General features: G+C 53.0%; 36 protein-coding genes, 1 tRNA gene and 2 pseudogenes (1 of these 39 only partly in view). 31 read left to right on the forward strand and 8 right to left on the reverse strand.

Features of this window, described 5'->3' with window-relative positions; all coding sequences use genetic code 11:
• From GO007_RS15225 to GO007_RS15270, 10 genes are all read left to right on the forward strand, one after another.
• Positions 1-887 carry the 3' portion of a salicylate synthase gene (locus GO007_RS15225; RefSeq protein WP_095101257.1) on the forward strand. It extends 439 nt beyond the left edge of the window, so the window shows 887 of its 1,326 coding nt (coding positions 440-1,326); its start codon lies beyond the left edge, outside the window; it ends in the stop codon at positions 885-887.
• Positions 888-1,165: 278 nt separating this feature from the next.
• Positions 1,166-2,119 carry a helix-turn-helix transcriptional regulator gene (locus tag GO007_RS15230; protein ID WP_095101259.1) on the forward strand — a complete coding sequence of 318 codons (954 nt, stop codon included), beginning with the start codon at positions 1,166-1,168 and terminating at the stop codon, positions 2,117-2,119.
• Positions 2,120-2,251: 132 nt separating this feature from the next.
• Positions 2,252-4,450, forward strand: coding sequence for a TonB-dependent receptor (locus tag GO007_RS15235; RefSeq protein WP_095101261.1), 2,199 nt, complete (start codon positions 2,252-2,254; stop codon positions 4,448-4,450).
• A gap of 59 nt (positions 4,451-4,509) precedes the next feature.
• On the forward strand, positions 4,510-5,997 hold the full coding sequence (locus GO007_RS15240) for an ABC transporter substrate-binding protein (RefSeq protein ID WP_095101263.1): 1,488 nt from the start codon (positions 4,510-4,512) through the stop codon (positions 5,995-5,997).
• The gene (locus tag GO007_RS15245) at positions 5,994-6,941 is read left to right on the forward strand and encodes an ABC transporter permease (protein ID WP_095101265.1); all 948 of its coding nucleotides are present in this window, start codon (positions 5,994-5,996) and stop codon (positions 6,939-6,941) included. Before GO007_RS15240 ends, GO007_RS15245 begins: the two co-directional genes overlap by 4 nt.
• On the forward strand, positions 6,938-7,690 hold the full coding sequence (locus GO007_RS15250; RefSeq protein ID WP_095101267.1) for an ABC transporter permease: 753 nt from the start codon (positions 6,938-6,940) through the stop codon (positions 7,688-7,690). The genes GO007_RS15245 and GO007_RS15250 overlap by 4 nt, the downstream gene beginning before the upstream one ends.
• Positions 7,690-9,165 (forward strand): ABC transporter ATP-binding protein, encoded by a 1,476-nt coding sequence (locus tag GO007_RS15255; RefSeq protein ID WP_095101269.1) that lies wholly within the window; start codon positions 7,690-7,692, stop codon positions 9,163-9,165. Before GO007_RS15250 ends, GO007_RS15255 begins: the two co-directional genes overlap by 1 nt.
• Positions 9,143-10,906, forward strand: coding sequence for an ABC transporter ATP-binding protein (locus GO007_RS15260; RefSeq protein ID WP_095101271.1), 1,764 nt, complete (start codon positions 9,143-9,145; stop codon positions 10,904-10,906). The genes GO007_RS15255 and GO007_RS15260 overlap by 23 nt, the downstream gene beginning before the upstream one ends.
• Positions 10,897-12,633: an ABC transporter ATP-binding protein gene (locus tag GO007_RS15265; protein WP_095101273.1), complete on the forward strand. Its 1,737-nt coding sequence runs from the start codon at positions 10,897-10,899 to the stop codon at positions 12,631-12,633. Before GO007_RS15260 ends, GO007_RS15265 begins: the two co-directional genes overlap by 10 nt.
• Before the next feature lie 15 nt (positions 12,634-12,648).
• Positions 12,649-13,929: a cytochrome P450 gene (locus GO007_RS15270; RefSeq protein ID WP_095101275.1), complete on the forward strand. Its 1,281-nt coding sequence runs from the start codon at positions 12,649-12,651 to the stop codon at positions 13,927-13,929.
• Between the two features lie 302 nt (positions 13,930-14,231).
• Here GO007_RS15270 and GO007_RS15275 read toward each other — a convergent pair.
• Positions 14,232-14,307: transfer RNA gene (locus tag GO007_RS15275), tRNA-Asn, on the reverse strand.
• Between the two features lie 331 nt (positions 14,308-14,638).
• On the opposite strand from GO007_RS15275, the gene nac reads away from it, so the two are divergent.
• The 3 genes from nac (at position 14,639) to ldtA (ending at position 17,669) form a co-directional block, all read left to right on the forward strand.
• The gene (gene nac, locus GO007_RS15280; RefSeq protein ID WP_041146297.1) at positions 14,639-15,556 is read left to right on the forward strand and encodes a nitrogen assimilation transcriptional regulator NAC; all 918 of its coding nucleotides are present in this window, start codon (positions 14,639-14,641) and stop codon (positions 15,554-15,556) included.
• A gap of 106 nt (positions 15,557-15,662) precedes the next feature.
• Entirely contained in the window at positions 15,663-16,613 is a 951-nt protein-coding gene (cbl, locus tag GO007_RS15285; protein ID WP_095101385.1) for an HTH-type transcriptional regulator Cbl, read from the forward strand.
• Positions 16,614-16,727: 114 nt separating this feature from the next.
• The gene (gene ldtA, locus GO007_RS15290) at positions 16,728-17,669 is read left to right on the forward strand and encodes a L,D-transpeptidase (RefSeq protein ID WP_189339880.1); all 942 of its coding nucleotides are present in this window, start codon (positions 16,728-16,730) and stop codon (positions 17,667-17,669) included.
• A gap of 182 nt (positions 17,670-17,851) precedes the next feature.
• Here ldtA and GO007_RS15295 read toward each other — a convergent pair whose 3' ends face one another.
• Positions 17,852-19,417, reverse strand: coding sequence for a sensor domain-containing diguanylate cyclase (locus GO007_RS15295; protein WP_095101279.1), 1,566 nt, complete (start codon positions 19,415-19,417; stop codon positions 17,852-17,854).
• A 668-nt stretch (positions 19,418-20,085) separates the two neighbouring features.
• On the opposite strand from GO007_RS15295, the gene epsC reads away from it, so the two are divergent.
• The 7 genes from epsC (at position 20,086) to GO007_RS15330 (ending at position 26,424) form a co-directional block, all read left to right on the forward strand.
• Positions 20,086-21,051: a serine O-acetyltransferase EpsC gene (gene epsC / locus GO007_RS15300; protein WP_095101281.1), complete on the forward strand. Its 966-nt coding sequence runs from the start codon at positions 20,086-20,088 to the stop codon at positions 21,049-21,051.
• Between the two features lie 68 nt (positions 21,052-21,119).
• Complete coding sequence (locus tag GO007_RS15305) at positions 21,120-22,025, forward strand: PLP-dependent cysteine synthase family protein (protein ID WP_095101387.1); 906 nt, start codon at positions 21,120-21,122, stop codon at positions 22,023-22,025.
• The gene (locus GO007_RS15310; RefSeq protein ID WP_095101283.1) at positions 22,018-22,446 is read left to right on the forward strand and encodes a M67 family metallopeptidase; all 429 of its coding nucleotides are present in this window, start codon (positions 22,018-22,020) and stop codon (positions 22,444-22,446) included. The genes GO007_RS15305 and GO007_RS15310 overlap by 8 nt, the downstream gene beginning before the upstream one ends.
• Positions 22,447-22,505: 59 nt before the next feature.
• On the forward strand, positions 22,506-22,796 hold the full coding sequence (locus tag GO007_RS15315) for a MoaD/ThiS family protein (RefSeq protein WP_095101285.1): 291 nt from the start codon (positions 22,506-22,508) through the stop codon (positions 22,794-22,796).
• Positions 22,793-23,968, forward strand: coding sequence for a molybdopterin-synthase adenylyltransferase MoeB (moeB, locus tag GO007_RS15320; RefSeq protein WP_095101287.1), 1,176 nt, complete (start codon positions 22,793-22,795; stop codon positions 23,966-23,968). Before GO007_RS15315 ends, moeB begins: the two co-directional genes overlap by 4 nt.
• A 37-nt stretch (positions 23,969-24,005) precedes the next feature.
• Positions 24,006-24,950: a family 2A encapsulin nanocompartment shell protein gene (locus GO007_RS15325; protein ID WP_095101289.1), complete on the forward strand. Its 945-nt coding sequence runs from the start codon at positions 24,006-24,008 to the stop codon at positions 24,948-24,950.
• A complete protein-coding gene (locus tag GO007_RS15330; RefSeq protein ID WP_095101291.1) occupies positions 24,937-26,424 on the forward strand; it encodes a cysteine desulfurase in 1,488 nt (495 codons plus the stop codon). Before GO007_RS15325 ends, GO007_RS15330 begins: the two co-directional genes overlap by 14 nt.
• 253 nt (positions 26,425-26,677) lie before the next feature.
• Here the strand turns inward: GO007_RS15330 and GO007_RS15335 are convergent, their stop codons facing one another.
• From GO007_RS15335 to GO007_RS15345, 3 genes are read right to left on the reverse strand one after another with little or no spacing between them, the layout of a single operon-like run.
• Complete coding sequence (locus GO007_RS15335) at positions 26,678-27,544, reverse strand: ABC transporter permease (RefSeq protein WP_095101293.1); 867 nt, start codon at positions 27,542-27,544, stop codon at positions 26,678-26,680.
• Complete coding sequence (locus tag GO007_RS15340; RefSeq protein ID WP_095101295.1) at positions 27,516-28,358, reverse strand: ABC transporter ATP-binding protein; 843 nt, start codon at positions 28,356-28,358, stop codon at positions 27,516-27,518. Before GO007_RS15340 ends, GO007_RS15335 begins: the two co-directional genes overlap by 29 nt.
• 21 nt (positions 28,359-28,379) lie before the next feature.
• Positions 28,380-29,387 (reverse strand): ABC transporter substrate-binding protein, encoded by a 1,008-nt coding sequence (locus GO007_RS15345; RefSeq protein WP_095101297.1) that lies wholly within the window; start codon positions 29,385-29,387, stop codon positions 28,380-28,382.
• Positions 29,388-29,627: 240 nt separating this feature from the next.
• On the opposite strand from GO007_RS15345, the gene GO007_RS15350 reads away from it, so the two are divergent.
• The 7 genes and pseudogenes from GO007_RS15350 to GO007_RS15380 form a co-directional block, all read left to right on the forward strand.
• Positions 29,628-30,671: a malate/lactate/ureidoglycolate dehydrogenase gene (locus GO007_RS15350; RefSeq protein ID WP_095101299.1), complete on the forward strand. Its 1,044-nt coding sequence runs from the start codon at positions 29,628-29,630 to the stop codon at positions 30,669-30,671.
• Between the two features lie 234 nt (positions 30,672-30,905).
• Entirely contained in the window at positions 30,906-31,919 is a 1,014-nt protein-coding gene (gene cuyA, locus GO007_RS15355; protein WP_095101301.1) for a D-cysteate sulfo-lyase, read from the forward strand.
• Positions 31,916-32,635, forward strand: a complete 720-nt coding sequence (cuyB, locus tag GO007_RS15360; RefSeq protein WP_095101303.1) for a cysteate racemase — start codon at positions 31,916-31,918, stop codon at positions 32,633-32,635. Before cuyA ends, cuyB begins: the two co-directional genes overlap by 4 nt.
• A 28-nt stretch (positions 32,636-32,663) precedes the next feature.
• Complete coding sequence (locus GO007_RS15365; protein WP_095101305.1) at positions 32,664-33,671, forward strand: taurine ABC transporter substrate-binding protein; 1,008 nt, start codon at positions 32,664-32,666, stop codon at positions 33,669-33,671.
• On the forward strand, positions 33,668-34,438 hold the full coding sequence (locus tag GO007_RS15370; protein ID WP_095101307.1) for an ABC transporter permease: 771 nt from the start codon (positions 33,668-33,670) through the stop codon (positions 34,436-34,438). Before GO007_RS15365 ends, GO007_RS15370 begins: the two co-directional genes overlap by 4 nt.
• Positions 34,438-35,214 carry an ABC transporter ATP-binding protein gene (locus tag GO007_RS15375; RefSeq protein WP_095101309.1) on the forward strand — a complete coding sequence of 259 codons (777 nt, stop codon included), beginning with the start codon at positions 34,438-34,440 and terminating at the stop codon, positions 35,212-35,214. Before GO007_RS15370 ends, GO007_RS15375 begins: the two co-directional genes overlap by 1 nt.
• A gap of 670 nt (positions 35,215-35,884) precedes the next feature.
• Positions 35,885-36,508, forward strand: a pseudogene (locus tag GO007_RS15380) (IS3 family transposase); the annotation flags it as partial.
• Between the two features lie 142 nt (positions 36,509-36,650).
• Here the strand turns inward: GO007_RS15380 and GO007_RS15385 are convergent.
• Both GO007_RS15385 and GO007_RS15390 read right to left on the reverse strand, forming a co-directional pair.
• On the reverse strand, positions 36,651-37,346 hold the full coding sequence (locus GO007_RS15385) for a hypothetical protein (RefSeq protein ID WP_095101311.1): 696 nt from the start codon (positions 37,344-37,346) through the stop codon (positions 36,651-36,653).
• A 23-nt stretch (positions 37,347-37,369) separates the two neighbouring features.
• Positions 37,370-40,606: a hypothetical protein gene (locus GO007_RS15390; protein ID WP_095101313.1), complete on the reverse strand. Its 3,237-nt coding sequence runs from the start codon at positions 40,604-40,606 to the stop codon at positions 37,370-37,372.
• Between the two features lie 371 nt (positions 40,607-40,977).
• On the opposite strand from GO007_RS15390, the pseudogene GO007_RS15395 reads away from it, so the two are divergent.
• The 4 genes and pseudogenes from GO007_RS15395 (at position 40,978) to GO007_RS15405 (ending at position 45,420) form a co-directional block, all read left to right on the forward strand.
• Positions 40,978-42,020: pseudogene (locus GO007_RS15395) on the forward strand (IS3 family transposase).
• Between the two features lie 803 nt (positions 42,021-42,823).
• Positions 42,824-43,603, forward strand: a complete 780-nt coding sequence (locus tag GO007_RS15400) for an ABC-three component system protein (protein ID WP_095101315.1) — start codon at positions 42,824-42,826, stop codon at positions 43,601-43,603.
• 34 nt (positions 43,604-43,637) lie between these two features.
• The gene (locus GO007_RS29555; RefSeq protein ID WP_328592366.1) at positions 43,638-43,811 is read left to right on the forward strand and encodes an ABC-three component system middle component 7; all 174 of its coding nucleotides are present in this window, start codon (positions 43,638-43,640) and stop codon (positions 43,809-43,811) included.
• The gene (locus tag GO007_RS15405; protein ID WP_095101319.1) at positions 43,801-45,420 is read left to right on the forward strand and encodes a DUF2326 domain-containing protein; all 1,620 of its coding nucleotides are present in this window, start codon (positions 43,801-43,803) and stop codon (positions 45,418-45,420) included. Before GO007_RS29555 ends, GO007_RS15405 begins: the two co-directional genes overlap by 11 nt.
• A gap of 151 nt (positions 45,421-45,571) precedes the next feature.
• Here GO007_RS15405 and GO007_RS15410 read toward each other — a convergent pair whose 3' ends face one another.
• Complete coding sequence (locus tag GO007_RS15410; protein WP_143350178.1) at positions 45,572-49,357, reverse strand: DUF1998 domain-containing protein; 3,786 nt, start codon at positions 49,355-49,357, stop codon at positions 45,572-45,574.
• Positions 49,358-49,520: the final 163 nt, after the last annotated feature.

Below are 49,520 nucleotides of genomic sequence, written 5' to 3' on the forward strand. Positions count from 1 at the left end.
GCCAGCGCCTCGCCCGGCAATTACAGGACATCTTACCGGCACCGGCTGGCGGCGCGCTGCTGGCCGATCTGACCGCGCAGGGCAAAGATTATCAGCACCAGGTGACACGCGCGCTTGAAGAGATCGCCGCCGGCGAATACACCAAGGTGATTGTGTCGCGCGCTCTGGCGCTTGCCGAGCGCATCGACATGCCCGCTACCCTCTGGCGCGGGAGAATGTCCAATACCCCGGCACGCAGTTTCCTGCTGCAGCAGGGGGCGTTTGCCGCGACCGGTTTTAGCCCGGAGATGGTGGTGACGGTGGAGCAGGATATCGTCACCAGCGAACCTCTGGCTGGCACCCGCGCGCTATCCGGTTCGGCGGGTGAAGATGCTTACAATCGGGCTGAGCTGCAAAGCGATAGCAAAGAGATTGTGGAACACGTTATCTCGGTCAAAGCGGCGATTGGGGAGCTGGAAACGCTGTGCGTGCGTGACTCCGTGGCGGTCACCGACCTGATGTCGGTACGCGAAAGGGGGAGTGTGCAACATCTGGGATCTCAGGTGTGCGGCAAACTGGCGTCGGGGCGCGATGCCTGGGACGCTTTTGATGTGCTGTTCCCGGCGATCACCGCATCCGGTATTCCTAAGCTCCCGGCACTGGCTGCCATCCTTCGCCTGGAAGCGATGCCGCGTGAGCTTTACTCCGGCGCGATACTGATGCTGGAAGGCGATCGCTCGTTCGAGGCGGCACTGGTTCTGCGTAGCGCATTTCAGGATGCGCAGAGAAGCTGGATCCAGGCCGGGGCCGGGGTGATTGCTCAGTCGAACGCATTACGTGAGCTGACGGAGACCTGCGAAAAACTTTCCAGCGTGGCGCCTTACCTGGTGGTTTCGCAGGCGAAATGATGGATGACGCCTGACTCAACTGGCACGAGATCTATTGGTATTTTCTGGTTAATTAACCTGTTGCGGATGCGCCCTCTTCGGCTGAGGAGGGCGCGGCTATCATAGCGTCTGACCGGTTTGTTTGTTGTATGGGGAGAGTGTCAGGAAAGCGTCATCAATTGATAATGATTATTATTTACATATTTATAAACCCCAGTATGATGATTCCCTGAGTTTCGTTTCGGGAACTAAGCACCTGGCGAGTTCGCCAGCCGGGTACTTACAAAAGAGGGTTTTTTATGCAATCCACTCACCAGTTACATTCTCTGCAGCAGTTAACCGATATGGCGCACAAATGGGGCTACGACTACGAGCTGGCAAATACCAACTGCTCGGTTCGTCAGTCTGGCGAGTTTGAAGGGACAATCAAAACGGTCACGCTGCCCTACGGCGTCAACCTCTGTCTCAATGAGCTGACCGCCAACGGTGACGACCATCGCAGCGGCACGCTTCACCATTGTTTGACTATTTTACTGACGCTCGGCGGCGATGAACCCAACTATCATCTTGATGACGGCAGTCCGTTGCCGGCGGAAAGGGGCATGGCGAAGGTGATTGCCACCAAAGATCGTATGCGCCTGTGGTGCCGCAATCCACGTGGACATCATTGCCGCAGCCTGGTGATTCAGGCGGCGCCGGATCGTATCAGCGATAAAGAGCTGGCGGATCAGGTCGAACGTATTTTGCAACGTAACCATGTCTTCAGCTTAATCATCCCGCAGTACACCATCGATCGGGCCAATGAGCTGTTTGGCTTTTGCGATAACTGCGTGATTGGTCGGCTACAGACCCATAGCTGCGTACTGGATCTGATGGCCCAGGTGCTGCGCGCGGCGAATCCGGATTTACCTCAGGTGGGGGTGATGGCGCCGCATCGCGATGTGACGCGGATGCTGAAAGTGCGGGATAAGCTGGTCACGGAACTGGACTGCAACCATTGCCTGTGTGACCTGGCGCGTGATGTTGGCATCAGCGTCAGCGCCCTGAAAAGTAAGTTCCAGGCGGTCATGGGGCAGTCGGTTTTCGCCTTCCTGCGCGACCAGCGCCTGACCCGTGCCCGCCAGGGATTAGAGTCAGAAGGGTGGACGGTAAAGCAGGCCGCCTACTATGTTGGTTATCAGCATCCCAGTAACTTTTCAACGGCCTATCGGCGCAAATTTGGTATGCCCCCGCGCGACTCTCTCAGCCTCTGACTGGCTGAAAACATAACTCATTTGGCTTTGCTCATAGCTGAGTTAACTAGGGTGTCGTATGACCACCCCCATATAATTGTGACAGATATAAAACGATTTTTTTGTTTCTGTTTCAGCACCATGGGGATGGTCATGCGCACCAGTTCACACCAGCTTCGCTTAAAACAAAATCTACCTGCCACCATTAAACCGCTCTGCCTGCTGTGCGGTCTGGCGATTTCAGCCCCGGCTTTTACCGCGGAACAAACCACCGATAGCAAAAAAGAAGAAACCCTGGTGGTGACAGCCCGTAAGGTGAAAGAGGATCCGTTGAAAGTCCCGGTCAGCATGACCTTGTTCGATCGCCAGACGCTGGGCGATCGCCGCATTGATGATGTGGAGCACTTAATCCGTGACGTGCCAAACATCAGCTTCAGCTCGCTGGGGGATATGCGCTCAACCTATATGTCGATCCGTGGGGTCGGGCCGATGGCCCAGCCGCTCGGCTTTGATGATACGTCGGTCGTGACCTATATCGATGGCGTGCCGCAACCGGCCTTCGGTTCGGATCTGCGTTTCCTGGATGTTGAACGGATTGAAGTCTTGCGCGGCCCGCAGGGCACGGTGTTTGGACGCAATGCGCAGGCGGGGGCGATTAACATCACCACGCGCCAGCCTGGCGATACCTTTGAAGGCACATTGCGTGCGGAAGCGGGCCTGAACAGCGAATCCGAGAACGTGGGCCAGCTGACGGTTTCCGGGCCACTGATTGAGGACCGCCTGGGCGGGCGCTTCTCCGCCGCCTATTCCAACCTGGGCGCCGATGTGGATAACAATGCGCCGGGTGGCAAGCTGGGCAAGGTGGAAACCGGGGTGTTCCGTGGTTCGCTGGTCTTCACCCCCGACGACCGTACCCGCTTCGTGCTGACCGGCAACTACGAGCGGGACAACAACACGCCGTCAAACTTCATTCTCAAAAATGGCCCGAACTTCCCCACGGTAGAGCTGACTCCTAAAGGCTGGGTCGATCGCGAGATTTCCGGTCTGTCATTAACCGCCAGCCGTCAGCTTGATCGGATGCAGTTCACCTCCGTATCCGCGGTGAACCATTACGATTTTAAAAACCTGACCAATAACTCCGAGGCGCTGACGTATAGCAAAGTGTTCGGTATGCCGACGTCGGCGTTTATTCCAGCCACCGACTGGAGTACTTATGACGAAAGCCAGAACAGCCTGTACCAGGAGCTGCGCCTGAGTAGCCTCGATGACGCGGATATTGTCTGGGTCGGCGGCATCAACTATCTGCATGACAGCTACAAGCTGACCACCAAATATGATTCCGCGTTCTTCGCTTCCACCAACGGTACGCGTAACGGGGATTACACCACCAACAGCTATGCCGCTTTTGGCGAGGTGACGGTACCGCTGTTTGGCTCCGAGAAACTGAAAGGGACGTTAGGCGGTCGCTACACCCACGACCGTAAAAGCTATGAATCGCTGTATCGTTCCAACGGTTTCCCCGGGACGGTGGCCTCCTTCAATCAAAGCGGGGTGCTGAATTACGACATGGTGACAGGCCGCGCGGCGCTGAGTTATGACCTGACCGATGACTCGACGATCTATACCAGCGTCGCACGCGGCGCGAAAAGCGGCGGTTTCCCTAATTTTACCAACAACGCACCCAGCGGCTTGAAGGATGAGCCTTATAAGGATTCCTCTTCCTGGAGCTACGAGATCGGCAGCAAAAACCGTTTCCTGGACGGGCGTGCCGAACTGAACGCCTCGTTGTTCTATAACATCGTAAAAGATGAAAACCTGTTCGCGCTGGATTCCGCGTCATTCACCTTTGTGCCGAAGCCGATGGATACCCGTAACTATGGCGTGGAGCTGGAAGGCTCGCTGCAGCTGGCTGAGCACTGGAAGGTCAGCGGCGGGGCGGGTTACACCCATACGGAACTACGTAATGTTTCGGATGATGTCGCGGCCTCATCCGGCGCACGCGATGGCAACCGGGTACCGGCGGTACCGAAATTCAACACCAACCTGACGCTGCAATACTATGATTCTGCCGCCTGGCTGGGGCTGCCGGAAGCCAATATCTTCGCCCTGGCGCAGCATCAGTATGTCGGCAGTCGTGAAGCGGATGTCGGCGGCCACTTCAAGCTTGATGCCTACCAACTCTACAACGCCAAAGTGGGTCTGGAATTCTCCTCCTTTGATGTCTATGTCTTTGGTCAAAACCTGACGGATGAACGTCCGCAGTACATTGGTCTGTACTACGGCCCGGGCAGCGAGGCGGTCACCGTTGGACATGGACGTGTGTTGGGCGTCGGCACGCAAATAAAATTCTGATTACGCGCTGCGCCCGGATTGGTATCCGGGCGCGTCATTCAGTTTTCCCGGATGCAAATATGATGAAATTACGCCTGTCAGGGTGGCTGTTCCTGGGTGTGACAATGGCTCTGCCCGCCGCGCAGGCTGCCGCTGAGCGTACTCTCCGGGTGGTGATGTTGGGCAGCCAGAGCGAAACGCTCGATTACGGGCGCGCGCAAACCTATTACCCCTGGGTAGTGACCGGCAATGTCTGCGATGTGCTGGTGGCGGATAGGCAGGGCAGTCCCGACTATCAGTTGAGTCGTGCCATTACCCCCAATCAGGATGCCACGCGCTGGACCGTCTCACTGCGTTCCGGGGTGCGCTTTTCCGATGGATCGCCGCTGACTGCTGATGATGCGCTGGCGAGCCTGCGCTTTCTGGCCGCCTCTCCCGGTTTTGCCGGATTCTTCAGCGATGTCGATATGCAGGCCAGCCATGTTGTTAATGCCGAAGCGCTGGAGCTGGTTCTTACCCGGCCACGTGCCGATCTGGTCACCACCGTGCTGACCGCCGCCAGTATGGTATGGAAACAGGGGCGGGGCGATGCGGCGATCCCGGTATGCAGCGGCCCGTATCAGGTCACCTCCTTCAATGCACAGAACGGGGCGTTGCTCAGCCGCAACCCTTATGCATGGCATCCTGCGGCGTGGTTTGATCGCATTGAAATTCGCCCGCTGGCCGATGCCACGGCGCGGGTGAACGCGCTGCTGAGCGGCGCGGCAGACTATGCCTTTGATATACCGGTCAGCAGCGCCCGCAGCGTAGACGGACGCCAGGGCTGGCAAATCATCCGCAGCGGTGTGGCGAATGCCAGCGGTTATTACTTTGCCATGAATACCAGGGTAAAACCGTTTGACGACGTTGAGGTCCGGCAGGCGCTGAAAACGCTGGTGAACCGTCAGCAGCTGCTTGATGTGGTCCTCGGCGGCTATGGCTATCGCGGGAATGACGTTTTCGGCCAGGGGCTCAGTGGTTTTGACAACCAGCTCCCTCAGCGCCAGACCGATGCTACCGAGGCGCAGGCGCTGCTGCGCAAAAAAGGGATCACGCAGCTGACCTTGCTGACCGCCGATCTGACCCCAGGGCTGAACGACGCGGCAGAACTATTACGCCAGCAGCTGGCCGACGTGGGCGTTACCCTCAGGGTTGAGACGGTGGCTGCGGCTGATTATCTGGGGGATATTTCACGTCTCCATCAGGCGCAGATGTTATCGATGTATGCGTTAAATCGCCCCTTCCTGGCGGCGATCCCGATGCTGTTCGGTGATGACAACCCCTATAACTATGGCGGGTGGTATCCGGACGATTTTGCGGCAGGGGTTGAGCAGGCGCGTAAAACGCTCGATCCGCAGCGCCAACAGCAGCAACTCGACCAGTTACAACAACAGTTGTGGCAACAGGGGCCGTATTTGCTCTGGGGGTATCGCGATCAGCTTTCGGCGGCGGTGACGGCTTTGCAGGGCGTTGAGCTCAACCAGGGGATCCCCCTGTTCCGCAGCGCCCGGATGGCGGCCGGCCAATGATGGCCAGATTTGTCCTCTGGCGTCTGCTCAGCACTCTGCTGCTGCTGTGGCTGGCGAGCATGTTGATCTTCTTCACCCTGGCGCTGGCGCCCGGAGATGCCGCAGTGCAGGCATTGGGCGAACGCGCCACCCCGCAGGCGTTGCAGACGCTACGGCATCAGTTCGGCCTCGATCGGCCCGTCGCCGCAAGGTACTGGCAGTGGCTTAGCGGTATTCTGCGCGGCGATCCCGGCATCTCTTTGACCAGCCAACAACCGGTAGCCGATATTATCGCTCCCGCCGCACGGCGGAGCGGGCTGCTGGCGCTGCTGGCCGCCTGCGGGATGCTGCTGCTGGGAGGCACCGGCGGTGTGCTGGCGGCGATGCATCGCGATCGCTGGCAGGACCGGTTGCTGTCATTCATCGCGATGAGTGGATTAAGCACCCCGGAATTTATTGTTGCCACGCTGATGATCCTGCTGTTGGCGGTTGGGGCGGGGTGGTTCCCGGCGGTATCCCTGCTGCCGGCTTCCGGCAATATCAGCGACCAGTGGTCGATTCTGGTTCTCCCCGCGTTGACTCTGGCACTGATCGGCGGCTGTTATTTGCTGCGTATGATACGCGCCTCGTTGATAAGGCTGACTGCCGCACCCAACATTCTTAGCGCCCGCCTTAACGGCGTGCACGGGCTGACTCTGGTGGCCCGCCATTTGCTGCCTCAGGCCGCGGGGCCGCTGGCCCAGTTATTTGCCGCCAGTTTACCCTACCTGATTGGCGGCGCCGTGGTGGTGGAACGCGTATTTGGCTTTCCCGGCCTCGGCGAGCTGCTGCTGACGGCGCTGAATACCCGTGATGCCATTTTGCTTCAGGGGGTGGCGATGCTGCTGGCGCTGATTACCGCCCTGTGTTGGTTCGCGGCGGATATCCTGGCGGTCTGGCTCGATCCCTGGCGGAGGCGCTCGTGAGAATCGTCGCTTTATTGATGATTGCCCTGATTATCTGTAGTCCGTGGCTGGCCCCCTATAACCCACAGCGTAGCCTCGGTCTGGCCTGGCAACTGCCGGATGAAAGACTGTGGCTGGGCAGCGATGGCCTGGGGCGGGATGTCTTGAGCCGGCTGCTGAGCGGTGGTCGCAATATTCTGCTGTTCCCCCTGTTGTGCGCATTGTGCTCCTCATTTTTAGGCAGCCTGTGTGCGCTGCTGCTGGTTGCTTTGCCCGATCGCGGCAGAAGGCTGGTGGTGTTACTGGACCCGCTACTGTACATGCCCCCGCTGCTGGTACTGATTGGGGTGATCTATGCCTTTGGCAACGGGCAGGTCGCGCTGTTGATCGGGATTACGTTACTCAATATCCCTTTTACCCTGCGCTACGTACGTTCGCTGGCGGATCCCGTCCTCGATACCGGTTATGTCGAGGTCGCGCGTGCGGCAGGCGATGCGCTGCCGTTACTGTTATGGCGCGAAGTCCTGCCGGTGATTGTTCCCGGTATCCTGGCAGATGGGACAACCCGTTTAGTCGCTGCGATTTACCTGCTCGCCTCGGCCAGTTTTCTCGGTATCGCCACTCCCGGCGGGATCGACTGGGCGTCAATGGTGCGCGACGGGTTGCCCGGACTGATGCTCAATCCCTGGGCGGCGCTGTTACCTGCGCTTGGTATCGCGCTGGTGGTGGTGGCGATGAGTTTGCAGACTGACCGCTGGAGCAAGGGCTGATGCGTTGGGTGGTGCAGGTTTCCGGCCTGACGATCCGCAACCCGCAGGGCGATGCGGTGTTGCAGGACATTAACTTTGAGCTGGCCGCGGGTGGTTCGCTGGCGCTGATTGGCAGCAGCGGGGCAGGGAAAAGTACCCTTGGGCGCGCGCTGCTGGGTGACCTGACCTCCGGGCAGCGCCACGCCGGCGGGCAGATTATCTGCTGCGGATGCGAGGTATTGCAGGCGACGCCTCGCCAGCTCCGGCAGCTCAGATTCAGGCATACCGCCTGGCTCGGCCAGGACCCGGCACAGGAGCTGACGCCAGGTATGTCGGTGCGGCGTCAGCTTAATGAATTTCATCATGGCGATGCCAACGCCATTAGCGAGGTGCTGGCTTCACTCGGATTGCCGCAGGATAACGCTTTCCTGCAACGTTTCCCCCACCAGCTTTCCGGCGGGCAGCGTCGTCGGGTCGCCCTCGCTCGGGTGTTATTGAAGCGCCCGCAGCTCCTCATTCTCGATGAGCCCTTCGCCGGATTAGATCGGCGACATCGTGAGCAGATGATGGCGGAACTGCGTCAGTTACAGCGGCAATATCGCTTTGCCCTGTTGCTGATCGGTCACCAACTCAGCGCCGTGGCGGAGATAGCGCAGCGGATGCTGGTACTGCATAACGGGCAGCTGCTGGAATATGGCGACACCCGGCAGCTTTTCGCCGCTCCCCAAAGCCCGCTGCTGCGCGCGTGGTTGTCTCCTGTGACCTGGCCGCGACCGGTAGCCACTCAGGGTGAGCCACTGCTGCGGGTTTCGCGCTGGCATCCGGGGCATTCCCGACAGACCGCGTTGCCAGAGCTGAGTTTCGCGCTGCATCCGGGGCAGTGCCTTGCGGTCACCGGGCCATCCGGCATTGGCAAAAGCACCCTCGCGCGATCGCTGGCGGGTCTAAATCCACCCCATCAGGGCGCTATCACCCTTGGCGATCGAGCGCTGGCGAGCGATGTGCGCCGGCGCTCTCGCGAACAGCAGCGCGCCATCGCGCTGGTGCCTCAGGACCCAGCCCATTCGCTGCACCCGCTATGCAGCGTTGGACAACAGCTACAGCAGGCGCTCGATCGGTACCGATTATCCCACCCAGGCAGCGTGGCCGCGCTGCTGCACCAGGTCGGACTGCCCGGCGATTACGCCCGCCGCTTGCCACGAGAGCTCTCTGGCGGCGAACAGCAGCGCGTGGCGCTGGCGCGGGCGCTGGCAGGTCAGCCCAGCGTGCTTATCTGCGATGAAGTGACCTCGGCGCTGGATGTGCTCAGCACCCGCACGATTCTGCAACTGCTGAGTCAGCTACTGACGCAGGGCATGGCAGTGCTTTTTATTACCCATGATTTACCGGCAGCCAGACAGATTTGCACCGCAGGTCTGCATCTCAGCAGCGATGATGCTGATTCAGGCGCGGTGTTTGACAAGGAGATTTGTGATGACTTCAACATGCGAGACTGAACCTCAGCAGGTCGGGCTATTACGACCGGTTCGCGGCTGGATTGCGCTGGCGGTGGTACTTCAGGTGGGTTCATCGGCGCTGGTGCTGGCCCCGCTGATTGGTCTGACTGAACTGGCGCGGGTGCTGATGAGCGCGCAGGCAGATCGCGCGGCCCTGGCCTGGCATATCGTGAAAATATCCGCTTTCTGCCTGGGCGGAGGATTGGCGTTGCGCGGGCTGGCCGATCTCACGACGCACCTCGCTGATAATGCATTCTCCTTGTGGCTGCGCCGCCAGTTAGCGCGTCGTATGGCGCACGCGCCGCTCAGTTGGTTCAGCGCCAACAGCAGCGGCAGGATTAAGCAGGGTATGCAGGATGACGTGACCGCCATTCATCACCTGGTGGCGCACTCCTATCTGAATCTGGCAAACGCCGCCGCCACCCTTCTGTGCGTCTACGGCTACCTGCTGTTCATCGATTGGCGGATGACGCTGATTACCTTGATTCCGCTACCGTTCTTTTTTCTGCTCTATCGCCAGATTATGCGTGCCAGTCAGGCCAAAATGGCGGAATACGGCCAGGAGCTGGAGCAGGTCAATCGCTCGGTGGTGGAGTTTGTCCAGGGCATTCCGGTGGTGAAAACCTTCGGCCAGCATGGCGTTGCTCATCAGGCATATCGCCGGGCGGTAGACAGCTTTCGCGATTTCTTTCTCGACTGGGTGCGCCCGCTGATCAAACCGGAAAGTCTCTCAGGGGTGATTATCGCGCCGATCACCTTATTGCTGTTGGTGCTGGTTGGCGGCGTCACCTTTATTCATTTCGGCTGGATGGATATCTGGCAACTCCTGCCGTTTGCGGTGCTGGGGCTGGGGATCTCGGTGCCTATTGGCACGTTAAGCAGCAGCGCACAGTCGCTGCAGATGGCGAAGGGGGCTTTTACTCGCCTGGCCGGGTTACTGGCGATCCCTCAACAAAAGGAGCCGGAGCGGGTGATGCTCAATGCGGGCAACCAGGTGCGTTTTGATCGCGTCAGCTTCAGCTACGGGCCCGAACGCCAGATTCTGCATGACATCTCGCTGAGGCTGGAACCCGGTACGGTAACGGCGCTGGTTGGCGCATCCGGGGCGGGCAAATCAACGCTGGCGAAGTTACTCCTGCGCTTTGCCGAACCCGACGCTGGGCGGATTATGCTGGGGGGTGTCGATCTGGCGAATATCGCGACCGACCATCTCTATCGCCAGATTGGCTGTGTCTTTCAGGAGGTACGACTGCTGCGACTCAGCATCAGAGACAACATTGCCCTGGGTCATCCGCAGGCAACCGATCGGCAAGTGATTGCCGCGGCGCAGGCAGCCAATATCCATCAACGCATTCTGCAATTGCCGCGCGGCTATCAGTCGGTCTATGGCGAAGATGCCCGCCTGTCGGGCGGGGAAGCGCAGCGCCTGAGTATTGCCAGAGCGCTACTCAAGGAGCCGCAGCTGCTGGTGCTGGATGAAGCCACGGCACAGGCTGATGCCGAATCAGAAGCCGCCATTCAGGACACGCTCTCCCGGCTCATTTCTCAACAGGGTAACCGCTCGCTGCTGGTGGTGGCTCACCGCCTCGCGACGGTGGTTAACGCCGATAATATCGTGGTGCTGGCGCAGGGACGTATTGCGGAACAGGGAACGCATAGCCAGCTGCTGGCTAACAAGGGGGAATACGCGCGTCTGTGGCAGGCGCAGTTCTCACCATCAAAGGAGGAGGTATGCTGCTGACCCGTCTCTCGTCACTGCTGGGCAATGATAACGCCAGGGTTCTGCGACGTTACCTGATCCTGATGGTGCTTTTCTGCCTGGTGCAGGGGATCGCTTTTGCGATGGTCGTGCCGATCGTCCAGGCGCTATTGCAGGCTGATATCACGCGGGCGACATGGTGGTTATTGCCGCTCACGCTGGGTACGCTGCTCGCCTGGTATCTTAACTACGTTGCCTCGTTGGGCGGCTTCAAGGTGGCCATCGCGCTACTGAATACCTTACGTCACCGCATTGGCGACCATGTGGTGACTCTGCCGCTGGGCTGGTTCAGTCCCGCCAATACCAGCCAGCTTGGCGTGCTGCTCAGTCAGGGGGTGATGGAAATCCTGGGGCTGCCCGCCCATCAATTAAGCCCGTTAATGCGCGCCACCTTGACACCGCTGGTGGTGGTGGCGATTACCTTTTTCTTCGACTGGCGTATCGCGCTGATCGCGCTGGTGATTTTTCCGCTGGTGGCGCTGGTTTACTGGTGGGCGGGCAGGCTGGGTCGCGCCGCGGACGAAGCCGTTCACCATGCCACGGCAGAAGCCAGCGAACGTATGCTTGAGTTTGCGCAGAACCAAATGGTGTTGCGAACTCACGGCTGCGGCGAACAGGGACATGCCAATTTTGATGCGGCCTTAGTGGCGCAAAATCGGGCCAGTAAACGCCAGCTGTGGCTGGTGCTGCCGCCGTTACTGGCGAACTCCTGGCTGGCGCAGCTCAGTTTCCTGACGTTGATGGCCAGCGTCACCTGGCTGGGGCTGGCCGATAACGATCCGCAGCAGCTGGTCACGCTGCTGGCGCTGCTGGTGCTGATTAACCGGGTGATTGATCCCCTTACCGAAGTGGCCGCCTATGGTTCCGGGATCCGTATGGCCTCTGCCCAAATGGATGCGGTGGAACGGGTACTGGCCGAGCAACCGTTGCCGCAGGCCGACGATCCGCAGCCATACAGCGGCGAGGCCAGCATTCAGCTGCATAACGTGACCTTTGGCTATCAACCCGAGCGGCCGATCCTGAAAAATGTGTCGGTTACGCTGCCCGCCAACACCACCACGGCGCTGGTGGGCCTCTCTGGCGCCGGTAAAACCACCCTTATGCGTTTGATCGCGCGTTTCTTTGATCCCGACGGCGGCAGCATTACGCTGGGAGGCACCGATCTGCGCCAGTTAAGCAGTCGCGAGCACATGTCGCTGATCGCGCCAGTCTTTCAGGACAATTATCTGTTCAGCGGCACCCTGCGGGAAAACGTATTGATTGGCAATCCGCACGCCGATGCGCAGGAAATTGCGCAGGTGGTCAGGCTGGCGCGGCTGGACGAGCTGCTGCAACGTCTGCCGGATGGCTGGCAAAGTCAGGTTGGCGAGGGCGGCGGCCTGCTTTCCGGCGGTGAACGCCAGCGTGTCGCCATCGCTCGCGCATTGTTGAAAAACGCGCCGATATTGCTGCTGGATGAGGCTACCGGCGCTCTTGACGCAGAGAATCAGTCCGCGATCGCCGCCGGATTACAGTCTCTGCACCATCGTTGTACGTTGCTGGTCATTGCCCATCAGCTCTCGACCATCCAAAACGCTGACCAGATTCTGGTGCTGGATCGGCAGCACATTATCGAACAGGGCAACCATCAGCAATTACTGGCCGCAGGCGGTCGCTATGCCGATTTCTGGCAGGCGCGTAACCGTGCTGAAGGCTGGCGTCTGCAATAAACCGGGGAGGTAACGATGTCCGAAGCGATTATCAACAGTGAACAGGCCGCGCAGTTTTGGCCGCTGCCTGACGTGGATCTGACCAATCTGGACCTGTTCAGCCGCGGGTTTCCACATCAGGTATTCACCGACCTGCGTCGCCACCACGGGGCATTGTTCCATCCCCGGACGGCGCTAACGCCCGATGGCGAAGGATTTTGGGTGTTTACGCGCTATCACGACATTGCGGCCATCGCGAAAGATAACGACACCTTCTCCTCCGCCGGTGGCGGCGATCGGCAGGGCGGGGGCACCATGATTGAGGATTTGCCGCGGGAAATGGGGCCGGGATCGGTAATCAATATGATGGACGATCCGCGCCATAAGGCGCTACGCAGATTGATTGCTCCGGCCATCACCAATGCCCGTGTGGCGGCGATGGAGGATGTTCTGTTTGCCGCAGCAGGGGCTGCCGTACAGGCCGCGCTCCAGCAGGAACGTGTCGATTTCGTCTCTGCCATCGCGGCAGAGCTGCCGCTGTTTGCTATCGCCAGTTTAGTCGGTATCCCACACGACGATCGCCATCAGATTTTTGCGTGGATTAACGCCGTGCTGGACTATTCGGACCGTCAGTTGGGGGAAACCAGCATCAGTAGCCAGCAGGGGATGAAGAACTTTATGGCCTACGGGCATAAGTTCGTCGAAGAGAAACGCCAGAACCCAGGCAGCGATATTGTGTCGCTGGCCGTGACAGGCGAGCTACCCAAAGGGCTGGGAAAACTGACGCCGCTGGAGCAGTTGATGGTGTTCAGCGTGGTCATGGTGGCGGGGCTGGAAACCACGCGTAACGCCATTGCCGGCGGTATTCTGGCATTTATTCACCATCCAGAGCAGTGGCTGCGCCTGCAACAGGACGACGGCCTGATGAATTCAGCGCTCGACGAAATACTGCGTTGGACTTCACCGACCCCCTATAACCGTCGAACGGCAACGCGCGATGTGACTATCGGCGATCGGCTGATTCGCCGTGGGGAGAAAGTCACGTTATGGTGGGCGTCGGCCAACCGGGATGATGCTTATTATGAGCAACCTTTTGCGTTCGATATTGGCCGCCAGAAAAATCTGCATATGGCATTTGGGGGCGGGGGACATAGCTGTCTTGGCGCTCAGCTGGCGAGGCTGGAAATGCGCGTTATTTTGCGCCACCTGCTGGAGCAGGTGGATGGCTTCAGGCTGGATGGCGATGTTAATTGGGTGCGCAGCAATAAGCACACCGGGATTCGCAGTATGCCGGTGCGGTTTGTTAAGCGTTACTGAGAAATATTACTGCGGAAAGAGTACAGGACGACGTGGCGGATACCAGGGACGCGAACCGCCTGGATGAGCTAAAAGATACAGACCGTGATAATCGGAAACTTTGAATAGGTTTGCGGATGGTTTTAAGCTGCGGATTTTTGTGTCGCCAGGAGATATCAGGGGTTATTCCGTTATCGAACTCGCCTGACCTCAGATTCTCCCGATGCGGAGGAAAAACTGCAAATGCATCGGGAAGACTTTCACGCTGGCTTATTGAATTCGAATTAAACAGGGATTCGCAAAGCGGCATGAAAACAAGAATTTGGCTCCTCTGACTGGACTCGAACCAGTGACATACGGATTAACAGTCCGCCGTTCTACCGACTGAACTACAGAGGAATCGTGTGAACGGGGCGCATATTAACGGCGGCGCTCCACCTTGTCAAAGGCTGAATCATCGGAATGAGTTTGACTGCTGACAATTTCAGCAGTCGGGTGATGTTCACGCAGTTTTACGCCGCTGCGCACCGCGATGGTGCAAATGTACCCCTAATGGGGCATATCGTAATCTGCTTACCGGGCAAAAAAATCCCCTGCAGCAATCGGAATCGCTTATTACGCCGCGTCCGGCGGCTTTTACGCCGGGCAGAATAAAACTGGCAAGTAAATTGCAAAACCTTCTGTATCTCAATTGCCAGCGTTGGTACTGGCGTTCCTTACAGGAGGCAAAATGAACTTAAGACGACTGAAGTATTTTGTGAAAATCGTCGATATTGGCAGTCTGACCCAGGCAGCCGAAGTCTTGCATATCGCACAGCCCGCGCTGAGTCAGCAGGTTGCGACCCTGGAAGGTGAACTGGACCAGCAGCTGCTGATTCGTACGAAGCGAGGCGTCACGCCGACGGAAGCAGGGAAAATCCTTTATACCCACGCCCGGACCATTCTGCGCCAGTGCGAGCAGGCGCAGCTGGCGGTCAATAACGTGGGCCATATCCTCAGCGGCCAGGTCTCTATCGGCCTGGCGCCGGGAACGGCGGCGTCCGCCATTACTATGCCGCTGCTGCAAACGGTACGTAACGAACTTCCTGAAGTGATGGTCTATCTGCAGGAAAGCAGCGGAACGATCCTTAACGATAAGCTGCTTAGCGGTCAGCTGGATATGGCGGTGCTGTACGAGCGCTCGCCGGTTGCCGGTATCGTCAGCCAGCCGCTGCTGAAAGAGGACCTGTACCTGGTCGGTACCCGGGATTGCCCGGGGCAAAGCGTTGACCTGACGGCGGTTGCCGAGATGAATCTGTTCCTGCCCCGCGATTACAGCGCGGTGCGGGCGAGGGTGACGGAAGCCTTTACCCTGCGGCGGCTGTCGGCAAAAATCATCGGCGAAATCGAGTCTATTACGACCTTAACCGCGGCGATAGCCAGCGGAATGGGGGCCACCGTGCTGCCGGAATCCGCCGCTCGCTCGCTGTGCAGCGCCGCTAACGGTTGGATGGCGCGTATCAGCACGCCGTCCATGAGCCTGTCGCTATCGTTGAATATGTCTGCCAAGGGAAGCCTGTCGCCGCAGGCGCAGGCGGTGAAGGAAATTTTGCTGTCGCTGGTGAGCCGCCCTTCGCTGGAGAACCGTGAACTGCTGCTGGTGAGTTAATGTATATTCCTGAATGGAATAAGTTGCTGGTTTTTATTATTTGTTAGCAGGGACAACAGACTCTAACAATAGAGCATATGTTATGTCTGATAGCCCGGAGGAAAGGGTGAATTTCCAGCAACTAAAAATAATTCGTGAAGCGGCCCGTCAGGACTATAACCTGACGGAAGTCGCCAATATGCTCTACACATCGCAATCGGGCGTCAGTCGCCATATTCGTGAACTCGAAGAAGAGCTGGGGATCGAAATCTTTATCCGACGCGGCAAGCGTCTGCTGGGGATGACGGAACCGGGTAAAGCGCTGTTATCGATTGCCGAACGCATTCTTAATGAAGCCAGCAACGTCCGCCGTCTTGCGGACCTGTTTACCAACGACGCCTCGGGCGTATTAACCATCGCCACGACGCATACCCAGGCGCGCTATAGCCTGCCGCCGGTGATTAAGGCCTTCCGCGAGCTTTTTGCCGACGTTCGCCTGGAGCTGGTGCAGGGGACGCCGCAGGAGATCGAAGCGCTGCTGCACAACGGAGGCGCCGATATCGGCATCGCCAGCGAGCGGCTGAGCAACGATCCGACGCTGGTGGCCTTTCCCTGGTTCCGCTGGCACCACAGCCTGCTGGTTCCAAAAGATCATCCGCTGGTGCAGGTGACGCCGCTCACCCTGGAAGCCATTTCCCGCTGGCCGCTGATTACCTATCGTCAGGGGATCACCGGACGCTCGCGTATCGATGAAGCCTTCAATCGCAAAGGGCTGATGCCGGATATCGTCCTCAGCGCCCAGGATTCCGACGTCATTAAAACCTACGTTGAGCTTGGCCTCGGGGTAGGGCTGGTCGCCGAACAGTCGGGCGATGCCAGAGAGTCCGACACCTTCACGCGTCTTGAAACCCGCCATCTGTTTGATGCCAATACCGTCTGGCTAGGCTTAAAGCGCGGACAGCTACAGCGTAACTACGTCTGGCGCTTTATCGAGCTGTGCAACGCCGGACTGTCGCTGGATGAAATTAAACGCCAGGCGATGGAGCCGGAAGAGACGGCGATCGATTACCAGATCTAACGGAATACCGGCAGTGGACAAGGGAACGTGGTCCACCGCCGTTAGTCGGTATATAAGATTTCGATAATAAAGCTATAATTCATTCACGATTGTCGCGACTGAGGAAGGGAAATGGTGCGGCGTGTGAAACTGCTTTGCTCTCTGTTATTTATCCTGTCAAGCCAGAGCGTTCTGGCCGTTAGCTACCCGTTGCCGCCGGAAGGAAGCCGCCTTGTGGGTAGCCCGCAAACCATCACCGTCCCGGACGGTAATACGCTCCCGCTGGAGGCGTTTGCCGCGCAGTACGGGCAAGGGCTGAGCAATATGCTCGAAGCCAATCCCGGGGTCGATGTCTATCTGCCGAAGTCGGGTTCGACGCTGATCGTACCGCAGCAGCTTATTTTGCCCGATACGGTGCGTGAGGGGATTGTGGTTAACGTCGCGGAAATGCGCCTTTACTACTATCCGCCGGAGGGGACCACGGTTGAGGTTCTACCGATAGGCATCGGCGAGGCGGGCCGCGAAACGCCGCGCAACTGGGTGACGGCGGTTGAACGTAAGCAGGAGGCGCCAACCTGGACGCCGACGGCGAATACCCGCCGCGAGTATGCCAAAAGGGGAGAAAGCCTGCCCGCATTCGTGCCTGCCGGCCCGGAAAACCCGATGGGGCTGTACGCAATCTATATCGGCAGGCTGTACGCCATTCATGGCACTAATGCCAACTTTGGTATCGGGCTGCGGGTAAGCCAGGGGTGTATCCGCTTGCGTAACGACGATATCAAGTATCTCTTCGATAACGTTCCGGTGGGGACGCGGGTGCAGATTATCGATCGGCCGGTGAAATATACCCTCGAGCCGGACGGCAGCCGCTGGCTTGAAGTTCACGAGCCGCTTTCGCGCAACCGCGCGGAATACGAATCAGACCGAAAAGTGCCGCTGCCTATGACCACGGGGCTGCAGGCGTTTGTGCAAGGAGAGGGCGTTGAGGCTAACCGGGCCAGCGAGGTCATGCTGCGTCGTTCCGGAATGCCGGTGAATATCGGCTACTCAGCGATACCGTCCACGTTCGGCGGCTAGCGTAGGCGAAAGTGAGTTGAGAAAGCAAAAGCCTGCCGGGTTTCCTCCGCGGGCTTTTCTCATTTGGCTTCTCCGACGGAGCGGCCTTCCTCGCGTCCGGAAAATCGACGGCCTCAGGACGCTCCCGTTCTGCCGATCGGCCCGGAACGGTGGAGATCCGGGTATCGCGGTAAGTCTCCTGCTTATTTACTGCCGGGCTCCGGAGGGTACTCACTGAGTACGACCTGATTGCGTCCCAGCTGTTTGGCCTGATAAAGCGCCCGATCGGCCATCCGAAGAAGCCTTTCCCTGTCGCCATCGCATTCCCGCAGCCCGGCCACGCCCGCGGAGATGGTGATATGTCCTGCACGGGAGAAGGTCGCCCCGGCCATGACTCTGCGGATCCTCTCCGCCATCGTCATAGCTCCGTTAAGCGTCGAGTCTGGGAGCAGTACAATAAACTCTTCCCCGCCGAAGCGGCTGATGATATCCCCATCCCGGCAGGTCTGCTTCAGCAGGTCAGCAATACGAACCAACACGTCATCTCCCGTGTCATGCCCGAACCGATCGTTAATGGTTTTAAAATGATCGATGTCTATGGCAATCACGTACTGATTCTCCGCGTCCCCGACGCGGGCCGACTGTTCATAAAATCCCCGGCGGTTATACAGTCCGGTCAGCGGGTCCGTCATGGCCTCATCGCTCAGCGTGGCGAAGCGGGCCGATACCGAGCGGAAGCTGTTTTCCATCGCGTCCCGCAGCATGTCAGCTTCCTGATACCAGGCCCTGATCGTCGAGAGTTTTTCCGGCGATGTCAGGCCGTCCGTGGCGCGAACTCGTCCCGCAAGCTGCTCCAGCGGACGCGCAATGTAGGAGGATAAAATAGCCACGCCCCCGGCGATAAGAAGAAGGATAGCGAGAACAAACCCTGAGATTTTTTCGACCGTCCGCCATAGCATGCGGGTGACCGTATCGGCGGGGGTTGAAACGAAAATATTCCAGTTAGTTTGGTTAAGGCTGGCATAGCCGACCAGGTTTTTATGGCTTTCATAAAGCCCGGTATAGTTTCCGCTTTTATTCGCCCGCAGTGCGGCCTGGACCTGCGGAGGCAGGGGCAGGAACGAACCCTTTTGGGCCGTATCTCTGCTGAAGATAATCCGGCCATGATTATCGACGACGCTGATGGCGATGTTATCTTCATAGAAATGGAGGCTCAGAATATCGCTCAGCATGCTCTGTTTTTTCAGATAGATGCTGCCCCCTAAATACCCCAGATAGCGGCCATCGGGTGCCAGAACGGGCTGTGAGAGCAGAATCATCTCATTCCCGGCGACCGACGTGAATGGTTCGGAAATCAAGGGCGACCGCGCGGCCAGAGCGAGCTGGTTGGCGCGTGAATGCAGCGTCACTCCCGTAAGCGCCGGCAGGTATGGGGACGTCGAAACCAGTGCTGCCTGAGCGTTGACAACCCCCACAGAGTTAAAGATACCGGACTGAAGGCGAAGGCGATCCACTTCATGCTGGCTGTAAGAGAGGCTACGGATAGACGAAGCGCTCCAGGCTAACTCGCGCTGGGCAAAAGCCAGGTAACGGTCCGTCGTGTCGGCAAGCTTTCGGGCGTAGGCCTGATTGCTGTCAAGGAGTGACGCCTCAATATTGTTCCTTTGGAAAATCAGCATCGTTCCTGACAGAAGGAGTGACGTGAGTACAACGCCTCCGGTTGTGAGCAAAATAAGCAGAGGCCGGAGAAAGGGTTTTTTGCTGAACATCTGTTTACCTGTGATTCAGGCCATCCCGTTAAACTGGCTGCGGGCCGTCCCGTCCCTGGAGGGGTCAAAAATCTTCCGATATGCCTGGCAAAGGTAACAACAAGGCTCTCCTGACCTGAGACCTTGCATCGTCAGGACGCCCGCTTGCGGCGAACCGTATTCATCGCTAAAGGCTGTCGGATAAGACACGCTTAAAGGGGCTAAGCACTGGAGTTCGCCCCAGGTTCACTTCATAAAGCGCTGTATATAATACTGCGATATGCGTTGGGACATAAATAAATATGCGGCAATACTCAACGGACCGCGGCTCGTCCACTCAATCAACCGCTGGTTAAAATTTGCACATTCGGCGCCGTGGTCGGCCTCACGCCCTCTGCAGCAATCTGACTCCAGGTTATCCACAGAGTTAAGTAGCCACTTTGTGGACAGACTCAGCGCCGTGCCCGCGGGTGAGCCTGGCGGTTTTGCCGCAGGGGGAAAACGTCCCCGGCCTCAATGAATGCTGGCGCCGCGAGGCCATTCTGAATTTAGTCTGTTGATTTTTATGTATTTATTCTTTTCAGCTATTCAAAGTCAATAAGGTTATTTGTTTTTAATGTGGGTAATGCATAAAAGTGAGGTAACGCAGAAAACAGATTTATCGATGTGATTTTAAGAAGGATATTATTATGCCGGAAGCGGGTGAATTGTATCTCATGCCGAAAAGAGAAAATAACTGGCATTTAAATAATGTCGTCGATGAACTGCGTCGCGTTCGTCAGGCGTGGCGCGATGAACATTCGAAAAATAATTATCGTAATAAACGTAGTTTACCTTCCCGGGCAAGCGTTAATTCAGTCGCCGATACGTTGATAAAAGTGCTTTATCCGATGCGGTTAGGCGACGTCGAATTACGCAAAGAGGGCGAAGATTATTACGTCGGCCATTTGTTAGGCACCGCGCTTGACAGGCTCACCGAAGAAGCGCTTCTGGAACTCTATTATCAGTCGGATGAGCAGGACGAGGAGGGCGCGAGTCAGGCGCTGTCGCAAGAGGCGGTCAGGCGGGTTCAGCAGTTTGCCAACCGTTTGCCGGTCATCCGTCAGCGTCTCGACAGCGATATCCTCGCGGCTTATCAGGGCGATCCCTCCGCGCGCAGCATGGATGAAGTGCTGCTCTGCTATCCGGGAATTCATGCCGTGATCCACTATCGTCTGGCCCACGAGCTGCATCAGCTCGATCTGCCTCTGCTGGCGCGAATTATGTCCGAGAAGGCGCACAGCCAGACCGGAATAGATATTCATCCCGGCGCGCGGATCGATGATGGATTCTTTATCGATCACGGGACCGGCGTGGTGATTGGCGAAACGGCCATCGTCGGTAAACGGGTGCGTATTTATCAGGCCGTCACCCTGGGGGCCAAACGCTTTATTGCCGGCGAAGACGGGCAGTTGCAAAAAAACTACCTTCGCCATCCGATAATAGAAGATGACGTAGTTATTTATGCCGGCGCGACAATATTAGGGCGAATTACCATCGGCGCGCGTTCCAGCATCGGCGGGAATATATGGCTGACCCGCGATGTTCCGCCGGACAGTAATGTGCAGCAGGCCCGAGCGCAACAAAAACATTTCAGCGACGGCGATGGGATTTAATTATTCCAATAATGCAATGGAATGGTCAGTGCAGCACAACAGACAAAAATAACGGCGTGATAATTATTATGAATTTGCTTGAGACGATCGGCGCTACGCCGTTAATAACGTTGCCCTCTTTTGCCGCAGAGTTGCCTGGCGTAACGCTGCTGGCAAAAGCAGAGTATATGAACCCCAGCGGCTCAGTGAAAGACCGCGCGGCGAAAGCCATGGTGCTGGACGGGATTGCGCGGGGTTTATTAACGCCGGGTAAAACGATTATTGATGCGACCAGCGGCAATACCGGCATTGCCTACGCGATGATTGGCGCGGCGCTGGGATATCACGTCCGGCTATATCTGCCGCAGAATACCAGCCCGGAACGCAAACGAATTATTCGTCATTATGGCGCCACGATTGTGGAAACCGATCCGCTTGAAGGTTCCGACGGCGCATATATTGAAGTTCAGGCACAAGTTGCTGCGCATCCGGAACGCTATTTTTATCCCGACCAATATAACAACCCCGTTAATCCGGATACGCATTTCGCGACCACCGGAAAAGAGATCTGGGACCAGAGCGGGCAACAAATCACCCATTTTGTCGCGGGGATGGGCACCTCCGGCAGTTTTGTCGGCACCGCGCGGCGGCTCAAATATGAGAATCCGCAGGTTAAAACGCTCGCCGTGCAGCCCGCTTCGCCGTTCCACGGCATTGAAGGGACCAAGCATATGGGCAGCAGCATTAAACCGGGCATTCTCGACGAAACCCTGTTCGACGACATTATTTCTGTCACCACCGAAGAGGCCTACGCCATCACGCGGCGTCTGGCCCGGCGCGATGGCATTTTTGTCGGCATTTCATCCGGCGCAAACGTAGCCGCCGCCGTGAGGCTGGCCCGCACGCTGCCGGCGGGATCTGTGGTGGTCACGCTGCTGTGTGATGTCGGCTCGCGTTACCTGACTGACTCTTTTTGGAATGAAACCGATGATTGAATTGACCCACAAAATCGCAAAGCAGATTGGCGCTGAAGGGGAAAAGGCCTATCCCAACGAATGCTGCGGCGCGCTCGTTGGCCATTTCTCCGCGCAGGGCGATGCCCGCGTGACGGCGATTTTCCCCATCGTCAATGCCCGCGAATCGGAGGAGCAATACCACCGTTTTGTCATCACCGCCGACGACTCCCTGCGGGCGGAGCGCGCGGCGCTGGCTCAGGGAGTGGACGTGGTCGGCTATTACCATTCGCACCCCGATCATCCGGCTATTCCGTCGGAATTTGACCGCGAGCATGCGCTGCCGTTTTACGCCTACATCATCGTGGCGGTGGCGCAGCGGCAGGCGGGGGCGTTGACCAGCTGGCGGCTGACGCAGGACCGCCAGCGCTTTTTGCAGGAGGACGTGCAAACCGTTCCATGACGTGAATAGCAGGCACAACGCTGCCTGAAACCAGAGCAAAACACGGAGAGATTATCACTATGGCATCGACATTACTGATTCCCACCGCACTACGCGCCTTCACCGACGGCCAGGGGAAAGTGACCCTCGAAGGCCACACCGTAGGTCAGCTGGTCGCGGCGCTGGCGGAGCGTTTCCCGGACATTCAGCAGCATTTGTATGACGACACCGGAGCGCTGCGCAGTTTCATCAATCTGTACGTGGGGGAGAACAACATTAAAACCACCGGCGGGCTGGAGACCCCGGTCAGCGATGGCGCTGAGGTGCTGCTGGTCCCCGCCATTGCAGGCGGCGTCGGGAAGGCGGTATGAGCAGAGCGAGCATTATCCCGGACGACCGCCTGACGGAGCTGACGCATGCGGAGATTGCCCGCTACAGCCGCCATCTGCTGCTGCCGGAAGTCGGGCTTGAAGGGCAAAAGCGTCTGAAGGCAGCCCGCGTGTTGCTTATCGGCACCGGAGGGCTGGGGGCGCCGGTGGCGCTTTACCTGGCCGCTGCCGGGGTCGGTAAGCTGGGGATTGTCGACTTTGATTTTGTCGAAATATCCAACCTGCAAAGGCAGATCATTCATAGCACCAAAGATATCAACCGGCCCAAAGTGGCCTCGGCGAAAGACAAGATTAAAGCGATCAATCCCGACCTGCAGGTGGAGACCTATAACACCACCCTGAGCAGTAAAAACGCGCTGGAGATTATTCGCGAATACGACCTCGTCGTCGATGGTACGGACAACTATCCAACCCGATATCTGATTAACGATGCCTGCGTTTTGCTGGGTAAGCCGCTGGTCTACGGCTCCATTTTCCAGTTCGAAGGGCAGGCCAGCGTCTTTTATGCCGGGGAAGGGCCGTGTTACCGGTGTCTGTATCCCGAGCCTCCGCCGCCGGGGCTGGTGCCCTCCTGTGCCGAAGGCGGCGTTGTCGGCGTGTTGCCGGGGATTATCGGCACCATTCAGGCGGCGGAAGCGATCAAGCTGATCGTCGGCGGCAGCGAGAGCCTGATTGGCCGCCTGCTGCTCTTCGATGTGTGGCAGATGAAGCAGCGTGAGCTGCGGCTGGCGAGAGATCCCGGCTGCCCGGTATGCGGTGAGCACCCGTCGATTCATGAGCTGATCGACTACGAAGAGTTTTGTGGACTGAAACCCGATGAGGCGGAGGTGCCGGTTGAAAGCGTCACGGCCCAGGAGCTGCACGCCTGGATAGAGGAGGGTAAACCCCTGCAGCTGATCGACATTCGTGAACCCCACGAACGGGCGATTGCTAAATTTCCGCAGGCAAAAGTGATGCCGCTGGGCCAGATAGTCAGGCGTATCGGTGAATTCGACCCGACGGTCGATGCGGTGTTTCTCTGCAAGATCGGGCAGCGCAGTATTTTCGCGATTCGGGCACTACAGCGCGCGGGCTATCAGGGCCGCGTGATGAATTTAAAAGATGGCCTAAACGCCTGGGCGCGGGATGTGGATACCCGTTTGCCGCAGTACTAACCTTCAGCTCCACTATTTCAAACACTAAGGAATCATCATGGCAGAACAAAAAGGCATTAATGCACTGGGGCGTGAAGCCGCGTATCAGTTAGCGAACGTGACCAAAACGGCTCCGCAATTTGCGGCGATTACCCCGCGCTGGGTCAGCCGTTTTCTCGACTATAAAGGCCTGGAGTCGGGGATTTATCGGGTGAACAAGGTCGTGGAGGGGGATACGCCGCTGGACGTATTATGCAGCCAGGACCCGACGCGCGTTGAAATACCGCAGGGCTACATCGAGTATCAGACCACGCCGCGTGAATACCAGCTCGATTCCATCGCGACCATTATTAACGTGGACACCAAAATCGCCGATCTCTACAGCTCGCCGTACGACCAGGCGTCAGAGCAGATTGCGCTGGCGATTGAAAGCCTGCGCGAGCGCCAGGAGAGTCAGCTGATCAATAACGATGAATATGGATTGCTGAAAAATATCGATGACTCGCAGCGTATTCAGACCCGCAATGGCCGTCCGACGCCGGATGACCTGGATGAGCTGCTGTCAAAAGTCTGGAAGGAGCCGTCCTTCTTCCTGGCCCATCCGCGTGCGATTGCCGCATTTCAGCGTGAAGCCACGCGACGCGGCGTGCCGCCGGTCACCGTGAATTTGCACGGGGGCACTTTTATCCTGTGGCGCGGTATTCCGCTGATCCCTTCCGATAAGCTGTTTGTTGATGGTTTGAAAAACCCGAAAGGCCAGAGCGGGAAAACCAATATCCTGCTGATTCGCTCCGGTGAAAGCAAACGCGGCGTGCTGGGGCTTTATCAGGAAGGGCTGCCAAACGAACAGTCTCGCGGATTGTCGGTGCGCTTCCGGGGGATCGACGATAACGGCGTGGCATCCTATTTACTCTCACTTTATTGCTCCGCTGCGATCCTGGCCGATGACGCCATTGCCGTGCTGGAAGACGTTGAAGTGGGTGAATATTATGACTACGAGTAATTTATTCACGCTTCCCTACGCGCCCGGCGGATGGCCGGGCGAGGCGGGTGACGCTCCCTCCGCGCGGGATTACGGACTGCCCGACGCGCGGGATCTGAAAGGGCTGCTGGGCGACACGCCCGCACGCCCGCGGGCCGCCGAGGCCGCGTACGCGCCGCGGGTGGTGCCGCTGGGGCAGGAGAGCCGGGGGGATATCGCGCCTCGCGGATTCGCGGCGCGACCTTCTGTTGGCGCAAAGCCGGCGCCGCCGGCGCGTGTCGGGCAGATCCCGGTTGAACGGATCCGCGCTGATTTTCCGATCCTTGCCGAACAGGTGGACGGTCATCCTCTGGTCTGGCTGGACAATGCCGCGACGACCCAGCGCCCGAAGCAGGTTATCGATCGCATCAGCCACTATTATTTGCACGAAAACTCGAACGTTCATCGGGCGGCGCATACCCTTGCCGCACGTTCCACCGATGCTTATGAAGCCGCGCGTGACAAAGTGGCGCGGTTTATCGGCGCGCGCGGCCCGGAGAATATCATCTTCGTGCGCGGCACCACGGAAGGGCTCAACCTGATTGCGCACAGCTACGTGAAGCCGCTGTTACGGCCGGGGGATGAAATTATCCTCACGTTGCTCGAGCATCACGCCAACATTGTGCCGTGGCAGCTCATTGCGCAGGAGACGGGAGCGGTGATCCGCGTCGCGCCGGTTGATGAGCACGGGCAGCTGATCGTTGAGGAATATGTCCGTTTGTTCAATGACAAGACCCGTTTTGTGTCCGCTACCCACGTTTCCAACGCGCTGGGTACCGTCACGCCGGTTCAGGAGCTGGTGCAAATCGCCCATCGTTTTGGCGTGCGCATCGCCATCGACGGCGCGCAGTCTATTTCGCATATCCCGACCAACGTCACGGCGCTGGATGCCGATTTCTTCGTCTTCTCCGGGCATAAAATTTTTGGACCGACCGGGATCGGCGTCGTATATGGCAAGCAGGAGGTGCTGGAAGAGGCGCGCCCGTATCAGGGCGGCGGGAATATGATTGCCGACGTAACTTTTGAACTGACGCGCTATCAACCCTCGCCGAATAAGTTTGAGGCGGGCACGGGCAATATTGCCGATGCCGTCGGGCTGGGGGCGGCTATCGATTATGTCACCTCGCTGGGGATAGAAAATATTGCGCAGTACGAGCACGCCTTGCTGGAGTATGGGATCGAGAAGCTGTCGGCTATTCCGGGCCTGACGCTGGTCGGCACCGCGGCGAACAAAACCAGCGTCTTATCTTTCGTGCTGGCGGGTCATGAAAATGAAGCCGTGGGGCGCTATCTGAGTCAGGTCGGCATTGCCGTGCGATCCGGACATCACTGCGCGCAACCGATCCTGCGCCATTTTGGTTATGAAAGTACCGTCCGGCCGTCGCTGGCTTTCTATAACACGCCGCAGGAAATTGATTTTCTCGCAGAGCATGTCGCCCGGTTTGCTTCGCGGTAGCGAGGTCCGGCCCGGTCAGCGGTGTCAACCACGTAACGGGTGGACAACCGCGACGATCACCTAAGCCCGCCGGTTTCCGCGCGGGCTTTTCTCATAAAGCATCCATGCCTGGAGGCTGGATCTCATGTGCAGCAGGACGGCGCAAGGTACCGTTTGGCAGCAAAACTGGCGGGCTCCCGTATTCGCTACCGTGGCTCTCGCCGGGCGATTAAGGGAGCGATTTCACAGGACCTGGCTGTTGAGATAGCTGGCGTTAACGCTGCATCCCCCAGCGCTTAATCGTGATCTTTTCCAGACTGGCGAATACGATGCCTTCCACCAGGAGGCCAATCGCGATGACCGTTAGCAACCCGGCAAAGACCCGGTCGGTGAAGAGCTCATTGCGATTCTGGAAAATATACCAGCCAAGACCGCCCTCGCCGCTGGAGGCGCCAAATACCAGCTCGGCGGCAATCAGCGTTCTCCAGGCGAAAGCCCAGCCGATCTTCAGGCCGGCAAGGATTGCCGGCAACGATGCCGGAATAAGAATCGTAATTACATAGCGTGGCCCACGGAGGCCATAGTTGCGTCCCGCCATGCGTAGCGTTTCCGGAACGCTGCTAAAACCGGACCAGGTATTCAGCGCGATTGGCCACATCACAGAATGTATCAGTACAAATATCAGGCTGACATTCCCCAGACCAAACCACAGCAGGGCCAGCGGCAGCAGAGCAATTGCAGGCAGAGGATTCAGCATCGCGGTTAATGTGCTCAGCAGATCGCGGCCAAACTGGGTGGTCACTGCCAGCGCGCTGGCAATGAGCGCCAGCGCGCTGCCTGCCAGATACCCTTTCAACAGGGTGCTGAGGGAGTTGGCGATTTTTTCCGGCAATTCGCCATTGCGCATGTCTTCGCTAAACGCCTGCAGGGTCTGAAGTACTCCGGGTAACATCAGATCGTTTTGCTGTACCCGCGCGGCGATCTCCCATAGCGCGAGGACAAGGGCCACAATCAGACACTTGCGCAGCCATGTTTGATTCCACAGGCGCTGGCTTAAGGGGAGCGGCGTTTCCACCGGCAGATCTCGCAGCGGCGGTAATTCACGTTCGAATTCAGGACGAATGTACGGTGACTGGGACATACTCTGGCTCCTCGCCGGATGAGTGAGACGAACTGCTGCCGGTTGTCGGGAATAACAGGTGGTGAATATGACGAGCCGCGTGCTGGAACGCTTCGCTGCCGAAGTCATTAAGCGTGAACTGATGACAGTTAAGCTCCGCCCTGACGCGCCCTGGATGCGGCGAAAGCACCAGGATACGGTTGCCCAGCACCAGCGCCTCCTCAATCGAGTGGGTGACGAACAGCAGGGTAAAGCGCTCCTCTTCCCACAGCGCCAGCAGCTCCTCCTGCATAGTGCGGCGGGTCAGCGCATCCAGCGCCGCAAAGGGTTCGTCCATCAGCAGGATTCGCGGTTTCATCGCCAGAGCGCGCGCGATGGCGACGCGTTGCTTCATTCCGCCGGAGAGGGTATGGGGCATAGCTTCGGCAAATTCCGCCAGCCCAACTTTGTGCAGGAAATGCAGCGCCGTCTCTTTTGCTTGCGCGCGGTTGGCTTTCCGGCTGGCCAGCAGAGGAAACATGACGTTTTCCAGCACGGTTTTCCACGGCGGCAGTTGGTCGAACTCCTGGAAAACCATCATCCGCTCCGGGCCGGGGGCGCTAACCGGGGTCCCCGCAAGCGAAATTTGACCGCTGCGCGGGGTGAGAAAACCGCCTGTGGCTTTTAACAGGCTCGATTTCCCGCAGCCTGACGGGCCAAGTAGAATAAAGCGGTCGCCGGGCCAGACATCAAAACTGACATCATGCGTCGCGCGTATTTGCCGTTCGCGGGTGCGGTATTCGATATCGACATTGCTGACCTGCAGCAGCGGGCCGTTGATTTGCTGAGTTGCCACTAGAGCCTCCGGTGTCGCGGTTTAACTGCCAGGTTTTTCCCATGCTTCGTCGAAGAAATAATCTTTCCACGAATCGGCTTTATTTTTCAGTACGCCAAGCTCATGAAGTTTTTCCGCATATACGCCGGTACGCTCAGGGGAAACCGTAAAGCTGATTTCAGGGTCGTTAACGATTTTTTGCACCAGCGGTAAGGGCAGTCGTGATTTCTCGACGCGAATATACGTTTCAGCCGCCGCATTTTTATCACGGTTAATGATATTCGCGGCTTCGCTAAGTGCGCGATAAAACGCTTTATAGGTTTTTGGGTTTTCGTCATGGAATTTCTGGGTAGTGTAGAGAACGTTAAAGGTTGCCTGTCCCCCCAGCACATCATAGGAGCTGAGTATCTTATGAATATTGCTGTGCTCCAGCGCCTGATACTGGAACGGCGGGCTGGAAAAATGGGTGTTAATTTCCGAACCACCGGCAATTAATGCCGCGCTGGCATCCGGATGCGGTAAGCTGACGCTAATTTTATCGAAGCGTTTGAACTCTTTGTCGCCATATAGTTTTGCGGTCTCGATTTGTAATGTCCGCGACTGGAAACCGACCCCAGCCGCCGGAACGGCAATACGGTCTTTATCCGTCAAATCTTTGATGCTTTTTATCGCCGGATTATTACTCAATAAGTAATTGGGCATCGATCCCAGCGAGGCTATTGCTTTCACATTTTGTTTACCTTTGGTGCGATCCCAGAGGGTGAGTAGCGGGGGGACGCCCGCCGATGCAACGTCCAGAGCCCCGGAGAGCAGGGCCTCGTTCATCCCGGTCGCGCCTGAGATGGTGCGCCACTCGACCTTGATATCCAGCCCCTCTTTTTGCCCCTCTTTTTCGATAAGCTGCTGGTCTCGTACCACATCAAGAATTAAATAACCGATGCCAAATTGCTGCGCGATACTAATATTCCCTTCGGCGAATGCCGGCTGGCTGACTCCGCCAAGAACAGAAAATGCCAGCGTCCAGGCTAATACCCCGTTAATTTTACTCATCTCTTCTCCCCGGAAAGGTGCTTTTCAGCAAAAAATCATGGGCAGAGGCGGGAGGGAAAGGAAATGATTTAAATGGCTATGAATATCAGGAAAACGAATAACGATATTTGGCACTTATTATTCGATAAATGGAAAAGCTTAGCCATTATTCGTGTTTATGTAACAAAAACATCTTTGCTATAGTCGGCCCACTCTTTAATAGCCCTTTTCATTGTGTGGGCAACGGCCGTGAGTAGAACCATGCCTCTATTTTCACATCATCACTTACGTTCGCTTTTACAACGGCATCTGGAACGGGTTGGCACTGGATCTGATATCGCCAAAAAGGTGGCAGATAACCTGGTCGAGTCCTCATTAAAAGGCCACGATTCCCACGGGGTGACCCTCTTGCCACGCTATATTCGGGCAATTCTGGCGGGAGATTTGAACCCCGGCGCCACGCTGACCACCTTATCTGATGCCGGACCGATTGTCTCTTTTGATGGCGGTCATGGCTTCGGCCAGGCGTTGGGCGAGCAGGCTATGGCCGCCGGTATTGAGCGCGTGCGCCAGTTTGGAGTGGCAATTATTGGCTTGTCTAATACCCACCATCTTGGGCGGATTGGCGCCTGGGCAGAGCAGGCGGCGAGCGCCGGGCTGGTCTCGATCCATTTTGCCAACGTGGCGGCGCCGGCGGTGGTCCTGCCGTTCGATGGACTGCGCCCCAGGCTTGGCACAAACCCTTTTTGCGTGGGGGTTCCGCTTCGCAACTCCCCCCCGGTTATCCTTGACTTCGCTACCAGCGCCATTGCGGGGAATAAGGCGCGTATCGCATGGAGCGAAGGGCGCGCTATCCCGGAAGGGTGCGCGGTAGATGCGAACGGACAGCCCACGACCGACCCTGCCGTATTAATGACTGAGCCGGCTGGCGCCTTGCTGCCTTTTGGCGGCCATAAAGGCGCGGGACTGTCGCTGATTTGCAGCTTGCTCGGCGCCGCCCTGACCGGCGGCGAGACCGAAAGCCGGCAGATCCCGCCACGTGCAGGGATCATTAACAATATGCTGTCGATTTTATTTGACCCTGCGCGATTGGGCGCGGAGGAAAGCTACCCCCAGGCGTTATTAGCGCAGGTTGACTGGGTACGCTGCGGGCAGGAAGGGCGCGATGTGCAGATCCCTGGAGAACCGGAATTGCGCGCTTATCACCGGCGTCAGGAAGAGGGGATCTGGATTGATGAGGTGAGCTGGCAGGCGTTTGTCGCCCTTGAGGAATTAAACACCGGAGGTTGCCTGCACGCCCAATAATTATTTTAGTTATCTGTTTTCCCGGATCGACATTATGGTCTGCTAAGCAGCTGTGGCGAATAAATAAAGTGACCACTTTTTTTATATATATTTTATCAACATAACCATAGCTGAAAAACTTGGTAAACCGCGAGTGGAAAAATCAATATAGTCACTCCCATATTCCACGAACCTTTCTTACTCCCGCCGGCGAATTTTAATTTGCTGCGGAGCCTTTTTTTTACAGGAGATATTATGCACCTGGCGCGTTTTCCCCGTCTTCATTTTGGCCATTTCCCGACGCCACTGGAGCCTCTCACTCAGCTTTCGCGTTTGCTGGGGGGGCCAAATATCTGGATAAAACGTGATGATTGTACCGGCCTTGCCACCGGCGGTAATAAAACCCGCAAACTTGAATTTTTGCTGGGGGATGCTCAGGAAAAAGGGGCGAACATTATTATTACCCAGGGCGCCACGCAGTCTAATCATGTGCGTCAGACCGTCGCGGCGGCGGCCAGACTGGGTCTGGAAACGCATATTTTTCTCGAACAGCGCGTCACCACGTTGGGTGATGAATATCAGCAATCCGGCAATGTGCTGCTGGATGGTTTGCTCGGCGGCAAAATTATTGCCCATTTGCCCGGCGGCACGGATATGCAGCAGGCGATGGAGCAACATGCGGAAAGCCTGCGCGCGCAGGGCCATACCCCTTACGTCATCCCTGGCGGCGGTTCGAATGCTATCGGGGCTCTGGGCTATGTAGCCTGCGCGGAAGAGTTGCTTTGGCAGTCCAGCCAGCTACGGCTGCGTATCGATCGTATCGTTCATGCCACCGGCAGCGCGGGTACGCAGGCCGGCCTGATCGCGGGCTTAAGCGCCACCAACAGCGATATTCCTCTGCTCGGGATCAGCGTTCGCGCGCCGCGCGATAAACAGGAGCAAAACGTCTGGCGCCTGGCGCAACAGACGCGGGAACTGCTCGGCGTGCCGGGTGAATTACCGCGTGAGGCCGTGGTCGCGAACGGTGATTATGTGGGGGAAGGCTATGGTCTGCCCACCGCGGGGATGCTTGAAGCGCTGCAGCTGCTGGCGCAGCACGAGGGGATTCTGCTCGATCCCGTTTACTCCGGTAAAGGCATGGCCGGACTGATTGATCTGATCCGTAAAGGTCATTTTCGCCAGGATGAGAATGTGGTGTTTATCCATACGGGCGGAAGCGCGGGCCTGTTTGGCTATCGTCAGGTGATTGCGGACTCTTTGTCATCATGAGTAAACCTTTTCTTCTGGGGATCGTTGGCGGCATGGGGCCGCTGGCGACGCTGGATTTGATGCATAAACTGCTGCGCGCAACGCCCGCCGAAAGCGACCAGCAGCAAATTCCACATGTGGTATGGAACGTCCCGCAAATTGCCGATCGTCAACAGGCGCTGGCGGGGAAGGGGCCATCGCCGCTGCCGCAGCTGCTGCACGCGGTGGAGCAGCTGAATCGCGTGGGCGCCAGCCATATTGCGATCGCCTGTAATACCGCGCATCACTGGTATGAGGCGCTGGCGCAGCGCAGCGATGCGCCGTTGCTGCATATCGTGGACGCTACGCTGGCGGCGTTCGAGGGGAAAGAGAAACCTCGCCGGGTCGGGGTTATCGCCACTCAAGGGACGCTTGATGCCGGTTGGTTCCAGCACGGTTTCTCCGCACTGGGTATCAACAGCGTGCTGCCGACGACAGAAGAGCTACGGCAGCTGTTTGTGCCGGGGTGCTATGCCGTGAAACGGGGCGAACTGCGTGCCGGCGGTGAGCTGCTGAGTTTGCAGGCTCAGGCACTGCGCGATCGTGGCGCAGAGAGGCTGGTGCTGGCCTGCACGGAAGTGCCGGTTGCGCTGGCGGAGGTAGCATCCCCGCATTTAGCCGTGTCGATTGACCCCGCGGAAGCGCTGGCGCAGCAGTGCGCGCACCTATGGCTGGCGCAGCGCGAGACGTGGCATTAATAACGTTATTATTTAAAGGATAAATTAAATGAAGAAAAGTCTCTGCGTATTCCTTGCAGCAGGTGGCCTGTGGGTCAATACCAGCTTTGCCGACGCGCCCGCGGAGGTCCGGGTAGCATATAGCGGCGGCTCTCAGGTGCTGATGCTGGCAAAAGCCGATGGTTCTTTGGATAAGGCATTAAACAGTAAGGTTAAATGGGTGCAATTTGCGTCCGGCGCGGATGCGTTAAATTATTTTGCCAGCAACGCGATTGATATTGCCAATTTCGGCTCCAGCCCGGCAACGGCGGGCATTGTCAGAAAGCTGCCGGTGGAGATTGTCGGCGTTTCGGGGGTGATCGCCAGCTACGAGCGTTTGATAGGTAAAGACGGCATTAGCAGTATTAAGGATATAGAGGGCAAACGGGTCGCCTATCCGCCAAACTCGACGGCGCAATATGCGCTTGAGGCCGCTATCAGCGTCAACCGGCTCGATCGCAGCAAAATAACGTTATTGCCGCTGCGTCCGGCGGAAATGGTCGCAGCCTGGAAACGCGGCGATATCGACGCGGGCTATGTCTGGGCGCCGTTTGCTCAGGAACTTGAGGCCTCCGGCGGGCATCAGGTGTTCGCGACCAAAGATCTGCAAAAGGATGGCTACCTGATTTATAACAACTACGTCGTGCGTAAAGCCTTTGCCGAGCAGTATCCGCAAACCGTCAGCGCGTTCCTGCGAGTTCATCAGGAAAAAGTTGATGAGTTTAAGGCCGACCCGGAACGTGCGGCGGCGATTGTGGCGAAAGAGGTGGGGGCGCCGGTGACGACTGCCGCGAATACGTTGGGTGGGCTGGAATACCCAACCCTGACGCAGCAGGGTACGGCGGACTGGCTTGGCAACGGAACCCATACGACCGACAGCGGTATCGGGAAAGCGCTGACAAAGACCTCTAACTTCCTGGCGGGGATTGGCGAGATCCGCAAACGTGATATCCCGGCGAACTGGGATAGCGCCATAAACTCCCGCTACATCCGTGACGCGGCGGTAGTCGCGCCATGAGATTGAGTTATCACATCGCCATCAGCGTCGTTTCGGTGTCTGTTTTCTTTATCCTCTGGCAGGTGGCGGCGATGCGGCAATGGGTGGACCCGCTGCTGCTTCCGTCGCTGCAGGAAATTGGCCTGACGACCGAAGAGCTGCTGGCCGATGGCTATCGGCAGGTGCCTTTGTGGGAGCACGTTGCGGTTAGCCTGGCTCGCGCATTAAGCGCTTTTTCCGTAGCCATTATCATCGGCATTCCCCTGGGATTACTGATGGGCTTGTCGGAAGGCCTGGCGGCGGTACTGAATCCATTTGTACAGTTTTTGCGCCCGCTGCCCAAGATCGCGCTTATTCCTCTGGCGGTCGTCTGGCTGGGGATCGGGGAGGCGTCTAAGTTCTTCCTGATTTTCATCGCCACCTTTCTGAGCGTGGTCGTGGGGGCGTCCGCTGCGGTGGAGCGTATTGGCCGTTCGCGCATTCGTGTCGCGCAAACGCTCGGCGCTTCGCGCAAACAGATTTTTCTGCGCGTGGTGTTGCCGGATGCGCTGCCAGAACTATTTACCACCGTCAGATTGTCCATCGGGATCGGCTGGACATCGCTCATCGCGGCGGAAATGGTGGCGGCAAGTTCCGGTCTCGGCTGGATGGTGATTAACGCCAGTTCTTATCTGCGAACCGATATCGTGATGCTGGGGATCCTGCTGCTCGGCGGTATCGGTTATTTACTGGATTTATTGCTGCTGGGGCTGCAGCGCTTTTTTGTGCCCTGGGCGGGGAAAGAGTAATGAGTGCTATTACATTGGAAAACGTATCGCTCTCTTTTGCGGCAAAACCGCATCCGTTTACGGTACTGGAAGATATCAGTCTGTCGCTGGAAAAAGGGGAGTTCGTGGTGCTGCTGGGGCCATCCGGCTGTGGCAAGTCCACGATTCTGAACCTGGTCGCCGGATTCAATAAGCCGGACCGCGGGCGTGTGGCGGCAGGCGGCAAAACGGTGCGTCTGCCGGGGCCGGACCGGGGAATGATCTTCCAGCAGCCGAATTTGTTCCCATGGCTGTCGGTACTGGAAAACGTCACATTTGGCCCACGATTGAGGAAATATCACAAACCAGAGGTCAACGCGCAGGCGCTGGAGTGGCTGGCGCGGGTAGGATTGAAAGGGTTTGAACATCATGCGCCGTGGCAGCTCTCGGGTGGGATGAAACAGCGCGTGGCGCTGGCCCGCGCCTGGCTGCCGGGGCCGGAAGCGTTGCTACTTGATGAACCGTTCGGCGCGCTGGATGCGCAAACGCGTCTGATGATGCAGGAACTCTTGCGCGATGCCTGGCTTAATACCGGCACCACGTTGTTGTTTGTGACTCACGACGTCGAAGAGGCGCTGTTCCTTGCCGATCGTATTCTGATTATGTCGGCGAAGCCCGGAAAAATCGTCGAGGAGATCGTCCTGCCTTTTGGCCGGGAGCGCGATATCGAGACGCTGTCTGAACACCCGGCCTATAGCGGGATCAAACATCATGTACTGCACCGGGTACGTCAGGAGGCTAAGCGACATTTAGGATGAAAACGGCGTATTCGTGTCTCTAATTTGCTGAATGTAATGCGTAATTCTCGCTTTTTGCTCGTAAGGAAGAGCAACGCCTGCCGGTGCGTAATCCGGTGCTTCTGGCAACGCCGGAGGGACTCAATCAGAGCGGAGCCATCAAGATACTAAAGAAGACGTGAACCGCCTGGATTAAACAGCTGGTACAGGGCATGAGAATCGGAAACTTTGAAGGGTTTAGCGGATGGTTTTAAGCTACGGATTTTTGCGTCGTTAAGAGAAATTTGGTGGACGTTTGGTTATCGAACCACTCTGATCTCAAATATGGCCACCAGATTTTCCCGATGCTGAGGGAAATGGAAATGCATCGGGAAGACTTTTCACGCTGGCTTATTGGAGCTGAATCACATAGGGATTCGCAAAGCAGCATGAAAACAAGAAGTTGGCTCCTCTGACTGGGATTGCCTTTGCCAGTAACTGGCTAATAAGTAAGCTAAACCTGAATTCACTTTCTGTCAAGACCACCAGAGTGACCACCAATGACACAGGTAACATAAAACTAGTTTGAGTTCCCAGCTCTGAATGTGGTGAATCGCTACGGATCATCGATTCATCATTATTGCTCTCAAACTCAATAACAACGGAGGGGGCAGCAAGTAACCCACCTAATGCGGTCAGATATCTTGGCGTCGACAGCTGGCCCGTTAACCACAAGCAAACACACAGGATCTATTGTCTGGAAGGACCAAACCTGTGGAGAAAGCGTCCGCGCAGGCATGTCAGTGCAGCCCATCGTCAACAGCGTCTCATCCTGAGCGGTGTCGATCAGTGCTGAAGTATGGATTTCGTGTCGGATAATCTGTTTAACTGACGGTGTTTCCGGGCGTTAACTGTAGTGGATAATTTTAGTTGTGAGTGTCTGGCGATCCACGCCGGAAAGTCGCTGAAGGGCGAGGATGTGGTCGGTGCGATGGAAGAATTACGGGTACTGAGTCAACGCCAGCCTGTGCGTATTCAGACAGATAACGGCAGTAAGTTTATCTCGAAGAGTCTGTATAAATGGGCGTATGAAAACGGGATGACAATGGGCTTCTCTCGCCCCGAAAAGCCGACAGATAACCCGTTTATTGAATCATTTAACGGTAGTCTGCGGGATGAATGCCTGAACATTCACTGGTTCCTCTCACTGGAAGATGTGCAAGACAAACTCGACAACTGGCGCAGGGAATATGATCATGAGAGAACGCATTCATCATTAAATGACATGACTCCGGCTGAATTTATTCTGAGCCTGCAAAAAGACGAAGATCTCTGATTTATCACTGCATTGATTTTGGGCTAGGGGCACTGCGAAGGCTTGAGAGACATATTTTCAAACCTAAGTGGGGGGGCATAAAAAATAGGGACAAAATAGATAACTCCATGAGCCCTCATGTAGGGCTCATGGAGAAGATATACTATGATCTAATGTTTAAGTAAGCCCGTATAGCTTTTATTACATTTATTACTTCAACCAAATCATTATGATCAGCATATTTATGAACAAACTTGTGAAGAAAAACCTTTCCATCTGTTGTAAAGTCTCTATGAATTTTATCTACTGAGCTAGTAGTTTTGGATACAGATTTCGGACTTTCATCTATAAATGCGTTGATGAATGCCTGTGGTAGATAATCCTCCAACTCCCAATCCAAGTTTTTGTAATTGATATTTTCTCTCTCAAAACAGTTTTTTATAATTTCCGGTAGTAAATTTCCTGGAATTGGCATGATAGGATGAATACGGAAATAATCCTTGTACTCGATCATGCTGGAATCAAGTTTTCTGGCATGAATCGTAGCTTGCTTTCCTGCATAATCGTTATCAAATAAACCAACAAAACGATATTTAGGCATGCCATTAGATGATAACAATGTTCGTGAAATGTTTCGAAGTGTAATCAATTGACGTATGACACCATTAGTGCCACCGCGTTCTCTATCTCCACTAGGTATAAAGGCTAACTCGTTACCAAGTAAATCAATCCCTGTAATTTCAAGTTCTTTTTTTGCAGCTAGCTCGAAAAGCTGTACATCTGTAGTACCTTCAACAATAATATTTTTAAAGGCGAAGTTTAAGCCTTCCATTTGACCATAAGCTTGTACGAAGTCCATTGTAGGGTTCATGATCGTGTCCCCTATTTCATTTGTATGGTTACAGGACGAAGAAACGGTCCATTGTGACCAAATGAAACATAACAAGTTAACGCTTCTCTAGGTTTTAATTCCTTGATGCCAAATTCAGCCATTCGGAAAGGAACAGATTGATTTCTAAATTCTTGCACGAGAGCCATTGGCCTGAATGTATCTGAAGAACCAATAATAGCATGAACGATTGATAAAGCACCGTTATTTTCATTCCTTAACCAATGCAATCTTTCAGGCACTTGGACAAATTGCTCATTTTCACGTAATTTTTTGCGCAAATTCTTGAATAATTCTTCACCTTCTTGATATCTATTATTCAAATATAAAAGGATAGCATACTCAAGAGTAAGTTGAGGTAAAATCCTAAAATCTTTAACTTGCAACTGTTCTATTAAGTTAAGTTGTTCTTTGAAATTATTTGGATAATCAATGCAAATTAAGTCATATTTAAGTCTAATAACTTGCATATTCCCTTTTCCAACATCATGGCTTAACAGTTCTAATGCATTTGACCTTTGCTTAGAATCTAACTGAGTTAGATTCATCACTGATGTTTTATCTTTTTCATTGGTGAATATTTTCCAAACACCAATTAATAGGTCCAAAGGACTCGACGGCTTTGAAGTGACTTTATTATAAGATGTATGCTGAAATAGAATATGTATAGCTTCATCAGCCAACTTGCTAAGTTGCTGATTTCTATATATACCCGACTCATTATTCAATGCGGAATACAGTGTCCCCAATGCAGAAATGCAGTGATCTATAGCTATTTCGGGAGAAGATATTAAAGCCTCACTTAATAGGTTTTTAACATACGTTTCTATAACAAATCTGCTATTAGGATTTTCTTGATAGGCTTTTCTAGTAAATTCATTTGCAAGGGCTCGTAACTCTAATAATCTCTCATTACTAGCTCCAATAGTTAGTTCTACCTTACTTAAATCCAAATATGCATTTGCAAGAGAGTTGTATAAATTTACATTAGGCTCTGAGTTGTCACTTGGATCTATATACTCTAGAGCATATGTGATATCTTCGATTGCACTCAGCAATATATCACGCTTTTGTAATTCACTGATTGAATATATTTCATTGTCAAGTTTTGATACCCGCCTTTTGGATATAGCCATATGATGTCTAAATATACGACTAGTATCTCTCAAGGATTTCGGCATGTTATTTAGTGCATCTAGCACATCTTTCCAAAGTAATGTAAAGTTCGCATGTCCGTGATCTGGGTCAATTTTGAAAATCGATTTTGAAAAATCTTCACCCAAAGTCCTGAAGTAAATTTCCCCAATTTCCTTTTTCTGAGAAACTCTCCGTAAAATAAGAAACCTCAAGTGTTCCGGATCCATGACGTGTTCGAAGCCCAATGTTTTTAGTATTTCTTTATCGTAAAAAAGTGCATTTATTAGAAAACGTCCCAAAATATCATGTGTTAGTGAAAAATACTTTAGATCATTTTGAGAGAAAGAAATAAGCCCTAAAGATGAAAGTTCAGATCTGTCATCTTCTAATTTTAATGAAACCGGCCAGTTACCTTCAGAAGTCGTTAAGAGTTTAACTGGAGTTGGTTCTCGTTCGGAACTTAATGCGGCAATTTCAATGATTGCAATTTTTTGATCAACTTCTTTAACTTTTTCTTTAAAATTACGATATATCCATTCTTGAATAGATTCAGATAAATCATATTGTCCTTGAATCCAGAAAGACAGCGTAACCCAAAAAGCGGTTAAACCTTCGACAAGTCGTATTGAGTGTTCATTATGAAATCTTTCCCATTGAAAATCAGAGCGTTCTTTTCCATATACCTTAAGATATTTATTTAAATGTGTACCCAGATCTTTAGCTTCATCACTGGTTATTGCATGATTTAGCTCGGCTATAGATTTGAAAACAGAACTATTGAGGAATGGAAGTTTCATTATGGTATCTGTCACCATCAAAATGCAGACTGGCCGGCCTGATTTTATAATTTCATTTCTAAACTGCTCTAGCTCTTTAGATCTTGAATTCCAATGTATTGCATCAAAAACAATAACCCAGGGAGTTTCATATTTTTTAGAATGCTGGGGTGTTATTTTATCATTATCTATATCATTAATAATTCCTTCAGCCTTCCGGTTAACTTTTGTAAGCATATTAACAATGGGTAATGCATCTGGCACAAATGGCAGTGGTTTGGCGACCAAAACAGGATACCCAGCTTTTGCGCATTCCCATGCTAGCATTCGGACAAGAGTTGTTCCTCCAGCACCAGGCTCAGCAGAAATATAAGAGATGCAATTTTCATCGACACCGTTGTGGTCAAGTCTTGTTAAACACTTTTTAAGTTTGGCACTGAATTTACTATCTTTTAGCCATGGCAAGCCCGCTGAATATGGTCTCCAGGATTGTTGCGGATCTTTAAAGAAATCGATAAATTCTTTTTCTGATAACTCATCAGGCATTAAGCTCGTTAGATCTTTCTCCTCTATTATAGAATACCAATCAAGTATAGGTCTTTCTGGATCATCAAGTTCAGTAATGTCGATTTTGTTGAAAACATTAAGCTTGTTTTTTATCCTTATTGTTTTTCTTGTTGTAGGGTATACTTCATTATAAATTTGTAATGTTCTTTTTATGACTTCGGATGTTTGTATCCGAAGGAAATTGGCAGCTTTTAAATCACTAAATTTTTGTATCAGATCTTCAAAGTTATTTTTTTCTTCTTCATTCTCGCTCGAGAAATTTAAGGAGCATCTCAGTCCTGAATCCCATAAATCCCTAAGATCATCATAATTGTTTTTTATGTCATTTGATATATATAATATCTCACGAACACCTGAAACTTTAAGCTTTTCAAGCATCATCATTTTACGTAATCTATCATCAAAGGACTTACCACCACTATTCTCCATGCCATTTAGAAGGTATATAGGCAAGCATTTGTGTGGTAACTCCATGTTCGAAGGATTGGTATTTATGACTTGAATGAAACCACGTTTTCTAGTGATGGGGTCATTGACCGTTTCAGCTGTGTTAAGTTTAGCTATTATGTCCGGTGAAATTGTTTCAGTTAATACGAGTCGCCATGGTAAACCAAGGAACATCGCTAAGTCATCTGAATGTGCAATTTCATTTGGTAGGCTATGAATCCATAATGCGACCTCACGACTTTCAATATTAGAAATGATACGCTCTGGAATGTCTGAAAGCTCAATTAAATTTACTGATTTCATGTTTTTTAATACTCCATTAAAGATTTTAGTAATTTGAATTTTAAAAAATCTCAAAACCTAAAAAAACCATTAAAATATATTTCAATATCAAAAAAAACTGTGTTTGTCGTTTTTCATACCAGCTCTAAGTCTAGCATCCCGCTTAGTGATTTATCCTTATCGATTAAGCAGGGAACATCGATTACTGAGGATATATTCTCAGTATAAGTCCAAAGGGAAATTAGTAAATAGAACATAATACAGTTTTATTTTTACACTTTATTAACAATTAAGGTGGCCAGTTCCCCGTTGATTAACACACCGCGATGTTGGTAATGTCTTCATAAGCCACATGAGGACATCCCCATGAAGAAGCGTTTTCCGACGAACAGATCATCAGTATCCTCCGCGAGGCTGTAGCCAGGGTTTCTGCCCGTGAGCTCTGCCGTAAGCACGCCATTTCCGACGCCACCTTTTACACCTGGCGTAAGAAGTAAGGCGATATGCAGGTGCCCGAGGTTAAGCGCCTTAAGTCGCTTGAGGAAGAGAACGCCAGACTCTGGAAGCTGCTTGCCCAAGCCATGCTGGATAAGAAGGCACTTCAGGTGGCTCTGGGGCGAAAGTACTGACGACAGACCAGAAGCGGGAAGCCGTTGAGTTTATGTGTGTTGCGACCTGCCGCTACGAGGCTCAGTGTCCGGCGGCTGATGCGCATTTATCAGGGCGCATTATTGAGCTGGCAATGAAGCGCAGGCGTTTTAGCTACCGCCGCATCTGGCAGTTACTGCGACGTGAAGGCCTTCTGGTTTATCACAAGCGCGTGTACCGCCTTTATCATCTCAGCGGGCTGGGCGTAAAACGCAGACGACGTCGTAAAGGACTGGTAACGTAACGTCTACCGCTGCTCCGCCCGGCAGCACCCAACCTAAGCTGGTGGATGGATTTTGTCATGTACGCGCTGGCCACCGGTCGCAGGATAAAGTGCCTGACCTGTGTGGACGACTTCACGAAGGAGTGTCTGACAATTACCACCGCATTCGGGATTTCAGGTGTTCAGGTCACGCGTATTTTAGACAGCATTGCACTGTTTCGAGCCTTTCCGACGACAATAAGAACTGATCAGGGGTCGGAGTTCACTTGCCGTGCACTGGATCAATGGGCATTTGAGCATGGTGTTGAGTTGCGCTTAATCCAGCCGGGCAAACCAACGCAGAACGGGTTTATTGAGAGCTTTAACAGACGATTTCTCGATGAATGTCTGAATGAGCACTGGTTCTGCGATATCGCTCAAGCCAGGAAAATCATTAATGACTGGCGGCAGGATTATAACGAGTGTCGTCCACATTCGGCACTGAATCTTCAGACGCCATCAGAGTTTGCAGCACGGTGGCGAAATGGAAAATGTGAAGATAAACAAACTGACATTACTAACTGAAGGTTGTATCTAATACCGGGGGCAGGTCAGTTAGTAAAAGCGCAATCGAACCAGGATTTTTACAGGCAAAATGATATGGCTTCGTGCGGTTTTAGTGAACGAGGGTGAACCTGAAGAAAGGAATATCCAAATGACAGAAAGCAAAAAACCAGACGTCAGGAGACGTCTGGTTTCTTTAATCTGGCTCCTCTGACTGGGATCGCCTTTGCCAGTAACAGGCTAATACATAAGCTAAACTTGAATTCACTTGTTGTCAAGACCACCAGAATGACCACCATTTTTCCCCCTATACGCCGATAGAATCACTGGGGGATAATTACACTTTAATCATTTATATAAAAATTAGTTAAGGATTCGCGGGTAATCATGAAAAAACATGGCACCCTAACTTGGATCTCATTTGCCAGTGACTGGCGAAAAATTAAGCAAAAAGAGGATTCTTATTTGCTCAAGCCAACCAGAATAATCACCAAACTAATGAGCTAGTAAACCATTAAGGTATAGGCTTGGTTTACACCAGATAGGGTGTAACTAGTTGTATTGAATGCTTAAAAGTGATCATATGCAACTCTCATGGTTGATTGCATCTTTAATCATACATTCTGGTAATTGCACTTGACTACAAAATCTGAGATCGTTTTAACATTTGATGACTTCAAATGAATTCGGTGAGCTATCCTTAGGTTGTACTGACACTAGGCTAAGGGATTGTAAACAGCCGTAGCCGTCAGTTCTGAGGGATCCCTTCTGCTCACCATACTTTTGAGTCCATTGGCAAAAAAAATCGAGCAGGATTCAGACATATGGCAAATATAAGGATTAAATACCATGCTAATGAACACAGCATTCTATATGCGGAGACTGGGGGCTGTTGCCCGCTCTGTACATTACCTATGATGTTCAAGAAAGCAAGTTCTAGACATCCTAGTATAGGATATGAGATTGCTCATATTTATCCATTAAATCCGAATAAATCGCAGGCAAAGGCTCTTGAGCAATATTCAGTACCTGATGACATCAATTCCCTTGAAAATGTAATTCTCTTATGCCCAAATTGCCATACAAAGTATGACAAAGATTTCAAAATCGAAGAATATCTTAGGCTTTATAATATTAAAAATGGCTATCTTAGTGAGACAAAGGCAAAACAAACAGCTTCTCAATATGCTCTGCAAGATGAAGTGTGCGAAATATTAGATCTCATTGTGCTTGGTGATGATAATTTTGCGAATTTTTCTGAGACTAAACTAGATGTCAGTTCGCTTAATGAAAAACTCAAGACCGATATGAGTCCTTTGCAGAAGCGAGAAATTCGTTCAAATGTTATCGACTATTTTGTACCTATTAGGAATCATATCCGACTTCTCGAACAGTTGGATCAAGCCGCCATACGAATACTACAGAATCAAGTAAATACCTATTATCTGATAATGGAAAAGCAAAACCCTAAGAATAAGGATTTAGTTTTTAACTATGTTTCACAATGGATAAGCTTGAAGTCTGGTAAATCCATTATTGCATCCAAGATCCTTACATCTTTTTTTATCCAAAATTGCGAGGTGTTCGATGCTAGTTCCAACTAAATTCACGAGTCTTGAAGAGTCGACCATTTTTAAAATGCTAGTCATTTTAAAAAACAAAGTAGACGACGAAAAATTGTCGGACTTATTGACAAGAACTTCGGCGAGCTTTCAAGATGCTTCGGAATTTTTACATGCTTTAGATATCCTATATGTTCTTGGTTTGATTGATGTTGATGTTTCGATGGAAACGATAAATTATGTTAAGTAAAATAATCTGCTCACTTTTCAATCATGGTGGAATATCATTCAATTATGGCTTGAATGTAATTCTTGGTGATGATAATGCTAAAAACTCAATTGGAAAATCCTCTGCTTTGATGGTCATTGATTTTGCTATGGGTGGTATGTCTCTTTTGGATGATAAGGCTGGTATTATCAAGTCTATGGGGCACCATAGTTATATCTTTGAATTTATTTTTGACGATGTTGTATATTATTTTAAACGGTCAACAAGTGAATCTAATGTGGTTCATGTGTGCAATATGCATTATAAAGTAATTGATGAAATTAGCATTGGTGATTATACAGATAAACTCAAAATACTCTATAACTTAGAGCATCTAAAAAGTAGTTTTCGTTCACTTGTTAGTCCTTTCAGTCGAATATGGAATAAAGGTGCTTTAGACCCTGAGCAACCATTTTCTGGCGATGTGAAAGAATCAGCAGGAGTAGCTATTGGACGACTCATCGATCTCTTTGAATATACGGAAGATATCGCTGAAGAGAAGTCTACTTTAGACGAATATAATGAAAGGAAAAAACTCATATCCAAGTCGATGAATGCTCAAATCATTCCCAAGATCAACAAGGCTCAATACAAGACCAATCAGAAAATAATAACTGACAACAATGATGCTATTAAAGCCTTGAAACAGGGGTTTACGGGAGCTCTAAGCGCCTATGAAGCCCTCTTTGACGAAGAACTGCGTAAACTTCATCAGCAAAAAAATGAATTAGGTAGCCAAAAAAATGATGTGCTAATAAAAATAGAACGAATTAATCGAGATATCTCAGGGGTAACACCGAGATTAACTGCTAATATTGCTCTTATTAAGGAGTTTTTCCCTAATGTAGATTCAGAACGTCTTGAGCAGGTTGAGTCTTTTCATCAAAATATCACTAAAATAGTGCAAAAAGAACTTAAAAAAGGTCTTGCATTGTATTCTGAAAACTTATTGCAAATCAATACTAAGATCGTTGCTTTGGAGAATAAAATACGAACTGGTTTGGCAGCAAAAGGAACGCCAGATGATTTGTTCATGCGAGTGTTCGAACTAAAAGAACTTGCAGATAAAGCTGCTGAAGAGAATAGCTTTTATGATAAAAAGGTAGCTATCGGCAGGGACGCGTTGCTATCCAAAGAACGTTTGGAAGCGATATACTTTGGTATATTCCTTAATATAGAAAATGCACTAAATATAAAATTAAAAAACTTCAATAAAGTAGTTTACGGGCCGAGCAGAAATGCATCTCAGCTTAGGATAAAAAATGCAAATTCATACAACTTCATCTCGCCCGAGGATACTGGAACTGGAAAGTCTTATGCAGGCTTAGTTGCATTCGATCTTGCTATGCTTTCACTAACTAACCTGCCGTTCATAATCCATGATTCAGTTATCTACAAGAATATTGAGGTTCCTGCCACAGGGAATATAATCCGAATTCTAGCATCTGTTAAACGTAAGCAGATATTCCTTTCATTTGATGAAGCCGCAAAATTCGGTGCCAAAGTTGAACGATTGCTGCGGATTCATACCGTTCTCAAGTTGAGCGATAACGATCTGCTCTATACGAAAGACTGGAGGGAGCAGCAATAGTTAATTGATATGTATTAACAATAATTACTGGCTTGAATAGCCAGTAATTAGAATAAATGACTAGTACATCATCAATATTTTCTTTTAATGAACCATTTCGTAAGGGGGCGGCGAGGACTCCGTCGCCGCCAAGTGTAAATTCACTATGGTCTTATCTCAGTTTTCCTCGAAGTTGCAAACTTGCCTCTGGTAAATGTCTACGAATAATAAGGTCATCTGCGCACTCCATTTTTTCTGACCCTTGAGGACTAAGTTTCTGGAGTTTATGATCTGTCGGAATCGCCGGGGCTAGTGGAGAACTGAGTGATATCCAAGTTTCTGCACCTGTAGCCAGGCGTGTAGCAACAATTGGAATTACTATTGCTCCAGCTTCATTGTCATATCGTTGAACTTCACGAGAGAAAGAAAATTCGGTTCCATACTGCCGAATCAGATCACGGGCGAGAAGATCAAGCGATCGTCGAGTACGCTCGGCAGGATAAGGCGGATATCCACCATCAAACGCATGTTCAATAAACTGAATGCCGAGTTTGCGATCTAGGAGCGAGTGGTCCATTCGATTGCGGAAACTTTGCAGGCAGCGATAGCAGGATGTGTCGCAGTTTTCTGGACAACTTGCTAGAAGATTTCGCGTGTGCTCAAACAATTCTCTTGCCCGATTCACAAGTTCGGTCGAAAACCCTGCACCTCCTGCCAATGTGTCATATAGGAAAATTTCAACTTCGTTACCGCTTGCGCCTTTTTCTGTCAAAGCTGGGCGGTATTCGGCTAGAACTTCTCCCGGTTCAATATCTAGTGTTTGACACGCAGCCTTGGCCATAGCTTCGCATAGAGTTCTAAGTACAGAATCAGCTTCTATACTGCCGGGCAAGAGTTGGAACGGCTCTGTTAGCGGGAATGAAAATAATGCAATGTCAGTTTTGAAATCAGTCCCAAGAATTACGTGACGTTTTGCCGCTCCTCCTGGGCAGATGGAGCCTTCTTCACTGCGGAATGGCGTAGCGTGTGGTTGTGAGAGTAGTTCCTCAGGAGCCGCCGATGACTCGATTCGACCACAGGCGAGACAATAATCGTAGCCATCTTTATCGACACCAGTATTTGATACTAAGAGAAATTCTCTCGCTTTGAAAGCACGCACCCGCTCGGATACCTGAATCCAGCTCTTGTCAGGATTAGGCGTTTGCATGACTAACTTGGCACGCGTCGCTCTTGCGGTCTCGTTTGGTGAGTCTGGCTCAGTTTCCGGCGGTGTATCGATTGGGTGCGCAAAGCCGACAGGACGGAACCAGACCCTTGCCGGGCCGAAAGAGTTGGGTGTGTTGCAGGCTGGACAAGTCTCTGTCGTGTTCTCCCTCTCTTTTAAGTAATCGTCAGTCCTTGCATGGGAGCAAGTGCTGCACTCGAAGTAGAGTTTTCGTTTTCCCCAAGCGTCCCGTCGTTCGGCTGGATAAGGAGAATATATAGCTTTGGATGTATACTGTTTGCCGTTTATCCAGAGTTGCTTGTTTGGTGCGTATTGAGATAGAGCCAGTGCAAGCCCCTGAGCGGGAGCATAATCTATAACCGATGTGAACGGGGTTGATCTCTCTTGATTGAAAACGTGAAATGCCACAACATCGGTTGGAAACGCATACCGTGGAACTACTCCTCGGTAAAGGAGACGGTCAAGTAGTTTATCCGTGGCGGGATCAACAATATGTACGTTATCCTCTGACTCGGTCATTATCTCATTCTCGGTTTGATCACCAGAGTCGTCCTTACTTTTTTCTAGGGCGGCGTTGACATCTTGGTTCTCTGATTGAATAAAATCTATGGCTTCGTCAATCGTATCTGTCGCGTCAACCATCATTTCAGCAATCAACCTATGGCGATCATCTGGCGACAACTCAGTGGGTAGCCAGCGATCAGCCGCGTTAGCGAGGTCTTGTGCATTATCTTCTAGCCATTTAGCAAAATCATAACGATTGAGCAAAGGTCCCCGAGTTTTGAAATCACCGACTTTGCCCAAAACGGAAAACAAATTAGGATCGGCACCTGGGATTAATCCAGGAATACGGTCTTCATGATAGCGCTGAAGCAGGTAGGCGCGAAGATGGCGTCGCGTTATTTCCGGATTTTCTAACGTGAGGCGTGGATCAATGACATTACCCCGTATCATTTCCTCTGGATCCGTAAAATAATGGTCGTCATGGCTGTCCGAGCTGCCAAATGCTACAACAGTCGCAACAGCATTAGCACGTCGGCCTGCTCGGCCAGCACGCTGCTGATAATTGGCGCGGGTTGGAGGCATATTACGAAGTGCCACGCCTGAAAGATCACCGATATCAATACCTACTTCCATAGTCGTGGTGCTTGAAAGCACATCAATAGCGGGTTCACCAGGGCGGTCCTTATCTCTCCAGGCGACATCGATATCCTGAAATCTTATTTCGTGTCGCTCAGAGTGAGAGAAGGCTTCATCCGGCTGTGCCGCTCCAAGTTGAGCTGTGTGCTCTGCTGCAATAATGGTCATTAGTTGGGGATCTTCAACATCAAGTGCTGAAGCGATAGGGTCGCGATAAAAACCACGACGTGCCTTGTAAACCTCATCTAAAGCGGGATCAAAGTTGCTCACATCGGAACTTTCACAGTCAATACATCTACTGAGAGTTCCGACTGGGCGATGAACAGATTTGCAACTATTGCATCGCTGCCACTGACCATTTAAATGAAGAGAAAGCTTCGAAGCAACTAAACGATGTCCCCCTCCCATTGTTTGCTCGGTAAAAATGGTCAGAAGAGTTGGAAGCCAATTCTTTTTGAATATTGATTTCGATTGCTTCGATACAAGAACTCGGTTCATGGCAGTAAATACCCCTTGATGGGATCTCACTCGTTCATTCCACCAAGAGTCAGGCATGTCTGAAAACCAGATTCCCGGATCAAGCGTCCAGCATCGCAGCCAAGCTCGACAGACTGTCAATTTAGCCTCCTCGGTTTCGGCGACTCCTGGTAGATCGGGAAGTTTTACAATCTTGGACGAGATTTGTGGAGGCTCGCCAATCGTGGCGATCGCCAAGGCCTCCAGATCAAGTCCCATGTTCGTATGTTTAAACGTATCGGAGATTGCCTGCATAAGACGCTGCGGGCATCGGGACAACGAACTGAGGAGTTGAAAGAGCTGTATACCTGCGGGAGATGGGCCTGGACTTGGTCCTTCTACCTCTGAAAGTGTTTCTGCATCACCAAGTTGGGGCCTTAGTCGAACGCCTAACTTATGGGCAGCCACTAAAACTGATAAGTACGCATGGTTGAGCACAAGAGTTTTGGAGAAGTCCGGATCGCGGCTAAGAATCTTATAACCCAACGGAAGGAGTGCCCGCACAGCATCACGTAAGGAATAGTTCTGAAGTGTGCCAGCCAGACGAGCGGCTACTTGGCGAGAATCAGAGAAGATTAGAACCTTACGCCCACGAAGTGGCGCAAAAGAAGTTTGTTGCTGTGGACCAGGGGGCTGTATTCTTAGCTGTGATCCCAATAAAGCCTGAAACGGTTGATCGCCCTTGGTCTGATGATCTTGAACGCTAGATTGTCCATGACCTGCCATCTGGTTGCAACATGCACAAGGAGCGAATTGCCCTGGACCTGCTCCACGGGTTGTATCTTTCGAGCCATCTGTTACGGGCTTTGCAGGAGCAAGGAAGACGGTTCGATATTTCTCTCCTAGTACATCTGGATTAAGCTGGCCCGATACAAGATCATAGTAAGCGGCTTTGGCTTTATCATCCGATGGCGGTTCTTCAATAAGAAGATCAAGAGGATGAAGAGCCTCTATAAGCCCTGAAGCAGTCTCAATTCTTTCACCTTCTTTGGACCATAAATAGCGTGGCTGCGCAACATCATTTGTATAGGCCCTGGCATATGAAGTGCCACAATGACGGCAAGTATAATATTCCAAAACCGGAGCGCCGCAACTGCATCGCTCGTGTGGTTGTGTAGTGGTCAACTAAAACTGGCCACCGCTTTAGAGTTTTTCCAGTATCGATTTTCCGATTCGTTTGGGGGTAACCCACCGTTATAGTCATGCGGCCTTAGCGAGCTGTAATACCCGACGATATAGT

It is taken from the genome of Klebsiella sp. 10-1 (assembly GCF_009758445.1).
GTDB lineage: Bacteria > Pseudomonadota > Gammaproteobacteria > Enterobacterales > Enterobacteriaceae > Klebsiella > Klebsiella scottii.

Coding starts and splice junctions, on each gene's coding strand:
- GO007_RS15230 (WP_095101259.1), top strand. CDS start 1,166: ATGCAATCCACTCACCAGTTACATTCTCTGCAGCAGTTAACCGATATG.
- GO007_RS15235 (WP_095101261.1), top strand. CDS start 2,252: ATGCGCACCAGTTCACACCAGCTTCGCTTAAAACAAAATCTACCTGCC.
- GO007_RS15240 (WP_095101263.1), top strand. CDS start 4,510: ATGATGAAATTACGCCTGTCAGGGTGGCTGTTCCTGGGTGTGACAATG.
- GO007_RS15245 (WP_095101265.1), top strand. CDS start 5,994: ATGATGGCCAGATTTGTCCTCTGGCGTCTGCTCAGCACTCTGCTGCTG.
- GO007_RS15255 (WP_095101269.1), top strand. CDS start 7,690: ATGCGTTGGGTGGTGCAGGTTTCCGGCCTGACGATCCGCAACCCGCAG.
- GO007_RS15260 (WP_095101271.1), top strand. CDS start 9,143: ATGACTTCAACATGCGAGACTGAACCTCAGCAGGTCGGGCTATTACGA.
- GO007_RS15265 (WP_095101273.1), top strand. CDS start 10,897: ATGCTGCTGACCCGTCTCTCGTCACTGCTGGGCAATGATAACGCCAGG.
- GO007_RS15270 (WP_095101275.1), top strand. CDS start 12,649: ATGTCCGAAGCGATTATCAACAGTGAACAGGCCGCGCAGTTTTGGCCG.
- nac (WP_041146297.1), top strand. CDS start 14,639: ATGAACTTAAGACGACTGAAGTATTTTGTGAAAATCGTCGATATTGGC.
- GO007_RS15295 (WP_095101279.1), bottom strand. CDS start 19,417: ATGTTCAGCAAAAAACCCTTTCTCCGGCCTCTGCTTATTTTGCTCACA.
- epsC (WP_095101281.1), top strand. CDS start 20,086: ATGCCGGAAGCGGGTGAATTGTATCTCATGCCGAAAAGAGAAAATAAC.
- GO007_RS15305 (WP_095101387.1), top strand. CDS start 21,120: ATGAATTTGCTTGAGACGATCGGCGCTACGCCGTTAATAACGTTGCCC.
- GO007_RS15310 (WP_095101283.1), top strand. CDS start 22,018: ATGATTGAATTGACCCACAAAATCGCAAAGCAGATTGGCGCTGAAGGG.
- GO007_RS15315 (WP_095101285.1), top strand. CDS start 22,506: ATGGCATCGACATTACTGATTCCCACCGCACTACGCGCCTTCACCGAC.
- moeB (WP_095101287.1), top strand. CDS start 22,793: ATGAGCAGAGCGAGCATTATCCCGGACGACCGCCTGACGGAGCTGACG.
- GO007_RS15325 (WP_095101289.1), top strand. CDS start 24,006: ATGGCAGAACAAAAAGGCATTAATGCACTGGGGCGTGAAGCCGCGTAT.
- GO007_RS15330 (WP_095101291.1), top strand. CDS start 24,937: ATGACTACGAGTAATTTATTCACGCTTCCCTACGCGCCCGGCGGATGG.
- GO007_RS15335 (WP_095101293.1), bottom strand. CDS start 27,544: ATGTCCCAGTCACCGTACATTCGTCCTGAATTCGAACGTGAATTACCG.
- GO007_RS15345 (WP_095101297.1), bottom strand. CDS start 29,387: ATGAGTAAAATTAACGGGGTATTAGCCTGGACGCTGGCATTTTCTGTT.
- GO007_RS15350 (WP_095101299.1), top strand. CDS start 29,628: ATGCCTCTATTTTCACATCATCACTTACGTTCGCTTTTACAACGGCAT.
- cuyA (WP_095101301.1), top strand. CDS start 30,906: ATGCACCTGGCGCGTTTTCCCCGTCTTCATTTTGGCCATTTCCCGACG.
- cuyB (WP_095101303.1), top strand. CDS start 31,916: ATGAGTAAACCTTTTCTTCTGGGGATCGTTGGCGGCATGGGGCCGCTG.
- GO007_RS15365 (WP_095101305.1), top strand. CDS start 32,664: ATGAAGAAAAGTCTCTGCGTATTCCTTGCAGCAGGTGGCCTGTGGGTC.
- GO007_RS15370 (WP_095101307.1), top strand. CDS start 33,668: ATGAGATTGAGTTATCACATCGCCATCAGCGTCGTTTCGGTGTCTGTT.
- GO007_RS15375 (WP_095101309.1), top strand. CDS start 34,438: ATGAGTGCTATTACATTGGAAAACGTATCGCTCTCTTTTGCGGCAAAA.
- GO007_RS15385 (WP_095101311.1), bottom strand. CDS start 37,346: ATGGACTTCGTACAAGCTTATGGTCAAATGGAAGGCTTAAACTTCGCC.
- GO007_RS15390 (WP_095101313.1), bottom strand. CDS start 40,606: ATGAAATCAGTAAATTTAATTGAGCTTTCAGACATTCCAGAGCGTATC.
- GO007_RS15400 (WP_095101315.1), top strand. CDS start 42,824: ATGGCAAATATAAGGATTAAATACCATGCTAATGAACACAGCATTCTA.
- GO007_RS29555 (WP_328592366.1), top strand. CDS start 43,638: ATGCTAGTCATTTTAAAAAACAAAGTAGACGACGAAAAATTGTCGGAC.
- GO007_RS15405 (WP_095101319.1), top strand. CDS start 43,801: ATGTTAAGTAAAATAATCTGCTCACTTTTCAATCATGGTGGAATATCA.